At 69.6% G+C, this 57,671-nt stretch carries 44 protein-coding genes, 2 tRNA genes and 1 other annotated feature (1 of these 47 running past the window's edge); of the genes, 17 read left to right on the forward strand and 29 right to left on the reverse strand.

Annotated features, from left to right (window positions below):
- The 3 genes from DDF67_RS15045 to DDF67_RS15055 all read right to left on the reverse strand — a co-directional run.
- The coding region (locus DDF67_RS15045) for a GTP-binding protein (protein ID WP_133149236.1) at positions 1-110 on the reverse strand (110 nt) is incomplete at its 3' end.
- A 54-nt stretch (positions 111-164) separates the two neighbouring features.
- Positions 165-238 (reverse strand) — tRNA-Gly (locus DDF67_RS15050).
- 108 nt (positions 239-346) lie between these two features.
- Positions 347-430: transfer RNA gene (locus DDF67_RS15055), tRNA-Tyr, on the reverse strand.
- A 176-nt stretch (positions 431-606) separates the two neighbouring features.
- Between DDF67_RS15055 and rlmB the strand changes: the two genes are divergently transcribed.
- The 5 genes from rlmB (at position 607) to DDF67_RS15080 (ending at position 5,577) form a co-directional block, all read left to right on the forward strand.
- Positions 607-1,443, forward strand: a complete 837-nt coding sequence (gene rlmB, locus DDF67_RS15060; RefSeq protein ID WP_109101683.1) for a 23S rRNA (guanosine(2251)-2'-O)-methyltransferase RlmB — start codon at positions 607-609, stop codon at positions 1,441-1,443.
- Between the two features lie 109 nt (positions 1,444-1,552).
- A complete protein-coding gene (stpX, locus tag DDF67_RS15065; RefSeq protein ID WP_109101684.1) occupies positions 1,553-3,118 on the forward strand; it encodes a stalk-specific protein StpX in 1,566 nt (521 codons plus the stop codon).
- A gap of 115 nt (positions 3,119-3,233) precedes the next feature.
- Positions 3,234-3,962 (forward strand): TerC family protein, encoded by a 729-nt coding sequence (locus DDF67_RS15070; RefSeq protein ID WP_109101685.1) that lies wholly within the window; start codon positions 3,234-3,236, stop codon positions 3,960-3,962.
- Between the two features lie 4 nt (positions 3,963-3,966).
- A complete protein-coding gene (locus tag DDF67_RS15075; RefSeq protein WP_109101686.1) occupies positions 3,967-4,350 on the forward strand; it encodes a DUF423 domain-containing protein in 384 nt (127 codons plus the stop codon).
- Between the two features lie 78 nt (positions 4,351-4,428).
- Positions 4,429-5,577: a hypothetical protein gene (locus DDF67_RS15080; RefSeq protein WP_109101687.1), complete on the forward strand. Its 1,149-nt coding sequence runs from the start codon at positions 4,429-4,431 to the stop codon at positions 5,575-5,577.
- Positions 5,578-5,760: 183 nt separating this feature from the next.
- On the opposite strand, the gene DDF67_RS15085 is transcribed toward DDF67_RS15080, so the two are convergent.
- On the reverse strand, positions 5,761-6,981 hold the full coding sequence (locus DDF67_RS15085) for a multidrug effflux MFS transporter (protein ID WP_109101688.1): 1,221 nt from the start codon (positions 6,979-6,981) through the stop codon (positions 5,761-5,763).
- Positions 6,982-7,086: 105 nt separating this feature from the next.
- Between DDF67_RS15085 and DDF67_RS15090 the strand changes: the two genes are divergently transcribed.
- Positions 7,087-8,067 (forward strand): alpha/beta fold hydrolase, encoded by a 981-nt coding sequence (locus DDF67_RS15090; protein ID WP_109101689.1) that lies wholly within the window; start codon positions 7,087-7,089, stop codon positions 8,065-8,067.
- A gap of 7 nt (positions 8,068-8,074) precedes the next feature.
- On the opposite strand, the gene DDF67_RS15095 is transcribed toward DDF67_RS15090, so the two are convergent.
- On the reverse strand, positions 8,075-11,074 hold the full coding sequence (locus DDF67_RS15095; RefSeq protein ID WP_158278060.1) for a P-loop NTPase fold protein: 3,000 nt from the start codon (positions 11,072-11,074) through the stop codon (positions 8,075-8,077).
- A 207-nt stretch (positions 11,075-11,281) separates the two neighbouring features.
- Here DDF67_RS15095 and DDF67_RS15100 point away from each other — a divergent pair, with 207 nt between their 5' ends.
- Entirely contained in the window at positions 11,282-13,501 is a 2,220-nt protein-coding gene (locus DDF67_RS15100; protein WP_109101691.1) for a S9 family peptidase, read from the forward strand.
- 125 nt (positions 13,502-13,626) lie between these two features.
- The gene (locus DDF67_RS15105) at positions 13,627-14,127 is read left to right on the forward strand and encodes a hypothetical protein (RefSeq protein WP_109101692.1); all 501 of its coding nucleotides are present in this window, start codon (positions 13,627-13,629) and stop codon (positions 14,125-14,127) included.
- Between the two features lie 139 nt (positions 14,128-14,266).
- On the opposite strand, the gene DDF67_RS15110 is transcribed toward DDF67_RS15105, so the two are convergent.
- The 6 genes from DDF67_RS15110 to DDF67_RS15135 form a co-directional block, all read right to left on the reverse strand.
- Positions 14,267-14,758 carry a hypothetical protein gene (locus DDF67_RS15110; protein WP_109101693.1) on the reverse strand — a complete coding sequence of 164 codons (492 nt, stop codon included), beginning with the start codon at positions 14,756-14,758 and terminating at the stop codon, positions 14,267-14,269.
- The gene (locus tag DDF67_RS15115) at positions 14,755-16,164 is read right to left on the reverse strand and encodes a hypothetical protein (protein WP_109101694.1); all 1,410 of its coding nucleotides are present in this window, start codon (positions 16,162-16,164) and stop codon (positions 14,755-14,757) included. The genes DDF67_RS15110 and DDF67_RS15115 overlap by 4 nt, the downstream gene beginning before the upstream one ends.
- Positions 16,161-17,726, reverse strand: coding sequence for a tetratricopeptide repeat protein (locus DDF67_RS15120; RefSeq protein WP_109101695.1), 1,566 nt, complete (start codon positions 17,724-17,726; stop codon positions 16,161-16,163). Before DDF67_RS15120 ends, DDF67_RS15115 begins: the two co-directional genes overlap by 4 nt.
- Before the next feature lie 175 nt (positions 17,727-17,901).
- Complete coding sequence (locus DDF67_RS15125) at positions 17,902-18,369, reverse strand: hypothetical protein (protein ID WP_109101696.1); 468 nt, start codon at positions 18,367-18,369, stop codon at positions 17,902-17,904.
- Between the two features lie 18 nt (positions 18,370-18,387).
- Positions 18,388-19,608 (reverse strand): acyl-CoA dehydrogenase family protein, encoded by a 1,221-nt coding sequence (locus DDF67_RS15130; protein ID WP_109101697.1) that lies wholly within the window; start codon positions 19,606-19,608, stop codon positions 18,388-18,390.
- Between the two features lie 14 nt (positions 19,609-19,622).
- Positions 19,623-20,756 (reverse strand): acyl-CoA dehydrogenase family protein, encoded by a 1,134-nt coding sequence (locus DDF67_RS15135; protein ID WP_109101698.1) that lies wholly within the window; start codon positions 20,754-20,756, stop codon positions 19,623-19,625.
- Positions 20,757-20,897: 141 nt separating this feature from the next.
- On the opposite strand from DDF67_RS15135, the gene DDF67_RS15140 reads away from it, so the two are divergent.
- A complete protein-coding gene (locus tag DDF67_RS15140; RefSeq protein WP_109101699.1) occupies positions 20,898-21,452 on the forward strand; it encodes a hypothetical protein in 555 nt (184 codons plus the stop codon).
- 42 nt (positions 21,453-21,494) lie between these two features.
- Here DDF67_RS15140 and DDF67_RS15145 read toward each other — a convergent pair whose 3' ends face one another.
- Positions 21,495-22,148: an OmpW/AlkL family protein gene (locus DDF67_RS15145; protein WP_109101700.1), complete on the reverse strand. Its 654-nt coding sequence runs from the start codon at positions 22,146-22,148 to the stop codon at positions 21,495-21,497.
- 125 nt (positions 22,149-22,273) lie between these two features.
- Between DDF67_RS15145 and pepN the strand changes: the two genes are divergently transcribed.
- From pepN to DDF67_RS15160, 3 genes are all read left to right on the forward strand, one after another.
- A complete protein-coding gene (pepN, locus tag DDF67_RS15150) occupies positions 22,274-24,865 on the forward strand; it encodes an aminopeptidase N (RefSeq protein ID WP_109101701.1) in 2,592 nt (863 codons plus the stop codon).
- Between the two features lie 249 nt (positions 24,866-25,114).
- Positions 25,115-27,646, forward strand: coding sequence for a cell cycle histidine kinase PleC (gene pleC / locus DDF67_RS15155; protein WP_109101702.1), 2,532 nt, complete (start codon positions 25,115-25,117; stop codon positions 27,644-27,646).
- A gap of 50 nt (positions 27,647-27,696) precedes the next feature.
- Positions 27,697-28,074, forward strand: coding sequence for a VOC family protein (locus DDF67_RS15160; protein WP_109101703.1), 378 nt, complete (start codon positions 27,697-27,699; stop codon positions 28,072-28,074).
- Positions 28,075-28,131: 57 nt separating this feature from the next.
- Here DDF67_RS15160 and DDF67_RS15165 read toward each other — a convergent pair whose 3' ends face one another.
- Positions 28,132-29,580 carry a SulP family inorganic anion transporter gene (locus DDF67_RS15165; RefSeq protein WP_109101704.1) on the reverse strand — a complete coding sequence of 483 codons (1,449 nt, stop codon included), beginning with the start codon at positions 29,578-29,580 and terminating at the stop codon, positions 28,132-28,134.
- Positions 29,581-29,625: 45 nt separating this feature from the next.
- Positions 29,626-29,679 (reverse strand) — a sequence feature (sul1 is cis-regulatory element that is thought to sense ions involved in sulfur or methionine metabolism; They are found in Alphaproteobacteria).
- Positions 29,680-29,748: 69 nt separating this feature from the next.
- Here DDF67_RS15165 and DDF67_RS15170 point away from each other — a divergent pair.
- A complete protein-coding gene (locus DDF67_RS15170; RefSeq protein ID WP_408608611.1) occupies positions 29,749-32,622 on the forward strand; it encodes a M14 family metallopeptidase in 2,874 nt (957 codons plus the stop codon).
- 210 nt (positions 32,623-32,832) lie between these two features.
- Here the strand turns inward: DDF67_RS15170 and DDF67_RS15175 are convergent, their stop codons facing one another.
- From DDF67_RS15175 to DDF67_RS15210, 7 genes are all read right to left on the reverse strand, one after another.
- The gene (locus DDF67_RS15175) at positions 32,833-33,939 is read right to left on the reverse strand and encodes a sugar kinase (RefSeq protein WP_109101706.1); all 1,107 of its coding nucleotides are present in this window, start codon (positions 33,937-33,939) and stop codon (positions 32,833-32,835) included.
- Complete coding sequence (locus DDF67_RS15180) at positions 33,939-34,613, reverse strand: bifunctional 4-hydroxy-2-oxoglutarate aldolase/2-dehydro-3-deoxy-phosphogluconate aldolase (RefSeq protein WP_109101707.1); 675 nt, start codon at positions 34,611-34,613, stop codon at positions 33,939-33,941. The genes DDF67_RS15175 and DDF67_RS15180 overlap by 1 nt, the downstream gene beginning before the upstream one ends.
- Positions 34,614-35,128: 515 nt before the next feature.
- Complete coding sequence (ppc, locus tag DDF67_RS15185) at positions 35,129-37,855, reverse strand: phosphoenolpyruvate carboxylase (protein ID WP_109101708.1); 2,727 nt, start codon at positions 37,853-37,855, stop codon at positions 35,129-35,131.
- A gap of 340 nt (positions 37,856-38,195) precedes the next feature.
- The gene (gene kduD, locus DDF67_RS15190; protein WP_109101709.1) at positions 38,196-38,954 is read right to left on the reverse strand and encodes a 2-dehydro-3-deoxy-D-gluconate 5-dehydrogenase KduD; all 759 of its coding nucleotides are present in this window, start codon (positions 38,952-38,954) and stop codon (positions 38,196-38,198) included.
- 158 nt (positions 38,955-39,112) lie between these two features.
- Positions 39,113-39,955 carry a 5-dehydro-4-deoxy-D-glucuronate isomerase gene (gene kduI / locus DDF67_RS15200; RefSeq protein WP_109101710.1) on the reverse strand — a complete coding sequence of 281 codons (843 nt, stop codon included), beginning with the start codon at positions 39,953-39,955 and terminating at the stop codon, positions 39,113-39,115.
- A gap of 26 nt (positions 39,956-39,981) precedes the next feature.
- Positions 39,982-41,436, reverse strand: coding sequence for a glucuronate isomerase (gene uxaC, locus DDF67_RS15205; protein ID WP_109101711.1), 1,455 nt, complete (start codon positions 41,434-41,436; stop codon positions 39,982-39,984).
- A 105-nt stretch (positions 41,437-41,541) separates the two neighbouring features.
- Positions 41,542-42,624 (reverse strand): LacI family DNA-binding transcriptional regulator, encoded by a 1,083-nt coding sequence (locus tag DDF67_RS15210; protein WP_109101712.1) that lies wholly within the window; start codon positions 42,622-42,624, stop codon positions 41,542-41,544.
- A gap of 161 nt (positions 42,625-42,785) precedes the next feature.
- On the opposite strand from DDF67_RS15210, the gene DDF67_RS15215 reads away from it, so the two are divergent.
- Entirely contained in the window at positions 42,786-44,294 is a 1,509-nt protein-coding gene (locus DDF67_RS15215) for a UxaA family hydrolase (RefSeq protein ID WP_109101713.1), read from the forward strand.
- Here DDF67_RS15215 and DDF67_RS15220 read toward each other — a convergent pair whose 3' ends face one another.
- The 5 genes from DDF67_RS15220 to DDF67_RS15240 all read right to left on the reverse strand — a co-directional run bounded on the left by DDF67_RS15220 (position 44,295) and on the right by DDF67_RS15240 (position 50,174).
- Positions 44,295-46,040, reverse strand: coding sequence for a serine hydrolase (locus tag DDF67_RS15220; RefSeq protein ID WP_233247667.1), 1,746 nt, complete (start codon positions 46,038-46,040; stop codon positions 44,295-44,297).
- Positions 46,041-46,178: 138 nt separating this feature from the next.
- Entirely contained in the window at positions 46,179-46,478 is a 300-nt protein-coding gene (locus tag DDF67_RS15225) for a hypothetical protein (RefSeq protein ID WP_109101714.1), read from the reverse strand.
- A gap of 95 nt (positions 46,479-46,573) precedes the next feature.
- Positions 46,574-48,106 (reverse strand): M20/M25/M40 family metallo-hydrolase, encoded by a 1,533-nt coding sequence (locus DDF67_RS15230; RefSeq protein ID WP_109101715.1) that lies wholly within the window; start codon positions 48,104-48,106, stop codon positions 46,574-46,576.
- Positions 48,107-48,173: 67 nt separating this feature from the next.
- Entirely contained in the window at positions 48,174-49,775 is a 1,602-nt protein-coding gene (locus tag DDF67_RS15235; protein ID WP_109101716.1) for an FAD-binding oxidoreductase, read from the reverse strand.
- A 48-nt stretch (positions 49,776-49,823) separates the two neighbouring features.
- The gene (locus DDF67_RS15240) at positions 49,824-50,174 is read right to left on the reverse strand and encodes a hypothetical protein (RefSeq protein ID WP_109101717.1); all 351 of its coding nucleotides are present in this window, start codon (positions 50,172-50,174) and stop codon (positions 49,824-49,826) included.
- 198 nt (positions 50,175-50,372) lie between these two features.
- Here DDF67_RS15240 and DDF67_RS15245 point away from each other — a divergent pair, with 198 nt between their 5' ends.
- A complete protein-coding gene (locus tag DDF67_RS15245) occupies positions 50,373-51,821 on the forward strand; it encodes a mannitol dehydrogenase family protein (protein ID WP_109101718.1) in 1,449 nt (482 codons plus the stop codon).
- Positions 51,822-51,987: 166 nt separating this feature from the next.
- Here DDF67_RS15245 and DDF67_RS25760 read toward each other — a convergent pair whose 3' ends face one another.
- The 4 genes from DDF67_RS25760 to DDF67_RS15265 form a co-directional block, all read right to left on the reverse strand.
- The gene (locus DDF67_RS25760; protein ID WP_199229253.1) at positions 51,988-52,356 is read right to left on the reverse strand and encodes a PRC-barrel domain-containing protein; all 369 of its coding nucleotides are present in this window, start codon (positions 52,354-52,356) and stop codon (positions 51,988-51,990) included.
- 59 nt (positions 52,357-52,415) lie between these two features.
- Positions 52,416-52,976 (reverse strand): sugar transferase, encoded by a 561-nt coding sequence (locus DDF67_RS15255; protein WP_109101781.1) that lies wholly within the window; start codon positions 52,974-52,976, stop codon positions 52,416-52,418.
- 7 nt (positions 52,977-52,983) lie between these two features.
- A complete protein-coding gene (locus tag DDF67_RS15260) occupies positions 52,984-56,049 on the reverse strand; it encodes a coiled-coil domain-containing protein (RefSeq protein WP_109101719.1) in 3,066 nt (1,021 codons plus the stop codon).
- 198 nt (positions 56,050-56,247) lie between these two features.
- A complete protein-coding gene (locus DDF67_RS15265; protein ID WP_109101720.1) occupies positions 56,248-56,454 on the reverse strand; it encodes a hypothetical protein in 207 nt (68 codons plus the stop codon).
- A 225-nt stretch (positions 56,455-56,679) separates the two neighbouring features.
- Between DDF67_RS15265 and cysD the strand changes: the two genes are divergently transcribed.
- Together cysD and cysN are read left to right on the forward strand one after the other, a co-directional pair.
- Positions 56,680-57,651 (forward strand): sulfate adenylyltransferase subunit CysD, encoded by a 972-nt coding sequence (cysD, locus tag DDF67_RS15270; RefSeq protein ID WP_408608612.1) that lies wholly within the window; start codon positions 56,680-56,682, stop codon positions 57,649-57,651.
- On the forward strand, positions 57,651-57,671 hold the beginning of the coding sequence (cysN, locus tag DDF67_RS15275) for a sulfate adenylyltransferase subunit CysN (RefSeq protein ID WP_109101722.1). Its footprint extends 1,887 nt past the window's final position; the window shows 21 of its 1,908 coding nt (coding positions 1-21); the start codon lies at positions 57,651-57,653; its stop codon lies beyond the right edge, outside the window. Before cysD ends, cysN begins: the two co-directional genes overlap by 1 nt.

Raw genomic sequence — 57,671 nt, forward strand, 5'->3', positions numbered from 1 at the left:
GCCAGCGTGATCGTGATCGCGGCCGTCAGCGTCGTCTTGCCATGGTCAACGTGACCGATGGTGCCGATGTTGCAGTGCGGCTTATTACGTTCGAACTTTTCCTTGGCCATCGTCTCTACCTTCGCGCCGGCGGATTGTTTTTACGGGTATCGTCTTGGGGGAGCTGGAGCGGGTAGCGGGAATCGAACCCGCATCCTCAGCTTGGAAGGCTGCTGCACTACCATTGTGCTATACCCGCCCTCTTATAGCCAGGACTGGGCCTGGCTAATAACTGGCAGCGGGGTCGCGATCGGCTCCCGTCTCTTGGTTCGGGGGCTCAAGCCCTTCTTCCGGGGTTCATCGCGCGTGGTGGGGGAAGAAGGACTCGAACCTTCGAAGCTTTCGCAGCGGATTTACAGTCCGCCCCCTTTGCCGCTCGGGACATTCCCCCACGGCGCGATGTGAACTACCGGAAGAGGCGGCCATATCTTCGATCTTGGCGGCCGTGTCAAACAGGCCGTTGTGGATCGAGGAACAAAAGCTCTTTGAGCAGGAACGGACTGTGCTTAAGCACCGCCGGACCGGCTCGCGGAACCTCGTGGCCCCCAAATCGGAGCGCGTCTTATAGTGTCCTCTCATTCTGAACGCAACGACCGTAGAAGGCCAAAAGCGCCAGAACGTGAAATTCGCTCCAAGCCTCAGAAAAACAAGACCTTTTCCAAGCCTGCAGGCGACGAAAAGGAGTGGATCTGGGGGAATCACGCCGTGGAATCGGCCCTTTCGAACCCTGCCAGACCCCCCGCGAAGCGCCTTTTGGTCACCCCGGACCGGGCCAAGCGACTCGCGCCGAATCTGCAGCGCCACCCCGCCCTGCAGATTCTCGAGCCTGGCGACATCGCCCGGCTTCTGCCCCAGGGCGCGGTGCACCAGGGAATCGCCATGAAGGTGGCCGAGCCCGAGCCGCTGTCGCTGGCGGAGCTGGGAACCCCCGCCAAGGGCGTGATCGTCATGCTCGACCAGATCACCGACCCGCAGAACGTGGGCGCCATCTTCCGCTCGGCCGCCGCCTTCGGGGTCAGGGGCGCCGTGCTGCAGGACCGCCATGCCCCCGCCCTTTCCGGCGTGCTGGCCAAGACCGCCGTCGGCGCGGTCGACAAGGTGCCCTACGCGCGCGTGGTCAATCTATCGCGGGCCCTGGAGGAACTGGCGGAGCTGGGCTGGCGGGCCGTGGCCCTGGCCGGCGAGGCCGAACAGAGCCTGGAAGAGGTGCTGGACGGCGGCCCCACCGTGCTGGTGCTGGGTTCGGAAGGCGAAGGCGTGCGCCGGCTGGTCGCCGAGCACTGCGACGCGATGGGTAAAATCCCCATGCCCGGCGGCTTCGAGAGCCTGAATGTGTCCGCCGCGGCGGCGATCGCGCTCTATGAAACGGCGCGAGTTCGCGTCACGGGGGAAATCGGTTCGTGAATCCCGATTAACCGTTTTGATTTCGTCGCAACGACGTGTTTTCCTCGCGGACCAGTATCTCCGCGAGCCTTGCTCGCGGAGGATTTGAAGCATGGGATCGGGGGACCCGATGTTGCAGACGAAGTTCCGGACGGCGGCCCTGGCCTCGTCCGCCGTTTTCGTACTGGCCCTGGCGGGCTGCAGCGCCAAGGAACCGGCTGACACCCAGCCGACCTTGAGCCAGCCGGCCGAGGCCGCGCCGCCGCCGGCCGACCGCGCCGACCTGGCTGGCGCGGCGCCCGCCGCCGAGGCTCCGCCGGCCGACGGCCTGCTGGGCGGGCCGATCGCCCAGCCCAAGCCCGTCGCCGTCTCGTCGTCCGATGATTCGCGGCTGAAGACCTGGCGCCGGGCCGACGGCACGCTGGTCACCGCCATGCGGCCGATCGCCAATCCGCGAGCCAATCCGCGCGAGGCAAGGCCTGCGGCCCGTCCGCACGCCAGGCCGCACCATGCTCGTCCGACGCAGGTCGCCGCCGCGCGTCCCGCGCCCGTGGTCGTCAAGCCGGCCGCCAAGCCCGCGCCCAGGCCCGCCGTCGTCGCGGCCAGGCCGGCGCCGGTGAAGGCCGCGCCTGTCGCGCCTGCGCCCAAGACGGTCGCCCAGGCCCCGGCCCTTAAGCCGGTCGCCCCGCCCGCCAAGCCCGCCGTCGTGGCCAAGGCCCCGACTCCGGCGATCGCGGCTCCCGCCGCCTCGGCCGCGCCCGCCGCCGCCAAGCTGTCGCCCAAGGTCGAGAAGCTGCAGGCCGCCGTCGCCCCCGCCGCCACCAGCGGGGCGGTGCTGGCCACGGCCGAGAGCCTGAAGACCGGCAAGGAAGGCCAGGTGACCCTGTCGCTGCCGGCCACGCTGGGCGACATGATCAAGCAGCAGGCCGCAAAGCTCGGCATCGGCAAGCCGGCCAAGAAGGTCAGCGCCTATGCCGACCTGGAGGGCCAGGGCTACGAGATCACCCCCAACGGCCGCCAGACCGCTACCGTCAAGCCGGGCGAGCCGACCACCTTCGCCTGGCAGGTCAAGCCGACCGAAGACGCCACGGGCCAGCTGACCACCTCGTTCGGCGCTTCGCTGGACGGCGCAAAGCCCGCCCAGCCGTTCTCGCTGGGCGCGATCAGCAAGCAGGTCGCCGCGGTTCCGGAAAAGGCCAAGCAAGCCGCCGCCGGCTTCAAGCTGCCGGCCTTCCTTGATGCGCAGTACGAGGTGCCGGGCGTGGGCAAGGTTCCGGGCAAGTCGCTGCTGGGCGCGGGCCTGGTGCTGCTGGCCCTGATCATCCTGGTGGCCATCTCGCGCAACGCCGCCAAGGCCAAGGAACGGGCCGAGCGCCGCCGCAAGTTCCGCACCCTGCACGACTACGGCCGCAACGAGCCGGAGTTCGACACGCCCAAGGCCCAGGACGTGGCCTATGTGAACCCGATGGTGGCCGCCGCCGGCGGCGCGATCGCGGGCGCCGCCGCCACGGCGATGTTCAACCATCACCAGGAGGCCAAGGCCGAGGAAGCCGCCGCTCAGGCGGCCGAGCACGAGCCCTTCCCCGCTCCCGCCTACGACAGTCCCCAGGTGCAGCACGTCAGCGAGACGGCGCATGTGGAGCCGGCGCCGGAAACGCCGGCCCAAACCCATCGCGAGCCCGAGCCGGTCCACTAGAATCGGGCCTCTTCGACACCGTCAGCGGCGCGTCCTCCAGCAGGGCGCGCCGCTTTCGTTTCCGGTCCTCTCTCCGGCCCTTGCCAGGGCGCGCCGCCTGCCTCATTGAGACCGCATGCTCGAAACGCTCTTCACGCCCGACGGCCCCGCCGCCGCCTTCCTCCAGGTCCTGATGATCGACCTCGTCCTGGCCGGCGACAACGCCGTGGCCGTGGGCCTGGCGGCGGGCGGCCTGCCGGTGAAGGACCGCAAGAAGGTCATCCTCTACGGGCTGGGCGCGGCCGTGGTGCTGCGCATCGGTTTCGCGCTGATCACCACCTGGCTGCTGGGCGTGGTGGGCCTGCTGCTGGCCGGTGGCCTGCTGCTGCTGTGGGTGTGCTGGAAGATGTGGCGCGAGCTGCGCGACCAGGCCCATGGCGACGAGGCCGACGCCGCCGCCGTGCTCGACAGCGACCCGACCACCGAGCCGCGCGCCAAGCCGGCCAAGAGCTTCAAGAGCGCCTTCCTGCAGGTGCTGATCGCCGACGTCTCGATGTCGCTGGACAACGTGCTGGCCGTGGCCGGCGCGGCCCGCGAGCACCCGGGCATCCTGGTCTTCGGCCTGCTGCTGTCGATCGCCCTGATGGGCCTGGCCGCCAACGCCATCGCCAAGCTGCTGCACAAGCACCGCTGGATCGGCTTCGTGGGCCTGGCCATCGTGCTCTACGTCGCCCTGCACATGATCTGGGAAGGCCACCGCAGCGTGGTCATCGACCTGCACAAGACCGAGCAATACAACGCCGCCGCGCCGAACGTCATCGACATCAAGCCGGGCGAAGTGGCCGAGCACGAGAAGCACCGCTAGGCCCATGGCGAAGATCTGGACCCCGAAGCTTTATCTTCGCCTGGCCGCGCTCAGCGGCTTCGTCTCGGTGGCGGTCGGGGCTTTCGCCGCTCACGGCTTGCACGAAGCGCGGCCCGCCGAGCTGCTGAAGACCGGCGCGCTGTACGAGATGACCCACGCCCTGGCGGTGTTCGCCGCCTTCGCCGTGGCCCGCGCCACGGGTCGCTCGGCGGGTCTCGCCGCCGGGCTCTTCCTGCTGGGGACGCTGGTGTTCTCGGGCACGCTCTACGCCATGGCCTTCGGCGGCCCGCGCATTCTGGGCGCGATCACCCCGATCGGCGGCGTCACCTTCCTGGCCGGCTGGCTGGCCCTGGCCTGGAGCGCCGGCAAGGTCGCCGATCAGGCCTAGCCACGCTTGCAAAGGCGCGATGGGCGCATTCTAAGTTGCATGAATTGACGTGAACTCCACCCACGGAGGACAGGCTTCATGCGACCGGTTCGGATCCTTCAGTGCGGCGCGGCGGCCTTGCTGGCCTCCGCGACGCTGGCCACCCAGGCCTGCTCCCAGGCCGGACCCGACCTGAAACCCTATGACCAGGGACGGTTCATCCCCTTCACGCCGTGGCCTGCCGGACAGCAGCCGTTCGAGGGACCGCCGACCGTCGCCTTGCGTCTGGACGGGCCGCTGGGCGCCTACACTCCGCCGCCGGTGGTGATGGACACCGGCTCGACCGGGGTGGTGATCTCGGCGGCCGCCCTGCCCGGCTGGTCGGCCGACAAGGCCAAGGCCTATCCGCGCGGCTGGGAGTTCCTGAGCAGCAGCAAGCGGCTGTGGGTGGGCCACTGGATCCCCACGACAGTCACGTTCCTCGACGGCGACAGCGCCGAGCTGGCGCGAGCCCAGGTTCCGGTCCTGGTGGTCGACACCGAACTGAACTGCCCCGGCTATGACGTGAAGACCTCGCCGGGAACCTGCGCGGCGCCCAAGGCCACGATCAGCATGCCCAAGGGCATCGCGTATATGGGCGTCGGCTTCGGCCGCGAGGGCAACGGCCAGACCCAGGGCACGCCGGAAAAGAACCCGCTGCTGAATCTGGCGGCCATCGACGGCCGGCCGATCGCGCCGGCGACCTATCGCCGGGGCTATGTGGTGACGCGCGACGGCGTGCATGTGGGGCTGACCCCGGCCAACAGCGGCGGCTTCCGGTTCGTGAAGCTGGGGGCGCAGGGGCCGCACGGGCCGCTGGACTGGCCGCAGGTGCCGATGCAGGTGGCCGCCGGCGGCCTGCCCGCCCAGGCCGGCGCGCTGCTGATCGATACCGGCATACCGACCATGTATCTGGGCGTCGCCGATCCGGCCGCGCTGAAGACCCGGACGCAGACCAACAACAACGACAAGGCCCAGTCCAAGGTGCTGGAGGCGGGCCAGACGGTGACCATTACCGTGCCGACCCAGCCGGCCACGACCCTGGCCTTCACGACCGGCCAGGGCGATGCGATCGCCCCCACCCAGGTTCTGGTCAATTCACCGATGCCGACGGCGTTCGTGAACACCGGCCGCCACGCCCTGCGCGGGTTCGACGTGCTGTTCGACGCCGACGGCGGGTGGTTCGGCCTGCGGCCGACGGGGCCTTAGCCCCCTCGCCGTCATCCCGGCCGGAGGTTCGCGAAGCGGACCGGAGAGCCGGGCCCCTGGGGCCGCCGACGATGCGCCGGCCGTCGCCGGGCGGTGAACCCAGGCGCGGAGCCCCGTCCTCCTGGGTCCCGGATAAACGCTGCGCGTTTTCCGGGATGACGACAGGATTTGGCGGTTCGTTCTCTAGGCCGAAGCCGCGCTCTTCCGCGGGACCGCCAGCAGGAAGATCGCCAGGCCCGAGCCGACGAGGCAGGCGAACATCACCGCCGCGATCGGGCGCGGCGTGCCGTCGTGCAGCAGGCCGGCGGCCCAGGCGGCCACGGCGCCGGCCCCGAACGAGACGCCGCCCATCAGGGCCGAGATCGAGCCCGCCCGGCGCGGGTCGACGCTGAGGGCGCCGGCCATGGTGTTGCCCGACATCAGGCCGTAGGTCGACAGGGCCAGGAACAGCAGCGGCAAAACGGTCCATTCGCCGCCCAGCCCGGTCCAGGCGAAGAAGGTCAGGACCAGCGCCAGGGCGGTCGAGATCAGGCTGGCGCGGGTCAGCACCTCGTCGGGCTTGAAGCGTCGCAGCAGCAGGCGGTTGACCTGGCTGGCGCCGATGATGCCCACGGCGTTCGCCGCGAAGACGATGTTGAACACCAGCGGCGAGTGGCCGTAGGTCCCCATCACGAGGTCCGGCGAGGTCGAGATGTAGGTGAACAGCACCGAGCCGTTCAGTGCGCCGGCGATGCCGTAGCCCACCAGGCGCTTCTTGCGCAGCAGCAGGCCGAAGGCGCGCAGCGGGTTCTCGGCCCGGGCCTGGGCGGCGGTCTCCTCGGAGCGCGACTCCTTGAGGCCCAGCAGCACCCACAGGCCGATGGCCAGGCCGAACAGCGCCATCACCCCGAACACAGCCCGCCAGCCGGCCAGGGCGAAGATCAGCCCGCCCAGCTGCGGCGCGAGCACGGGCGCCAGGCCCATGATCAGGGTCATCAGCGACAGCACCCGCGCGGTCTCGGCGTGGTCGAAGCGGTCGCGCACCACCGCCCGGGCCACCACCGCCCCGGCGCAGCCGCCCAGGGCCTGGACGAAGCGGGCGCCCAGCAGCACCTCGATGTTCGGCGCCAGGGCGCAGGTCAGCGAGGCGATCGTGTAGATGACGACGCCCAGCAGGATCGGCGCGCGGCGGCCCAGGCGGTCGGACGCCGGTCCGTAGAGGAACTGGCCGATGGCCATGCCGGCGAAGAAGGTCGCCAGGGTCAGCTGCACCTCTTCGGGGCCTGCCTTCAGCGTCTGGCCGATGGCCGGGAAGCTGGACAGATACATGTCGATCGACATCGGGGCGAAGGCCGTCAGCGCCCCCAAAAGCAGGACGAGCCGCCAGGGCGTGGCGGAGGGAGAAGCTGTAGCGACGGAAGTCATGGGCGCCTTCTACTCCCCTACGCCCCGACGGGAACCCTTTATCGCTTGCCCGGTCGATCACGGCCCCGCAATCTGACCACTGATAACATACCGAGGGAGACGCCGATGGCCGCCGCGCAGACCTGGCCGCAGCCGCAGTTCGCCGACATCAACGGCTTGCGGATGGCCTATTACGAGGCTGGACCGCGCCAGGGCGTTCCCATCGTCTTCTCCCATGGCTTTCCCGAACTGGCCTGGTCGTGGCGACATCAGGTCGCAGCCCTTGCCCAGGCCGGCCATTGGGTAATCGCCCCCGACCAGCGCGGCTACGGCCTGACGGACAAGCCCGCCGCCGTCACCGACTACGACATGGAGCACCTGACAGGCGACCTGGTCGGCCTGCTCGACCACCTGGGCGTCGAAAAGGCGATCTTCTGCGGCCACGACTGGGGCGGCATCGTCGTCTGGGCCATGCCGCTGCTGCATCCAGGCCGCGTGGCCGGGATCATCGGGCTGAACACGCCGTTCGTGCCGCGCCTGCCGATCGATCCCATCGAGATGTTCAAGGCCGCCTACGGGCCGGACATGTACATCGTGCACTTCCAGACGCCCGGGGAGGCCGACGCCCTGTTCGCCCAGGACGTCGACAAGACCATGCGCTTCTTCATGCGCCTGCCCGGCGACAGCGTCGTCGGCTTCTCTTCGCGCCCGGCCGAGCGGCGCTCGCTGGCCCTGCAGCTGGCGCTGGCACACTACGATCCGGCGAACGACGACAAGCAGTTCCTCAGCGACGAGGAACGGGCCGTCTATGTGGAGGCGTTCGAAAAAGGCGGCTTCACCGGGCCGATCAACTGGTACCGCAACTTCACCCGCAACTGGGAACGGTCCGAGCCCCTGCCCCGCCGCATCGACGGCGTTCCCTGCCTGATGATCATGGCCGAGCACGACGTGGTGCTGCCGCCGTCGCTGGCCGACCGCATGGGCGACCAGATCGGCGACCTGGAGAAGGTGCTGATCGAGGGCAGCGGCCACTGGACCCAGCAGGAAAAGCCGGAGGCGGTGAACGCGGCGATCCTCGACTGGCTGGCGCGGCGGTTCCCCGCCTGACGCGAGGCTAGGCGTTCAGGGACCTGAAGGAATAGCGCGAGACGACCGCCAGGGCGTCGAGGAGTTCTTCGCGCTGCGGCGGGCGCCCGAGGTGATTGAGAACGACCTTCCAGGCCTCAGCGAAGGCGCCGTCCAGACCCGCCGCCTGCAGGTTCTTGAACAGCTCGCGACAGACCACCGGCAGTTTCAACACCGGATCTTCGTCGGCGGATGCGTCCAGAGCGTCGAGCAAGGCTTGCCAGTTGTCGTCTGACGCGGCGTGACCGACCGTACTCAGTTGCACCATCAAGGTTGCCGGCAGACCGATCTCGTAGGCCAGGGCCAGCAGGACGGCCCAGTAGGACGGCCCTTCGCCGCCAGTCTTCTTCAAGAAGTCTTCGAGCCGATCGGCGTGGCTGATGCGGATCAGCCGGTAGACATTGACCATCCGCTTTACCGCTCGGGGCGACTTGGCCGCCAGGACGCCCAGGTCCAGCAGCAGCTGGGTCTCGTCCTGCCCAAGGCTGACCCGCTCCAGGCGCACGGCGTCGAAATCCTTGGGGCGATCGGGCGAGGCGATCGTGAAACCCTTGCGCAGGTCGATCCTCCCAACCGGCGGGGCGTCGACGGGCGCCGGCGGAGGCGCGGCGGCAGGGGTCTCGGCCTGCTGGGCGCGATCGGGCTCCAGCAGGGAGGCGGCGAACCGCTTGTAGGCGCCGTAACGTGACGCGGCCGAAGGATCGCGCTCGGCCAGCGGGCGCACATGCAGGGCCAGTTGGAAGATCTTTTCCAGATAGTCTTCCGGCGTGGCCCGGCTGGAGGCCACCGCCTGGCCGTTGACGAACTGCTGGTGCTGGTCGCTCAGCGACTGGGCCAGCCACTTGGGATCGACAGCCACGACCACAACGAAGCAGTCGAAGGCCAGCAGCAGGTGGATGGCTTCGAGTATGGCCACCACCTGCTTGGCGCTGCAGCGGTCGAGGTCGTCGATATAGATGACGATGCGATCGACCGCGTCGGGGTCGCTCGACGCCCTCATCTCGCGGATCACGGCGGCCAGCTGCTCGAAGCAGCGCCTGACGCTGTTGATCATCCCGATCTGCTTGCGCACCAGCGCCAAGTCCTCGGACTCGCTCAGCAGGTACTTGAGCATCAGGCCGGGCGCGGCCGGCGCATTGGCCTCGTGACGGAAGGTGTCGACGAAGGCCCGGCTGGCGTCGGCTTTCGACCGCGCCTGGGCCAGTTCGCCCTGGACCAGGGCGAGCGCCGCCGTGGCCTCGCCCTCGGCCTTCGCCGCCTCCTGGCTCAGCTTGGCGCGCTGGGCCAAATACTGCGACAGGAGCCTGAAGCTAGCGGCCAGATAGGGCGCGGCCAGGAAGATCGAGCCCGCGATGCTGACCAGCCATGCGACAAGGACAGGACCAAACGAAGCCTGGGTGAAGATCACGACCGCCGACAGAACGACGAAGACGACGACGGTTGCGTAGAAGCCCCCCTGCATGAAGACGCCGGCCGAACGCCAGGTCAGCTTCAGTCGCTCCCGCCAGACGACGCCCAGCGCCTTCAGCGTTCCGGCCTCTCCCTTGACCCCGTCGCCGTCGGGAGCGTCGAGAAGCGCCTGCTGCAGCCGCTGCAGCGGCTCCTTCTCGGGCTCGTCCTTCTCCTTATCGTCCTTGGCCTTGGTCCCGGCTGCGGCGAGAAGATCGCCGAGCACCCCGACGAGCGCCTTCTGCCCGGCCTTCGCCTTCTGCTTCCTGGCCTCGTCGAGGCTCGCCTGCAGCCGCTCCACCGCCTTTTCGTGCTCGGCCGCCTTGGCCGAGCTGGTGTTGAGCGTAGCCGCCTCGTGCGAGAGCCGGGCGGCGATGCTGCCCACCAAGTCGGCGCGCGGCTTGCCGCGCCAGCCGTCTATGCCGCCGGCGGCGAGCTGGTCGAAGACCTCCGCCGTCAGGGCGGCCCACAGGTTCTCGCTGTCGGCGAAGGACCAAGCGCTGAACTCGATCTGGATGGCGTTGCGCACCCGGCCGAGCTCGCCCGCCCCGGAGGGCTGGGCGCGCTCGGCTTCGAGCTGCTGGCGGATCTCGGACTGCAGGCGGCGCACCAGGGTGGACTTGCCTGAGCCCCAGGGCCCGAAGACGCCCAGCGCCAAGGGCGGCCGGGCCGCCTTCAGCAGGATCACGTCGGCCAGGGCCCGGGCGTCGCGCGCGGCGTCGAGCGGATCGCCGCCCGAAAGGTCCACCGTGTCGGAGGAGTAGTCGGGCCTGACCTCAGTCGCCTTCAACCGGACCTTCGGCGGGGCCTTGGCGATCTGCTCGATGAACGGCTCCCAGGACTTGATATCGTCACCGAGATAGTCCGCCAGGATCTCCGACATGGCCGCGGCCATGCGGCCGCGAAGCTCGCCGTACTGCTCCAGAAACCCCTGCGCCCTCAGCGCGGCATGGCCGGCCTGGGTCAGGAAATAGGCGGCCGTGATGTGGCGGACGCCGATCTCGCTCTCCGTGGCGTTCGTCGCCCGGCGTAGCCTGGACGCCTCGGCCAGAACCTCGACCGCGTCCCACTGGAGGATCCCGTCGACGGGCTCTCCGCCATGGGCCTGGGCCCGCTCGACTATGCCGTTGAGCGCGGGCGCGTCCATGTCGGCCGGCACCACGTCCTGCCGCAGGACGGCGTTCTGGAAGTGGGTCGACCAGCGGCTGAACCGCGACCGTCGCCCGAGGACTTGGATCGCCACCAGAAGGGCCTGGGCGTCGATGACGCCGCCCGCGCTGGACGAGGCGTCGGCGCTCGAACGGCCGGCCTGAATGTCCAGCGCGATGAGGAGCGCGGCGACGACGCTGCTGGCGACATAAGGCGTTCCGTCCTGCGACCGCCAGGCCAGCAACGAGCCCAGCTGGATCGACTTGCCCTGCGCCGGCTCGATGGGGTCGAAGGGCTCCTCGACCGGCGGCGTTTGCGGGGACGGCGGCTCTGGCTCGGACGCCTTGGACAGCGGCGGCGCCGTGAATAGTTCGTCCGGCGCCTGCGCCATCACCGCCCCTCCATCCCAAGGCGGCATCATCGGTCCATAGCGCGTCGCCATCAACCCATGGATGCGACTGGGCCTAGTTCCCCGAAGGCGAGCGGTCGTCGATGGTGCGAAATGCCCGGGGCCGGAGGGACCTGCGTGGAAGAAAGCGGCGCCTTGAGCGTCGCTGCCCCCTTACACTTTTGCCTGTCACCCTCTAGCGTCCGCGCCATGATCCGTCCCTCGCTCATGGCCCTTTCGGCCTGTCTCGCCCTGGCCTCTCCCGTGATGGCCGAAAAACTCACCCCCGAGCGCCTGTTCTCCGATCCGGACATCAACGGTCCGACCGCCAAGGGCGTGGCCCTGTCGCCGGACGGCAAGCGGGTGACCTACCTGAAGGCCAAGCCCGAGGCGGCCAACGTGCAGGACCTGTGGGCGGTCGACGTGAAGGGCGGCGAGCCCTATCGGCTGATCGACGCCAACGCCCTGTCGTCGGGCGACAAGGCGCTGTCGGAAGCCGAGCTCGCCCGTCGCGAGCGCGCCCGGGTGCTGGCCCGCGGCGTCGTCGAATACAGCTGGGACAGCGAGGGCCGCTTCGTGCTCGTGCCGCTGGACGGCGACCTCTATGTGGACAGCGTCGCCGACGGCAAGGTGACCCGCCTGACGCAGACCCCGGGCGACGAGGTCGACGCCAAGGTCTCGCCCAAGGGCAGGTTCGTCTCCTATGTCCGCGACCAGAACCTCTATGTGCGTCCGCTGTCCGGCGGCGAGGAGACGGCCGTGACCGCCGAGGGCAAGGGCGCCCTGTCGTTCGGCGTGGCCGAGTTCATCGCCCAGGAGGAGATGGACCGCGACACCGGCTACTGGTGGTCGCCGGACGAGAGCCGCATCGCCTACACCCGCGTCGACGAGAGCGGCGTCGACATCGTGCCGCGCGCCGACATCGGCCCGTCGGGCGCCACCGTGATCGACCAGCGCTATCCCCGCGCCGGCCGCCCGAACGCCATCGTCGACCTGTTCGTCAAGGACCTGGCCTCGGGCAAGGTGGTGCAGATCGACCTGGGCGCCGACAAGGACGTCTACCTGGCGCGCGTCGCCTGGTCGAAGGACGGCAAGACGCTCTACGTCCAGCGCCAGAGCCGCGACCAGAAGACCCTCGACCTGATCGCCTTCAGCCCGGCCAGCGGCCAGGGTAGAACGATCCTGACCGAGACCGACCCGCACTGGGTGGAACTGCACGACGATTTCCGCCCGCTGAAGGACGGCAGCTTCCTGTGGTCGTCGGAGAAGTCGGGCAACAAGCACCTCTACCACTATGCCGCCGACGGCAAGCTCCTCGCCCAGGTGACCAAGGGCGACTGGCCGGTCGACAAGGTCGAGGCTGTGGACGAGGTCGACGAAAAGCGCGGCCTGGTGTTCTTCAGCGCCTCGATCGACACGCCGATCGAGCGCCGGCTCTATTCGGTGTCCTACACCAAGCCCGGCGCGCCCAAGGCCATGACCCCGGCGGGCGGCTGGTGGACCACCAAGGTCGCCGCGACCGGCGCCTTCGTCGGCTCCTATTCGGACCCGAAGACCCCGCCGCAGACGGCGCTCTATGATCCGGCCGGCAAGCGCGTGCGCTGGATCGAGGAGAACAGGCTCGACGCCGCCCACCCCTACGCGCCCTACGCCGGCGACCACCTGGTTCCGGAGTTCGGCGTGCTGAAGGCCGCCGACGGCCAGGCCCTGCACTACTCGCTGCTGAAGCCGGCGAACTTCGACGCGGCCAAGAAGTATCCGGTGATCGTCTCGGTCTATGGCGGCCCGCACGCCCAGCGCGTGACGAAGAGCTGGAACGTCAGCGACGAGGCCTTCGCCAACGCCGGCTACGTGGTGTTCAAGCTCGACAACCGCGGCTCGTCCAACCGCTCGACGGCGTTCAAGACGGCGCTGGACCGCCGCATGGGCACGGTCGAGGTCGAGGACCAGTTCGTCGGCGCGGCCTTCCTGAAGACCCTGCCCTATGTCGATCCCGATCGCCTGGGCGTGATGGGCTGGTCGTACGGCGGGTTCATGACGCTGATGATGCTGACCGCCGAGGGCACGCCCTTCAAGGCCGGCGTCTCGGGCGCGCCGCCTACGGAGTGGGGTCTCTACGACACCCACTACACCGAGCAGTTCATGGGCAAGCCCGACGAGAACAAGGCCGGCTACGCGGCCTCGGACTTCCTCAACCGGATGGACAAGCTCAAGCCCGGCAGCCTGATGCTGATCCACGGCATGGCCGACGACAACGTGATCTTCGAGAACAGCACCCGTGTCCTGGCGGCGCTGCAGAAGAAGGGGATCGCCTTCGAGACCATGCTGTATCCGGGCGAGCGCCACAGCGTCATCCGCAGCCGCTCCAAGGGGCTGCACGTCCTGAAGACGCACCTGGACTTCTTCGATCGCAAGCTGAAGGGCGAGTGATACTGCGCACTCCGCCGATCCTCGCGATCGGCGGAGACTTTCCCCTGGACTCCCAATTCACATTGATGAAAGTTGTAATCATAGAGGTTGCAACTTTCACGAATGCACCCATTGGGAGGTTTCGAATGCACAGGATCCTTTGCGCCCTGACGATAGGCGCCTTGGCGCTGGGCGGGGCTTCGGCCGCGAGCGCGGCCACCTTCTCGCCCATTGGCTCTCCGTCGCCGCTGAGCGGCACGATCACCTTCACGACCGACGGCTCGCCCCCCTACACCTGCACCCTGACCCTGAACGCCTCGATCACCGGCCCGACCATGACCTTCCCGTCCGGCGCGCTGAGCCCGCCGGGCTTCCCGTGCAGCGCGATCGTCCCGACCTTCACCCCGGCCTGGTCGGTGAACGTCACCGCCTCCTCCGGCGGCGTGGCCACCGGGCTCGACATCGCCAACTTCACGCTCGTGACAGTCTTCAGCAAATGTAGTGACACCGTCCAGGCCCAGTGGAACGACGCCACCAACACCCTGACGATCCCTCCCCAGTCGTTCGGCATCGGCTACTCCGGCCTGCCATGCACGATCCAGGGCGTGCTTGCGACGCCGACCAACGTGTCGATCACGGTCCCCTAGACCCTCGGCCGGATCGCTTCGATCGGCGGTGGGGGCGGCGTGACCTGCGAGGGGTGCGGCGGCGGGGGTGGACGGTGGCCGTGCGGGGTGCTGCAGGCCGTCAGGACAGCGGCCGCGAGGCCCAGGAGCGCCAGGCGGCTCAGCATCCGCGCGCGCCGGGGAATATGCCCAGGCTGCCGCGGAAGCAGCGATGCTCGCCGCGCGGATCCCAGTATTCGGTCGTGCCGTCCGAGCGCTTGATGGCCCAACGCTCGCCGGTCTGGCCGTCGCGGCCGACCACGGCGATGTCCCCCGGCCCGCGCGAGGTGACCGCATAGCCGTCGCCGGTCAGGGCGTCGGACGCGCAGGCTTCCGTCACGCCGGGCCTGGACAGGTCGCCGCGCAGCCCCGCTGACGAGCCAGTGCGCTGGTTGAAGGCCGAAACCTCGGTTCCGCCCTGGCCGCTGACGAACACCTGCGTTCCCGTGGCGCGGTCATAGGTCATGACGTCGGGCGCCTGGCCGGTCAGCGGTGCGCCGCAGGGGACGCGGCCGGGCGGACCGGGACGCTTGCCCGGACCGGCGGGCTGGGCCTGAGCGGCGCCGGCGAGCAGGGCCACGGCGAGGACGCCGGAAGCGAACAGGCGGATCATCGCGGACCTCCTTGCGAACCAACTGGCGCACCGACCGGACCGCCGGCTGCGGCCGATGCCTCGTACGGATCGGCGGGACCACCGGCCAGGGCGCTCGACGGCGGGCCGGTCAGCACCGCCACCGCGCCGGCCGGCCAGTAGCTGTCATAGTCGGCGCGAGCCCGGTCGCGGGGCGTGCGCAGCAGTTCCGGCGCCTCGAACCACGGACGGCAGGTCAGGGCGCCGTCGAAATAGCCGGTGACCAGGGCCTCGCAGCCGCCCGGACGAGCAAAGACGCGATTGTCGCGAGCGCGGATCTGGGCGCCGCTGTCGGCGAACAGGCCCGCCCGCATCACCCCGGCGATGGCGTTGTCGGACGCATAGACCACGCCCGATGCGGCGTAGATGCCGACGTCGGCGGCCTCCAGCCGGCCGTCCAGCACGCGCAGGTCGGCGCCCTCCAGAACCACCGCCCAGTCGCTGTCGCGCACCACGGGACGCTGCAGGGTGGTCTCGCCGCCGCTGATGTAGATCCCGCGCGAGAAGCCGTCGGTCGACAGGCCGTCGATCTGGACCAACTGGTCGCGATTGACGCCGGTCAGCACGAAGCCGGCCGAATTACGGGTGCGCGAGGAGCCGCTCCAGTCGCCCAGGCGAACCACGCGGATGTCGCGCAGGCGGCTGTCGCGGCTGGTCTCGACGGCCATGCCGATGGCGGTGGCGGCCACGTCGACGTCCTGGGCCTGCAGGCTGCCCGACAGCTTGACCACCGGGGCGCGGGTGCGGCCCACGAAGGCGGCCTGGATCATCTCGACCCGGCTGTCGGCGACGTCCATGGCCGAGCCTTCGCCGTCGTAGCGGACCACCACGCCCTTGAGGGCCAGCTCGGTGGCGCGGCCGACGATGCACGAGGCCGTTCCGCCGCGCGAGGCCTCAAGGCCCAGGTTCTCCAGCACCACGAAGGCCACGCCCGGAGCGATGCGGATGCAGGGCTGGTCGGCCGGGGCCAGCAGGATGGGCCGGGTGCGCGAAGGGCTGTAGTCGCGGGCGGTGATCACCACCGAGCGGGTGACGCTGAGCGATTCCACGCAGGCGCCGCCGTTGCGCGAGACCAGGGTCAGGGTGTCGCCGTCATAGAGCCGGGCCAGCACGTCGTTCACCTCGCCCGGATAGGCGACGTCGCAATCGACCACCGTGCGGTAGGGCGCGTAGCCGCCGCCGGGATAATAGGGCCGGCGCGGCGGCTTGCGCTTGACCGGCCGGCGCGCGCCGCAGCCCTTCGACAGATTGGGCTCCAGCAGCAGTCCAAAGCAGGGGCGGATTTGCTGGTCGATGCGGGCGTCGGGCGAGGCCAGGGCGACCTGCGGGGCCGTCCCCGCCAGGCCCAGGGCGACAAGGCCCGCCGCGAAGAGGGCAAGGCGCTTCATCGATAGTCCCTTTCAGCATTGACGGGCACGGCGTCCACCGGACCCGCGCTGGCCGGGGCCACATAGGCGCGCGCCGCATAGGGCTGGGGCCGCTCGCCGGGGCCGCGCGGCGGGCGCGAGACCTGGGCCAGCAGTTGCTGCAGCCGCCAGGCCGAAGGCTTGAAGCCGGCCAGCGCCGCGTCCAGCTGGTAGACCACGGCCTTGGCGCGATCCTGGTCGGCAACGCCCTGCAGGCCCAGCGAGAAGAAGGTCGACATGGCGTACTTGGCCTCGGGCGAGCCCTGGCGCTCGGCCTCCTCGTACCAGTGGTAGGCGCGGGCGTAGTCGCGCGGCACGCCCACGCCCTCGGAATACATCACCGCCAGCACCAGCTGGGCCTTGGACGAGCCGTTGACGGCCGCATACTGCACCGCCCTCACCTTCTCGATCGGCGTCAGCCGGCCCGTGATCGGGCGGCCGATCGAGGCCTGGAAGGTCTGGGCGTCATTCAGGCTAAGGAGCCGCTCGTCGAGCAGCGGCGCGGGAATGATCCGCAGGTACGACAGCGCCTCGCCCACATGCACGAACGGCAGCTCGTGCAGGCGGGCCAGCGCCGCCTCCTTGGCCTCGCCGGCCGGATCGCTCTCGTCGGAATGGGGCACGCCGGAGTCCGGCGACTCCGGCGGATAGAACTCGTAGGGCGGGATCCAGCGCTTGGCCTTGGTCTCGACGAACGTGCCGTACGAGGCCCGCTGCGGCGAGGAGCGCTCGAAGTCCTTGAGCATCACATAGGCCGAGACGTCGCCGGTCTGCACCGCCAGGTAGTTGTAGAGATAGGCGTCGATATCGTTGCGGCGGAAGAGATCCAGCGCGGCCGGCGCGCCGACGTGGCGGCGGTCGCCATAGGCCTCGACGGCCTGCAGGTTGTCGGACGGCTCGCCATAGGGCCCGAAATAGCCGTCGTGCATCCGCGCCAGGGTGCGGTAGCCGTCGGCCCCCTGCGTCGACAGGATGTAGATCACCCGGTTCCTGACCCGCTCGCGCTCCTGCGTCGACATCCGCGACAGCTGGCGGTCGAGCGCGCCATAGGCGGCGTGGCGCTCGTAGGCGCGGCAGTCGTCGAAGCGCGACAGCGCCTTGCCCGGCTTGCCGCGCGGTTCATAGGCGGCGATCGGCGCGTAGCCGGACGGGTTGGAGAGCGCCATGGCGTACCAGGCCGCCGCCTCGACCGGATCGTCGAGGTTCTTGTCGCTGGCCCTCTGACCCTCGTAGCGGCGGGCCAGCTCCAGCTGGGCGAAGAAGTCGCCGCGAAAGCCGCCCTGGCGCAGGTTGCGGATCTCGATCTGCTGCTGGTTGAACTGGCCCGAGCTTCCTTGCGCCACCTGCGGACGCGGACAGGCCGTGGCCCGCTTGGCGAAGAGCTGCGGCGCGGAGAAGTCGCAGCCGAACAGCGGCAGCACGGCGACAGCCGCCACCGCGCCCAAGGGAACGCGGCGGATCAACTGGCGCCTGTTTTCGAGGAGTTGGACGCCCGCGCGCCTCAGCCGGCGGAGGAGCGCAACAGCATCGCCGGCCTCGTGCATCGCTCCCCCTCCAGCACGCCGTTAACCATGATCGGAGAGTCGTTCATGAGCCGCCCGGAGCAAGACTGTCAAGCTCGGCGACCGACGTTCATCAACTCTTGTTTGACGTGCCTGAAATGGAAGGGGTTTTCGCGGGATAACCCAGCGAAGTCCGTGTATTTTCACGGTTTCTAGCTTAGCCGCGCTCGCGCCTGACGCGCTCCACGGCGCGCAGGATCTCGTCCCGATTCTTCGCCGACTTGGCCCAGGCCGGCAGCCGCGAAACTATGGTCTGGTTGCGCGGGCCGGCAGGATCGGCGGGCCGCTGCTCCACCCTGATGCGGCCCGACAGATAGGTCTCGAGGTAGCCGAGGTGGTCCTCGTTCCAGGCGACCAGATCGCCGTGACGTGTCACCGCGCGGAAGCGGGGCGCCAGGCCCATGAACGGGTCGATCGGCGCGCCGCTTGGGGTCTGCGGCTTGTCGCGCGTCGCCCCGCAGTCGCGGCAGACCATCCGGCGCGCGGCGGACGCCCGCACGTCGGACGGGTCGCGCGGCAGGATGGCCGCATACCCGCCGCACGCGGGGCAATCGACGACCAGGCGGCCCAGGAAGTCGTCGGGCAGCCGGGCGGGAACCACCGAACGTCCGTCGCTGCCCGCCATTCCCGCCCCTGCCTTGGCCTATCTTCCGGTCGGCATATCCTTGAACGCCACGTCCTTGTCCACGCGCACGTCGCCCGGCAGGCCAAGGACCCGTTCGGCGATGATGTTCTTGAGGATCTCGTCGGTGCCGCCGGCGATGCGCAGGCCCGGCGCCCACATCAGGCTTTGCTGGAAGGCGGCGCCTGCGACGGCTTCGGGGCCGGTGAGGATACCGTACTCGCCCTGCATCTCGACGGCGGTGTTGGCCAGGTCCTGCAGCTGGTTGGCCGAGATGATCTTGCCGATCGAGCTTTCCGGACCCGGGGTCTGGCCGCGCGACAGGGCGGTCATGGTGCGGAAGCGGGTGAACTTCAGCCCCTGCGAGGCCACGAACCAGTCGGCCAGCTTCTCGCGGAAGGCGTCGTTGGAGAGGGCCGGGCCGTCCTCGCCCGGCAGGGCGCGGGCCAGTTCCATCACCTCGCGGTAGTTGGGACCGGCCGCGCCGCCGACGGCCAGGCGCTCGTTCATCAGGGTGACGAGGGCGACCTGCCAGCCCTGCCCCACCTCGCCCAGGCGCTGGCTGTCCTTGACGCGCAGGTCGCTGAAATAGACCTCGTTGAACTCGCGCCCGCCCGACATCTGGTGGATCGGCCGGCACTCGACGGCCGGATCGCGCATGTCGATCCAGAACATGGTCAGGCCCTTGTGCTTGGGCACATCCGGATCGGTGCGCGTCAGCAGGATCCCGAAATCGCTGTAGTGGGCGCCGGTGGTCCAGACCTTCTGGCCGTTGATCACCCAGTCGTCGCCGTCCTTGACCGCGCGGGTGCGCAGGGCCGCGACGTCGGAGCCGCCGGCCGGTTCGGAGAACAGCTGGCACCAGATCTCCTCGCCCTTCACGGCCGGCGAGACGAAGCGCTTCTTGGTATCGGTGTCGGCGAAGGCCATGACCGTGGGCACGCACATGCCCAGGCCGATGGTGAAGTAGCCGTAGGCGACGCCGGCCTTGCCCTCTTCCTGGCCGAAGATGACGGACTCGATCGGCGTGCCCCCGCCTCCGCCCACGGCCGCCGGCCAGGTGATGCAGGCGTAGCCGGCGGCGGCCTTGCGGGCCTGCCAGGCCTTGGCCGCCGCCATGTGCTCGGGGGTGTTGGCTTTCGGCTCGCCGTGCTCGGCGCGGTGGGCGGCGGCGGCCTCGACAAGCCAGGCGCGGGCCTTCTCGCGATAGGCGGCTTCGGCGGGGGAGTCGTTGAAGTCCATGGTCGCTATCTCCCTTAAGCCGCGTTCTTCTTCTCGAGCTCGCTGACCAGCCGCTCCTTCCAGAGCCTCGGCGAGCCGGCGACCAGGGAGAGCTGCCGCGAGCGGCGGTAGTAGAGGTGGCAGTCCACCTCCCAGGTGAAGCCCATGCCGCCGTGCACCTGGACGCTTTCCTTGGCCGCGAACCAGAAGGCCTCGGAAGCGGCGATGCGGGCGGCGGCGGCGGCCGTGGGCAGCTCGGGCGCCCCATTTTCCTGGAGGGTGGAGGCGTTGAGCGCCCAGGCGCCGTAATAGGCGTTGGAGCGGGCGACCTCGTTCTTGACGTACATGTCGGCCAGCTTGTGCTTGATGGCCTGGTAGCCGCCGATCACCCGGCCGAAGGCGTAGCGGCCCAGGGCGTATTCCTTGGCCATTTCCAGGCAGCGGTCGGCGCCGCCAAGCTGTTCGAAGGCCAGGAGCACGGCGGCGCGGTCGAGGATGGCCTGGACGAGGTCGACCCCCTCGCCCGCCGCGCCCAGACGCTCGGCCGCCGCGCCGTCGAAGGAAAGGCGAGCGACGCCGCGGGTGGGATCCAGGCTCTCCAGCGTCTCGCGCTTCACGCCGGGACCGGTCAGGTCGACGAGGAACAGGCCGGGCCTGCCGCCCTCATTGGCCAGCACGATGGCGACGTGGGCGATGTCGCCGTCGGTGACGGGGATCTTCACGCCGGAAAGCTTGCCGCCCTCCACTCGCGCCGACAGGGCCGAGGGGGTCAGCACGCCCGGACCTTCGCTGAGCGCCAGGGCGCCGATCAGTTCGCCGGCGGCGACGCGCGGCAGGATGGCGGCCTTCTGGGCCTCTGTCCCGTGGGCCATCACCGCCTCGGCCAGGATATAGACGGTGGAGGCGAAGGGGATCGGCGCGACCGCCCGCCCCAGTTCCTCGGCGATGGCGCATAGCTCGACGCGGCCAAGGCCGAGGCCCCCGTGCGCCTCGGGGATCGCCGCGCCCAGCCAGCCCTGCTCGGCCACGGCGGCCCACAGGGGCGCGTCATAGCTCCTGGCCGGATCGTCGAGCACGCCGCGCACCACCGCGGGCGGACAGCGGCCGCCGAGGAACTTGCGGGCCTCGTCCTTGAGGAACTTCTGGTCGTCGGAATAGTCGAAATCCACGGCCGTTTTCTCCCTTGGCCGTTCTGACGACGGCCGTTGGAAACGACGATGAACCACGTTTACGTGCGTGGAAAGATTGACCCGGCGTCAAGAATTTCAGGTTCTTATGACCGCCCAGTATTTGGAGCCGATCGAAATCCCATGGCCAAGACCGTCTTCCAGCGGAACCAGAAGGTGTGGGTCGAGAGCGTCGGCGCCTGGGCCACGATCGAGAAGATCGTGCCCATCTGGGCCAAGGGCTTCGACGAGCCGGTGCGGGTGACCTATGACGTGGGCCTGGGCCGCGAGTTCCTGGCTCACGAGCTGAAGCCGGAAGACCGGATGGACCCGCAGGAGGGCGGCGTGCTGTCCAACTGGCGGGTGCTGCGGGCCCGCAACAAGTGGCAGCAGGAAAGCGACTGCCTGCACCACCCCTTCCCCGGCACCTATCCGGTGGTGGTCACCGATCCCAACGACTGGGGCGGCTGGCGCACGCCGGGGGCCGAGTACGACCGCGACCCGCGCAAGATCGAGTTCCAGGCCAGGCTGATCGCCGCCGCTCCGCGCCTGCACGCCCTGTCGCGCGAGATCATGACGCTGGTCGGCGACCATCCGGAGGACGCGCCCCCCGCCCTGCTGGCCCTGGCCCAGAAGGCCGCGGCCATCGAGCGGGAGCTGAACGAGACCCCGGCGGCGAGCGGAAGCGTCGACGGGTAGGCTCCTTCTCCCCTCCCCCATCAAGGGGGAGGGAGCGCGTCATCAGAACCGCCGGCCCACGCCGACCGAAACCACCATCGGATCCAGGTTCACCTTGGACTTCAGCGCGCCGCCGTTGATCTTGGCGTCGGTCTCGAACCACACCTTCTTGACGTCGACATTGACGACGTAGGGCCCCTTCACGGCGATGTCGGCGCCCGCCTGCAGGGCGTAGCCGAAGCCGTCGTCGAGATCGACGGTGAAGCCGTTCTTGTCCTTGCCGCTGTAGAAGATCATGTAGTTCAGCCCCGCGCCCACATAGGGGTTGAAGCGGGCCTTGGGCGCGAAGTGGTACTGGGCCGAGACCACCGGCGGCAGCACCCAGGTCTTGTGGACGACGACGTCGGTCCCAGGGCCCTCGGCCTTGACGGTGTGCTGGGTCGTGCCGGCGATCACCTCGACGGCCAGCCTGTCGGTGATGAAGTAGGTGACGCCCAGGGTCGGCATGACGTCGTCCTTGACGTCGGCCTTCAGGCCCGAGGCCGCGCCGGCCGCAGTGACGATCGGGTCGCCCGCGTCGGGCGAGACGCTGGTGGCGCGCAGGTTGACCTGCCAGGTCCCCCTGGCCGCGGGCGTGAAGGCCTCCTGGGCATGCGCGCCCGTGGCGGCGGCGGCCAGCGTCAGGCCGGCGATGAGGGCGAGGCGGCGGGCGGTCATGTCTTAATCCCCTTGGAGTGCGACGCATCGAGGCGTCGCCAGGGGTGATGCGCCCGCTCGCGCACCCTCACATTGATCCGCCTCAAGCCCTCGCCCCGGCCCCGGCGGGCGACTACATTGCGGTAATGCGCACCGAAACGCCCCAGCCGATCCGGCTCTCCGACTATCGCCCGTTCCCGTTCGAGATCGAGACGACGCACCTGTCGTTCCAACTGGAGCCGTCCGCGACGCGGGTCACAGCCACGCTCAAGGTGCGGCGCACTGGCGCGGATGGCGAGGCCCTGGCGCTGAACGGCGAGCGGCTGCACCTGAAGTCGGTCGCCATCGACGGTCGGGCGCTGAGCGCCGACCAGTACGTGCTGGACGACGAGCGGCTGGTCATCGCCGAAGTTCCCGACGCCTTCGAGCTGACGACCGAGGTCGAGATCGATCCGTCGGCCAACAAGGCCCTGATGGGCCTCTACATGTCGGGCGGCCGGTTCTGCACCCAGTGCGAGGCCGAGGGCTTCCGCACCATCACCTTCTTCCCCGACCGGCCCGACGTGCTCTCCCGCTACACCGTGCGGATCGAGGCCGACCGGGCGTTCGAGCACCTGCTGAGCAACGGCAACCTGATGGAGGCCGGCCAGCTCGAGGGCGGTCGCCACTTCGCCGTCTGGAACGATCCCTTCCCCAAGCCCGCCTATCTGTTCGCCCTGGTGGCCGGGCGGCTGGACGTGCTGGAGGACAGCTTCGTCACCATGAGCGGCCGCACCGTGGCGCTGAAGGTGTTCGTCGATCCGGGCCAGGCCTCGCGCGCGGCCTATGCGCTGGACGCGCTCAAGCGCTCCATGAAGTGGGACGAGGAGGCCTTCGGCCGCGAATACGACCTCGACCTCTTCATGATCGTCGCCGTTCGCGACTTCAACTTCGGGGCCATGGAGAACAAGGGGCTGAACATCTTCAACTCCTCGCTCCTGCTGGCCGAGCCGGAGACGGCGACCGACTTCGACTACGAGCGCATCGAAAGCGTGGTCGCCCACGAATATTTCCACAACTGGACCGGCAACCGCATCACCTGCCGCGACTGGTTCCAGCTGTGCCTGAAGGAGGGCCTGACGGTCTTCCGCGACCAGAGCTTTTCCGCCGACATGCGCGGAGCGGCCGTGCAGCGTATCAAGGACGTCAAGGCCCTGCGCGCCCGGCAATTCGCCGAGGACGCCGGTCCCCTGGCCCACGCCGTGCGGCCGTCGAGCTATCTGAAGATCGACAACTTCTACACCGCGACCATCTACGAGAAGGGCGCCGAGATCATCCGCATGCTGAAGACCATCCTGGGCGCTGACGCGTTCCGGGCCGGCCTTGATCTCTATTTCGACCGCCACGACGGCGAAGCGACCACGGTCGAGGCCTTCATCGCCTGCTTTGCGGAGGCCTCGGGCCGCGACCTGACCAGCTTCTTCGCCTGGTACGAACAGGCCGGCACGCCGGCGGTTTCGCTGACCCACGCCTATGACGCGGCCGCCAGGACGCTGTCGATAACCCTGACCCAGAAGACCGCCCCGACCAGCGGCCAGCCGGTGAAGAAGGCCCTGCCGATCCCGGTCACCATCGGCCTGCTCGCGCAGGACGGCCGGGCGATCCGCGACAGCGAGGTGGTGCTGCTGGAGGGCGAGAGCCTGACGGTGCGCTGGGAGGGCGTGGCGGAAACGCCGGTGATCTCGGCCCTGCGCGGCTTCTCGGCCCCGGTTACCCTGACGACCGACGCCCGGCCGGCCGACGCCTATGTGCAGTTCGCCGCCGATCCGGACCTCTTCAACCGCTGGGAAGCCGGCCAGACCCTGGCGCGCGGGCTGATCCTGGCCCGCGCCGCCGGCGCGCCCGACGAGGTGGGCGAGGAACGCTACGCCGAGGCCCTGGGCCGCGCGCTGGACGACGAAGCCGCCGATCCGGCCTTCAAGGCGCTGCTCCTGGCCCTGCCCAGCGAAGGCGACCTGGCCCTGGCCGTCGATCCGGCGGACCCGGCCGCCATCCACGCCGCGCGCGGCCTGTTGCGCGCCCGCATCGCTGTGCACCTTGGCGAGCAACTGGCCCGCATCCACGGCGCCATGCAGGGCGACGGCGAGTTCTCGCCGGACGCGGCCTCGGCTGGCCGCCGGGCGCTGCGCAACGCCTGCGTCGACCTGCTGAGCGCCGATCCGCATGCCGAGAACGTGCAGCGCATCGTCGGCCACTTCGAGGCCGCCGCGGCCCTGACCGACGCCATGGGCGGCCTGTCGGCCCTGCTGGCCGTAGGCGGCGAGCCCTGCGAGACGGCTCTTTCGGCCTTCCACGCCAAGTGGCGGCACGAGCCGCTGGTGCTGGACAAGTGGTTCTCGGTGCAGGCCCGCGATCCGTCGGAAGACGCGCTCAAGCGCATCCTGGCCCTGACCGAACACGAGGACTTCGACGCCGGCAACCCCAACCGCTTCCGAGCCCTGGTGCAGGGCTTCGCCAGCGCCAACTCGGCGCGGTTCCATGATCCGAGCGGCGCCGGCTACCGCTTCCTGGCCGACCAGATCCTGGCCGTCGACGGCTTCAACCCGATGACCGCCGCCCGCCTGGTCGAGCCGCTGGGAAGCTGGCGCCGCTACGTTCCGGCGCTGGGCGAGCTGATGCGCCGCGAACTGGAGCGCATCAAGGCCGCGCCGGGGCTGTCGAAGAACGTGCTGGAGCTTGCGTCTCGGGCGCTGGAGTAGAGAACCTCCGCCCTCTGGGGAGGCGGCCCCACCGGGGGAGGTTCCCTCAGGCGGCGAGCCTGGGGTGATTCCTCCGCGCAACGGTTGCGACCAAAGCGCTCATCCCCCGCTTATTCGCCTCTCCCCCGGGTGACGGCGACCGAACGGGTACGGTAGATTCACCATAGTCGGCGAACTGACTCGCCTACTGAATCGGGCCCGTCCATGTCGGACCGGCCCTGGGGTGCTGCGGAGCAATCGGCGTTGCGAATGGGTGGGGCGAAACCCGGGAGGCCGGCGAAGGCCGGACTTTCGGCTGCGGGCGTGGCCCGCATGCGCGCCGCCCGGTCGTCGCAGGCCTATGTCCGCATCGTCATCCTGGCCGCCCTTCTGCTGCTGGCCGTCTACACCGCGCTGGGCGCCCACAAGCTGCAGAAGGAGGCGTCGGCGCCGCCCGGCGGCGCGGCGCTGGCCGCCCAGGCCCAGATCCTTTCGGGCAAGGTCGAGACCAACCTGGCGGCGCAGCGCGCGGGCCTGTCGGCCGCCGCCGACCTGCTGGAACGCGACCCGACCTCGGCCATGGACGCGGCCGAGACCGCCCTGCGCGCCGCCGGCGGCGAGGCCATGGCCATCGCCGTCTCCACCAACACCGAAGTGCTGGCCGTCGCCGGCCGCGACGCCTCGGCCGACTGGCGCCTGGCCGCCAAGGCCGCCGCCGCCTCGGGCCGCAGCGTCTGGGTCGGGGGCGTGGGCCGCAGCGGCCGCCTCTACGTGGCCATGGCCGCCCAGACCAGCGCCGGCCGCGGCTACGTCATCGCAGCCGGCGATCCCACCCGCCTGCTGGGCGAGCCGGGCAAGGAGCGCTCGGTGGCCCTGTTCCTGGCCGACGGCGGGCTGCTGGTCGGCGCCGGCCGCGCCGTGCAGGGCGCCGCGAGCCTGAGCCAGGCCTATACCCTTTCCGTCGAGGATCTGCAGGGAGGCGCGGCCGCCCTCACCGGTCGCGGCGTCGACGGCTCGAGCCTGGACGTCGCCTTCGAGCCCCTGGCCCAGGGCGCGCTGATCGCCGCCGTCAGCACGCCCAGCCACACCGTCGCCAATGTCGACCGCCGGCTGATGGAAGGGGCGCTGTCGCTCCTGATCCCGCTGGCCGCCGGCATCGCGCTGGCCCTGATCCTGATGCTGCAGAGCCGCCGCGCCGAGGCCGCCCAGCGCGAGTTCATCGACAGCGAGCAGCGCTTCCGCCTGGCCGTCGAGGCCGCTCGCTGCGGCATCTGGGAATGGGACCTGCGCTCGGACGAGGTCTACATGTCCGACGTCACCGGCGCGATGTTCGGCTGGGGCGGCGGCGGCGTCGCGCCCGGCCAGGACCTGGTCGAGCGGATCTCGGCCGACCACCGCGACCGGGTGCGCCAGGCGCTGGCCAACGCCGCCCAGTTCGGCGCCTTCGACGTGTCGTTCCGCATTCCCGCCCGCGAGCACGGCGGCCGCTCGATCTGGGTCGACGCGCGCGGCCAGGGCTTCGGCAAGCCCGGCGAGGACGGCTATTCGCGGATCATCGGCGTGGCGCTGGACGTCACCGAGGAGCGCCTGGCCCAGGCCCGCGCCCAGGCCGCCGAGAACCGCCTGCGCGACGCCATCGAGAGCGTGTCGGAGGCCTTCGTGCTCTGGGACCGCCAGGGCCGGCTGCTGATGTGCAACCGCAACTACCGCAACGTCTTCTCGCTGGAGCCCAAGCTGCTGAAGCCCGGCGCGGCCCGCGCCGAGGTCAACCGCTTCGCGGCCCTGGCCATCCGCCAGGACATCCCCGACCCGACCGGCGCCAAGGGCGTGCGCGAGGCCGAGTTGAACGACGGCCGCTGGATCCAGATCAGCGAGCGGCGCACGGCCGAGGGCGGCCTCGTCATGACCGCCGCCGACATCACCGCCATCAAGACCCAGGAAGAGGCTCGCCGCCGCAACGAGGAGCAGTTGCAGAACGCCGTCGCCGGCCTGGAGCGCAGCCAGGAGCAGCTGGCCGAGCTGGCCCGCAAGTACGAGATGGAGAAGGTCAAGGCCGAGGGCGCCAACAAGGCCAAGAGCGAGTTCCTGGCCAATATGAGCCACGAGCTGCGCACGCCGCTGAACGCCATCAACGGCTTCTCCGAGATCATGATGAACGAGATGTTCGGCCCGCTGGGCGACCAGCGCTACAAGGGCTACAGCCTCGACATCCACAATTCCGGCCAGCACCTGCTGGCGCTGATCAACGACATCCTCGACATGTCGAAGATCGAGGCCGGCAAGATGGCCCTGAAGTTCGAGCCCCTGCACCTGGAAGACGTCACCGAGGACGCCGTGCGTCTGGTGCGCAACCGCGCCGAGGCCGCGGGCCTGAAGCTGGAGGTCGACTTCCCGCCCCTGCCCGAGATCGAGGCCGACTATCGCGCGGTCAAGCAGGTGCTGCTGAACCTCTTGAGCAACGCCATCAAGTTCACCCCCCGCCAGGGCCGCGTCACCGTGCGCGCCGAGATCCGCCGCGACCCGCTGGGCGAGCGCGTGAAGGTGTCGGTGACCGACACCGGCATCGGCATCGCCGCCGAGGACCTGGCGCGCCTGGCCCGTCCGTTCGAGCAGGTGGAAAGCCAGCACTCCAAGACCACGCAAGGCACGGGCCTGGGCCTGGCGCTGACCAAGTCGCTGGTCGAGATGCACGACGGCGCGCTGGAGATGGTCTCGACGCCCGGCGACGGCACCACGGTCAGCTTCACCCTGCCGATCAGCCAGAGCAGCCCGATGCAGATGCGCGACTACGCGGTGGCGTAAGACCAAGGCTTGAGCCAAGCTCGCGGCGAAACCCGCCTTGGGAGCAGGTCATGTCCGTCGTCTCCGGAACGCCCGTCGCCTTCGTCCATGTCAGCGACCGCCAGCGCGCGCTCGACTTCTATGTCGGGACGCTGGCTCTCGAAGTGCGGGGCTCCGATCCGTTCGGCGACTTTCTCGCTCTCGAAGGCGCGCTGATCCGCCTGACCGCCCTGCCCGGGCACAAGGCCGACGCCCATCCCGTGTTCGGCTGGCACGTCTACGACATCGAGGCCGGCGTGAAGGCGCTGACCAAGCGCGGCGTGGTCTTCACGATCTACGAGGGCTTCGGCCAGGACGCCCTGGGGATCTGGACCGCGCCAGGCGGCGCGGCCAGGGTCGCGTGGTTCGCCGATCCCGACGGCAATGTGCTCAGCCTGTCGCAGGGGTGAGACGGTGCGTCCTTCGAGGCCCGCTGAGCGGGCGCCTCAGGATGAGGGTGCGGGGCGTCAGTGCGCGCCCAGCCTGGTCACCAGCGCTTCTCCCGCCTCGTCCAGCCCCACGACCTCCACCGCCGCCCCCTGGCGGCGATAGCGCAGCACCACCTTGTCGAGCGCGCCGACGGCGGTGACGTCCCACAGGCGCACGGCGGTCATGTCGATCTCGACGCTCGCGGGATGGCCGTGGAATTCGAAGCCGGCGGCGAACAGCTCGGCCGAAACGAAGAACAGCTGGCCCTCGACCACATAGCGACGGGCGGCCGCGCTGCTGTCGTCACGCTCCCTCACGACGATCATCTTGCCCACCTTGCGGGCGAAGAACAGCACGCTGAGCAGCACGCCCAGCACGACGCCCTTGGCCAGGTCGTGGGTGATCAGCACCGTCACGGTGGTGGCCAGCATGACGATGGTCGACTGCAGGGGCGTGGAGCGCAGCTTGCGTACCGAGTTCCAGTCGAAGGTCGTGAAGGCGACCATGATCATCACCGCCACCAGGGCGGCCATCGGGATCTTCGCCACCCAGTCGCGCAACACCAGGATCAGGATCAGCAGGAAGAGGCCCGCCCAGAAAGTCGACAGGCGCGAGCGGCCGCCGGACTTCACGTTGATGATCGACTGGCCGATCAGGGCGCAGCCGGCCATGCCGCCCAGCAGCGGCGAGACGATATTGGCGATGCCCTGGCCGCGGGTCTCGCGGTCCTTGTCGGACGGGCTGTCGGTCAGGTCGTCGAGCAGGTTGGCGGTCAGCAGGCTTTCCAGCAGGCCCACGACGGCCAGGGTCAGCGAGACCGGGGCGATGATCTTCAGGGTCTCCAGGCTCAGGGGCACGGCCGGCAGGTGGAAGTGCGGAAGGGTGGTAGGCAGCTGGCCCATGTCGCCGACGGTGCGCACGGGCAGGTTCAGGGCGATGGCCACGGCGCTGAGCGCCAGGATCGCCACCAGCGACGAAGGAACCGCCCTGGTCAGACGCGGGAACAGATAGATGATCGCAAGGCCCGCTCCCACCAGGGCGAAGGTCTGCCAGTTGCCGCCGATCAGCTGGGGCATCTGGGCCATGAAGATCAGGATGGCCAGCGAGTTGACGAAGCCGCTCATCACCGAGCGCGAAACGAACTTCACGTAGCGGCCCAGCCGCAGCAGGCCGATGACGATCTGGATCACGCCGGTCAGCAGGCTGGCGGCGAACAGGTACTCGATGCCGTGGTCGCGCACGAGGCCGCCCATCAGCAGCGACATGGCCCCGGTGGCCGCCGAGATCATCGCCGGCCGGCCGCCGACGAAGGCGATGGTCATGGCGATCACGAACGAGGCGTAGAGCGTCACGGCCGGGTCGACCCCGGCGATGAACGCAAAGGCCAGGGCCTCGGGGATCAGGGCCAGGGCGACGACCGTGCCGGCCAGCAGGTCGCGGCCAGGATTGGCGAGCCATTGCTGGCGCGTCTTGGCGAGGAAGCTCATGGGGATCTGTCTTGCGTGGTGGGCGGCGCGCGATCGCGCCGCGAAGGTTTCCCGAGGGATCGGCGCCCGGGGTAGCCATCCGGCCAGGCCGGATCCGTTGTGCAGCGTGCTGATGCCGCATCCGGTCGCGCGGAGCAAGCATCCCGTCCGCGAACTATTTTTCCGTCGATGGTGGCCCAACTTGCGGTTTCGTGCTCCGCCTGCGTCAAGCTTAGGGGGCCGGCGAAAAAGCACGCCCCGCTTTGGTGGATGGGGAGTGCGATGACGCGACACGTAGCGATGGCCGGGGCCGCCCTGGCGCTGGTGATGAGTTTCGGCGGAATGTCGGCCTTTGCCGGCGAGATCACCCCGCCCGCCAAGGCCTTCGCCCAGGATCCGGGCAGCGACTACTTCCTGGCCGACTACACCGCCTACGAGGCCTATCTGAAGACCCTGGCCGGCCAGTCGGACCGCATGAAGCTGGTCGATATCGGCAAGTCCGAGGAAGGCCGCACCCAGTGGATGGCCATCGTCTCCTCGCCGGCCAACCTGGCCAAGCTCGACGAATACAAGGCCGTCGCCCGCAAGCTGGCCAAGGGTGAAGTCGGCAAGGAGGAGGCCGAGAAGCTGGCCGCCATGGGCAAGGCCGTGGTCTGGATCGACGCGGGCATGCACGCCACCGAGACGGTGACCTCGCAGGGCCAGATCCAGGTGCTTTACCGGATGCTGACCAAGACCGATCCCGAGACGCTGCGCATCCTCGACGACGTCATCGTGCTGTTCGGCCACGACAATCCCGATGGCATGGAGCTGGTCTCGGACTGGTACATGCGCAACGCCGATCCGCAGAAGCGCGAGTACAACTCGATCCCGCGCCTGTACCAGAAGTACGTCGGACACGATAACAACCGCGACAGCTTCATGTCGCAGATGTCGGAAACCACCAACGTCAACAAGGTGCTGTTCCGCGACTGGTATCCGCAGATCATCTACAACCAGCACCAGCCGGCCCCGAACGGCATGGTGGTGTTCGTCCCGCCGTTCCGCGATCCGTTCAACTACAACTACGACCCGCTGGTCATGACCTCGCTGCAGGAAGTCGGCATGGCCATGCACAGCCGCCTGGTGGCCGAGGACAAGCCGGGCTCGGGCGCCCGCAGCGCCGCGCCCTACTCGACCTGGCACAACGGCATGGAACGCTCCATCGCCTACTTCCACAACGCCGTGGGCCTGCTGACCGAGATCACCGGCTCGCCGACGCCGATGCCGCTGAACCTGGTGCCGGACGTTCAGCTGCCCAACGGCGACCGCACCATGCCGGCCCCGCCGCAGACCTGGCATCTGGCCCAGACGGTCGAGTACCAGTGGAGCCTGGACCGCGCGGTCATGGACTATGCCTCGCGCAACCGCGAGCGCATGCTGTTCAACATCTGGAAGATGGCCAGCAATTCGATCGCCAAGGGCAGCAAGGACAGCTGGACGATCACCCCGACCGAGATCGACGACCTGAAGGCCGCCGGCGCCAAGGTGAAGTTCGAGGGCCGCGTCACCGGCTCGCCGACCTCGGCCTCGGTGGACCCCTCGCTCTACAAGACCATCCTGCAGGCTCCGGAGAAGCGTGATCCGCGCGGCTACATCCTGACCGCCGATCAGGCCGACAAGCCGACCGTGGTGGCGTTCCTGAACGCCCTGATCAAGGCCGGCGTCGACGTCGACGAGGCGACCAAGCCCTTCACCGTGGCCGGCAAGACCTATCCGGCCGGCTCCTACGTGCTGAAGACCGCCCAGGCCTATCGCCCGCACATCCTCGACATGTTCGAGCCGCAGGACCACCCGCACGACGCCGAGTATCCGGGCGGTCCGCCCAAGGCCCCCTACGACGTCACCGGCTATACCCTGGCCTACCAGACGGGCGTGAAGTTCGACCGTGTCCTCGACGGCTTCGACGGGCCGTTCCAGCGCGTGCCCGACCTGATCGCGGTCAAGCCGGGCGCCGTGAAGGGCACGGGCAAGGCCGGCTGGCTGATCGACCACGCGCCCAACAACGCCTTCACCCTGACCAACCGGCTGCTGAAGGCCGGCGCCCAGGTCTCGTGGCTGAAGGACGGAGCCAAGGTCGGCAAGCAGAGCTTCGCCGCCGGCGCCATCTGGGTCCCCTACTCGCCCGCCGCCGCCAGCGTGATCGACGCCGGCGTCAAGGACCTGGGCATCGACGCCTGGGCGGTCGGTTCCAAGCCGGGCGGCTCGGCCCTGCCTCTGAAGCCGATCCGCGTGGGCCTCGTGGACGTCTATGGCGGCTCGATGCCCTCGGGCTGGAACCGCTGGATGTTCGAAAAGTTCGAGGCGCCCTTCCAGGTGGTCTACCCGCAGCGTCTGGACGCCGGCAACCTGGCCAAGGACTTCGACGTTCTGGTGTTCGCCGACGGCGTCGTGCCGGCCACGCCCGGCGGTCCGTTCCGCGCCGGCCGCGGCTATCCGCAGCCCAAGGCCGAGGACATTCCGGCCGAGTACCACGGCTGGCTCGGCACGGTGACCGACGAGACCACCATCCCGCAGCTCAAGGCCTTCGCCGAGAACGGCGGCACGGTGATCGCCATCGGCGCCTCCACCCGCCTGGCCACCGCCTTCGGCGCGCCGGTCGAGGTGGCAACGGCCAAGACCGAGAACGGCAAGCTGGTGGGCCTGTCGACCAAGGAGCTCTACATCCCCGGCTCGGTGCTGCGGGCCAAGGTCGACGTCACCCAGCCGTTGGCCTACGGCATCCCGGCGGACGTGGACATCTTCTACGACCGCTCGCCGACCTTCACCCTGAAGTCGGACGCCAAGGGCGTGTCGAAGGTCTCGTGGTTCGACAGCGACAAGCCGCTGCGCAGCGGCTGGGCCGTCGGCCAGGAGCGCCTGAAGGACACCACGGCGATCCTCGACGTCGACGTGGGCAAGGGCAAGCTGTTCGTCATGGGCCCGGAAATCACCCAGCGGGCGCAGTCGTACGGGACGTTCAAGTTCCTGTTCAACGGCATGCTGTACGGGCCGGCGGCGAGCGCGGCGAGCGCGGCGAAATAGGCTTCAAACACCGTAGAAATGGAAAAGCCCCGGCGCAGGACCGGGGCTTTTTCTTTGCCCTTCTCCCTGGAGGGAGAAGGTGGCGGCCGAAGGCCGTCGGATGAGGGGTTAGGGACCGGAGACGGCGTGCCGGCACGACGGCCCGCACCGTAACCCCTCCCCCTCCCACGCCTGCGGCGCGGGCCCCTCCCTCTCCCCTCCGGGAGAGGGTTATCTGATAACCCGAGCCCCAGCGCCCTTCACAAGCGCCTCGACCTCCTTGAGCCGCACCATCGAGGTGTCGCCCGGGGTGGTCATGGCCAGGGCCGCGTGGGCCGCGCCGTAGTCGACGGCGGCTTGCGGTCCCAGGTTCTCCATCAGGGCGTAGGCCAGGCCCGAGGCGAAGCCGTCGCCGCCGCCGATGCGGTCGTAGATGGCCAGGCCATCGCGCATCGGGGCCTCGTAGAAGGCCCCGTCTGCCCACAGGATGGCGCCGAAGTCGTTGACGCTGGCCGAGCGCACGGCCCGCAGGGTGGTGGCCAGGACCTTCAGGTTCGGGAAGGCCTTCACCGCCTGCGGGGCCAGGGTCTTGAAGTTGGCCGGGTCGGTGGGCGGGAGCCCCTTCACCAGGCCGTCGATCTCCATCCCCAGGCACACCACGAAGTCATGATCGTTGCCGATCATCACGTCGGTCATGGCGGCGATCTTGCGGTTCAGGGCCTGAGCGGCGTCGAGGCCGCCGCGGTCCTTCCACAGCGAGGCGCGGTAGTTCTGGTCGAAGCTGACGATGACGCCGTGCTTCCTGGCGACCTCAAGGGCCTCCAGCACCACCTCGGCGGTGTTGCTGGCCAGGGCCGTGAACACGCCGCCGGTGTGGAACCAGCGCACGCCCTCCTCGCCGAACAGCCGCTCCCAGTCGATCTCGCCGGGGCGCAATTGCGAGGCGGCCGAGTTGGCGCGGTCGGAGACGCCCAGGGCCGGCCGCACGCCGAAGCCGCGCTCGGTGAAGTTCAGGCCGACCCGAGTGTTGCGGCCCAGGCCGTCGAACTCGCGCCAGACCACGTGGCTCATGTCCACGCCACCCTGGCCGATCAGGTCCTGGACCAGCCAGCCGAGATCGCTGTCGGGCAGGGCCGTGGCGACGGTGGCGCGCTTGCCCCAGCACTTGCTCATGCCGCGGGCGAAGTTGTACTCGCCGCCGCCTTCCCAGACCTGGAACTGGCGGGCGTTGCGCACCCGCCCGTCGCCGGGATCGAGCCTCAGCATCACCTCGCCGAGGGCCGCGCAGTCCCAGCGGGTCTCGGACGCCGGGCGAAGCTTAAGGATCGGATCGCTCATCAGGCCTTGCCACGCACCTTGGCGATCAGGTCGACCGTCTCACGCACCTTCTTGGAGATGCCGGCGTAGTCCTTGGCGTCGAGGGCTTCCTGGGTGATCAGCTTGGAGCCCATGCCGGCGGCGACGATGCCGGCGCCGAACCACTTCCTGATCGAGGCCTCGTCCGGATCGACGCCGCCCGTCGGCATGATCTTGGTCCAGGGCATCGGGCCCATCACGGCCTTGATGAAGTCCGGGCCGCCGACCGACGAGCCGGGGAACACCTTGACGATCTCGCAGCCCAGCTCCTGGGCGTAGGAGATCTCGGTCGCCGAGCCGCAGCCGGGGCTGTAGGGGATCATGCGGCGGTTGCACAGCTTGGCCACGTCGGCGTTGACGATCGGGCTGACCATGAACTTGGCGCCGTTGGCGATGTAGAGGCCGGCGGTCGGCGCATCGACGATCGAGCCGACGCCCATAATCACGCGCGGATCGGCCGAGGCGAAGTGCTTGGTGACTTCGTAGAAGACGTTGGCGGCGAAGTCGCCGCGGTTGGTGAATTCGATGCAGGGCGCGCCGCCGTCGGCGCAGGCCTGGATGACGTTCTTACAGATCTCGACGTCCGGGTGGTAGAACACCGGCACCACGCCTTGGGTCTCAAGGGCCTGCAGCACCGCCATACGGTTCTTCAGCATTCTCGTACTCCTCCCGGAAAGGGCCGTTCTTGCGCGAGGCGCCGCCGTGGCGCGCCGCGCGTGGAAGATCTGTTCGGGCGATCCCTTAGCCCGCGCGCGCGACTTGCGCCACAGGGCGTGGCTGCCGCCGCGTCACTTTCCGCGAGCCCCCTGCCCCCGGCGAAATAAAGGGCGCCGATCCAAGGCCCGGCGCACACCCCAAGGTAAAATAAAGGACGCCGAGCTAAAGCTCGACGCGCACTCCAAGGTAAAATGAAGGGCGTCGAGCTAAAGCTCGACGCCCTGGGAAAGTTTGCGCAGGAGCGAACTCAAAGAGCCGCAGGACGCCGGGCCGGGGGAGCCGACCCAAAACGTCGTGACACCGGTAGCAAGAAGAGCTCGGCTCGTTTTGTCACCGGTGTCATAGACAGATAAGCGCAGTTTCGGCATTTGAGCAAGCCTGTAGAAAACGTCGCTCGTGGACCGTTGGCGTTTTTTCGGGCGCGCCGAATAAGCATCGGCGCGCCCTGCTCCGATCAGCCGGTGTTGCGCAGGCCCGCCGCGATGCCGGCCACGGTCAGCTGGATGGCCAGGCGCACGTCCTCGGCCTGCTCGCCGCCGCGACGGCGGGCCAGAAGCTCCAGCTGCAGGTGGTTCAAAGGGTCGACCGAGTGGCCGGCCAGGGCCACCGACTCGGCCAGCTCCGGCTGGTTGTCGAGCAGGCTGGCGCCGCCGCGGATGGCCAGGGCGATCTCGGTGGCCTTGTCGTGCTCGCGCTTGATGGTCTCGAAGATCCGCTGGGCGTTGTCCTGGTCGGGCGACAGGGCCACGTAGCGGGCGGCGATGCCCATGTGGCTCTGGGCCAGGGCCAGCTCCATGTTCGACAGCAGCGAGGCGAAGAAGTCGAAGCCGCCGGCCAGATCCTGAAGTTGGCCCGTCGACAGGCCCGCGCGCTCGACGCCCGCGGCGAAGCCGTACCAGCCCGGCAGCATGAAGCGGGCCTGAGACCAGGAAAACACCCACGGGATGGCGCGCAGATCCTCGATCTTGCGGCTGGCGGTGCGGCTGGCCGGACGGCTGCCGATGTTCAGGCCGACGATCTCGCCGATCGGGGTGGCCGACCAGAAGAAGTCCTCGAACGCCGGGTCGTCGTAGACGAGCGCGCGGTAGCCCTCGAACGAGGCCTGGGCCAGGGCGGTCATCGCCGCCTCGACCTTGGGATCGGGGCGCAGGGCGTCGCGCTGGCTGGACTGGACCACGGCGGCGGCCAGGCCGTCGAGGTTGCGGCGGGCGGTCGGCTGGTCGCCGAAGCGGCGGGCGATCATCTCGCCCTGCTCGGTCATGCGGATGCGGCCCTGGACGGTGCCGGCCGGCTGGGCCAGCACGGCCTCGGCGGCCGGCCCCCCGCCCCGCCCGACGCTGCCGCCGCGGCCGTGGAACAGCTGGATGCCCACGCCCATGCGGTCGGCCTCGAACGCCAGGGCCGAGGCGCCGCGCGCCACGCCCCGACGGCTGGCGACATAGCCGCCGTCCTTGTTGCTGTCTGAGTAGCCGAGCATGATCTCCTGCACCGGCCGGTCGCCCAGGATGGTGCGGCTGATCGGCAGCTCCAGCCACTGGCGCAGCACGCGCGGGCCGTTCTCCAGGTCCTCGATGGTCTCGAACAGCGGGGCGATCTTCAGCGACGAGCGCGGCGCAGCGCCCCCCCAGACCAGGCCGACCTGCTTGAGCAGCACCAGCGGCTCGAGGATGTCCGACAGGGTGGCCGACTTGGAGATGATGTAGGCGCCGATGCAGGCGTGGCCATAGTCGCGCACGGCCTGGGCCGCGGCCTCCATGGTGGCCAGTTCCTTGGCCGTCTCCTCGCCATAGGCGGTGAACGGCGAGACCAGGGGCCGCTGATGCGACAGCTCCTCGATCAGCAGCTTGGAGCGAGCGTCCTCGTCGAGGTCGAGATAGCGCACGCCCGAGCCCGAGCGCTGGTAAAGCTCGTGGATGGTGCGCTCGTGGACGTCGGCGTTCTGGCGCAGGTCCAGGCTCAGCAGGTGGAAGCCGCAGGCCTTGGCCACGGCGACCAGGGTGCGCAGGGCCGAACCGACCAGGCGCTCGCCGCCGTTGGCTTCCAGCGACTCGATGATGATCTGCAGGTCGGCGACGAAGGCGTCGGGGTGAGCATAGGGCTCGACGTCGGTGCGGCTGGTGGCGTAGGCCACCCACTGGCCGGTCAGCTTCTGCGACACGGCCGTGAGGCGGTCGAAGATCAGTTCCAGGGCCAGGCGGTAGGGCTCGTCCAGGCGGTGCACCGACGGGTCCTTGGCCTGGGACGCCAGGGCCAGCAGTTCGTCCGACACCGGGGTGTAGGCGGTCGAGACGGCCAGGTTCGACCACAGCTTGCGCACCTCGCCGGCGTACCAGTCGAGGATCACCCGCGACTGCGAAGAGAGGGCCAGCTTCAGGGTCTCGCCGTTGACGCCGGGATGGCCGTCGCGGTCGCCGCCCAGCCACGAGCCCATCTTCAGCAGCGGCGCGATGTGGCCGTGGCTGCCGATCTTGCCCGACCATTCCTCGTAGAGATCGACCATGGCCGGAAGGATCGAGGTGCGGACGATCGACAGGGCGTTACGGATCTCGTCCTTCACGGTGATCCGCTCGGGACGATAGAGGCGGGTGCGCCACATCAGGGCGATCTCGCGGAACAGGCGCTCGCGGATGTCGGCTTCCAGGTCGGCCGGCAGATGATGGCGGCGCAGGGTCATCAGGCGCGAGATCTCGGTCTCGCGATCGACCATGCTGCGGCGGCGCACTTCGGTAGGGTGGGCGGTCAGCACCGGCACCACGTTCATGGCGGCGAAGATCTTGGCGAGCTCGGCGTCGGTCTTGCCCTCGGCCTTCAGGGCCGCGACGGCGTCGACCAGGGTGCGGGCGCGCTCGTCGCCGGGACGGGCGTCGGCCTCGGCGTGGCGGCGGCGGCCGGCGACGTCCTCGCCGATGTTGGCCAGCAGCGAGTGGCTGGCGAAAGCCCGCGCCAGGAACACGGCCTGATCGTTCGACAGGTCGGCGAACAGGTGGTCCAGACCCGGCGCTTCGCCTTCCTCGGTCTCGTGCGCGGCGGCCTTGCGGGCCTTGCTGACCAGGCCGGCGGCGTCCTCGCCTTCCAGGTAGGCGATGGCCTCGATGAGGAGGTCGCCCAGCAGGTTGGCGTTCTGCCGCACGTCGCGGCTGGTGGGACGGCTGGCGCCGAGGGAGAGGGCCGAGTCGCGCATGCGCATGCTCCATCACCACCGCCAGGGAGAGCGGTGGACGTAGGGACTGTAAGAACTGATCTAACGGTTCTCGCGTTCAGCCCGGCCCGGTCGAACGCTTGAGCGTGACAGCCAAAAGCGTGAGCGGTTTGGCGCCCGTCACGCTCCGACTATCAAGCTTGCGGGCTCTAGCGCCCTTCTTCGCCTTGGGGAAGCCGGGCCATTCAATGGTTGCGCTACCATCGTTCAGCGGCGCGCATTTTGTGCGTGGGCGGGCGCCATCGAGCTCTTGAAACGAAAAATCCCCGCGAAGTCGCCTTCGCGGGGATCGAACGCTCGGATAGCCCGAAGGCCTGGAGCCTTAGCGCGCCAGCCAGCCGCCGTCGACCGGCAGGGTCACGCCCTGGACGTAGTCGGCCGCCGGCGAAGCCAGGAACACCGCCGCGCCGCCCAGGTCTTCCGGACGCCCCCAGCGGCCAGCCGGGATGCGGGCCAGGATCGAGGCGTTGCGGTCGGCGTCGGCGCGCAGGGCCTCGGTGTTGTTGGTGTCGAAATAGCCCGGCGCGATGGCGTTGACGTTGATGCCCTTGGTCGCCCACTCGTTGGCCAGGATCTTGGTCAGGCCGGCCAGGCCGGACTTGGCGGCCGTGTACGAGGGCACGCGGATGCCGCCCTGGAACGACAGCAGGGAGGCGATGTTGATCACCTTGGCGCCGGTCCCTTGCGCCAGGGCTTGCTTGGCGAAGGCCTGGGTCAGGAAGAAGACGACCTTGAGGTTGGTGTCGATCACCGCGTCCCAGTCGGCCTCGGAGAATTCGATCGAGTCGGCGCGGCGGATGATGCCGGCGTTGTTCACGAGAATGTCGACCTTGCCGAAGGCGGCGACGGTTTCGTCGACCACGCGCTGCACGGGCTCGGTGGTCGAGAAGTCGGCCTTGATCGACACGAACTTGCGGCCCAGCGCCTCGACGGCGGCCTTGGTCTCGGTCGGTTCGCTGCGACCCGCGGCGGCGATGTCGGCGCCGGCCTGAGCGAGCGCGATGGCGATCCCCTGCCCGATGCCGGTGTTGGCGCCGGTGACGAGCGCGACCTTGCCTTCGAGGCTGAACGGATTGGCCATGGTGTTTAGTTTCCTGAATCCCAAAGTGTCGTCATCCCGGACGGCCGAAGGCCGATCCGGGACCCAGGGGCCGGCGCACTGCGGCTGCTCTGGGTCCCGGCTCTACGCTTCGCTCCGGCCGGGATGACGGCCGGAGCGAGGTCGGAGGCATGTTACGCCTACTTCAGCTGGCAGATGTCCAGCACGTTCATGTCGGTGTAGTCGAGGTTCTCGCCGCCCATCGCCCAGATGAAGGTGTAGTTGGCGGTGCCCGAACCCATGTGGATCGACCACGGCGGGCTCATGACGGCTTCCTCGTTGGCCATCACGATGTGACGCATCTCGTCCGGCTCGCCCATGTAGTGGAACACCCGGTCGTTCTCGCCCAGGCCGAAGTAGAAGTAGGCTTCCGAACGACGGTCGTGCAGGTGGGGCGGCATGGTGTTCCAGACGCTGCCCGGCTTCAGGACGGTCATGCCCAGCAGCAGCTGAGCCGACTTGCAGGTGGTCGGGACGATGTACTGGTAGATGGTGCGCTCGTTGCTGGTTTCGAGAGCGCCGCGCTCGAGCGGGATGGCGTCGGCGAAGGCCAGCTTCTTGGTTTCGAACGAGGCGTGGGCCGGCAGGCTGACCAGGTAGAAGCGGGCGGCTTCGCCGTTCGTACCTTCGAAGGTCACGTCTTTGGCGCCCATGGTGACGTAGAGGCCGTCACGCGGAACGATGTCGTAGACGACGCCGTCGACGGTGATCTTGCCGGTGGTCTCGCCGACGTTGATCACGCCCAGCTCGCGGCGCTCCAGGAAGGGGTGGCCGGCGGCCGAGGCGGGCTCGGTCTGGTCGGGCAGCTTCACGGCGGTCGAGGCGACGACGCCGCCGATCACGAAGCGTTCGGCGTGGTTGTAGTTCAGGACGATCTCGCCTTCGACGAAGAGGTCCTGCATCAGGTAGCGATCGCGCAGGTCGTCGTTGCTGACGGCGAACATCATGTCCGGATGGGTGGCGTGGTAGGTCTTGGCGAACATCGAGAAATACTCCGGAAGTGGTGTTCTTATTCGGCAGCGAGCGCCGGGGCCGGGAGAGGCCGCGGCTGATCGAGCTTGTAGGCCTTCTTAGGCAGATTGTACGTCAGGTCTACGATGAGCTCCTGAGCTTCCACCAAATCCATGCGGTGTTCGCTCACCATGCGGCCTAGGAAGGCGCTGTCGACCCGGCGGGCGACATCGTGGCGGGCGGGAATCGACAGGAAGGCGCGGGTGTCGTCGTTGAAGCCGACGGTGTTGTAGAAGCCGGCGGTCTCGGTGACCTGCTCGCGGAAGCGCATCATGCCTTCCGGGCTGTCGTGGAACCACCAGGAGGGGCCGAGCTTCAGCGTGGGATAGTGGCCGGCCAGCGGGGCCAGTTCGCGACTGTAGGTCGTCTCGTCCAGGGTGAACAGGATGATCGACAGGCGCTTGTCGTTGCCCAGGCGCGTCAGCAGCGGCTTCAGGGCCTGGACGTACTCGGTGCCGACCGGAATGTCGGCGCCCTTGTCGCGGCCGTGCGATTCCAGCAGGCCGACATTGTGGTTGCGGTGCGAGCCGGGGTGAATCTGCATCACCAGGCCGTCCTCGAGGCTCATCTTGGCCATCTCGGTCAGCATCTGGGCGCGGAACAGCTCGGCCTTTTCCGGCGTGACGTCGCCCTTCACCAGGCTCTGGAACAGGCTTTCCGTCTCCGCGTCGCTCAGGTCGGCGGTGGCGGCGGTCGGGTGGCCGTGGTCGGACGAGGTGGCGCCGGCCTCGATGAAGGCGGCGCGGCGGAGGCGGTGGGCTTCGAGGTAGCCTTTCCAGCTGTAGACATCCTGGCCAGAAACCTCGGCGAAGCGTTCGAAGGCGCGGGGGCCGCGCTCGTCCTCGAAGTCGATGACTGCGTCGGGGCGGTAGGCGGTGATCACGTGGCCGCCCCAGCCGCTCTCGCGGATCGCCTTGTGGTGCTTCAGCGGATCATGCGGGCCCTCGGTGGTGGCCAGGGTCTCGATGTTGAAGCGGTCGAACAGCGCGCGCGGGCGGAAGGCGTCAGTGGCCAGGGCCTCGTTGATGCCGTCGAAATAGGCGTCGGCGTTGTCCTCGCCGAGGAACTCGGTGAAGCCGAACACCTTGCTGAACACGTGATTCAGCCAGATCCACGACGGCGTGCCGCGGAACAGGTGGAAGTTCTTGGCGAACAGCTTCCAGGCCGCGCGCGGGTCGGTGGCCGGCACGCCGGACTTGCGCGGAACCTTCAGATCGTCCAGCGCCACGCCCTGGCTGTAGAGCATGCGGAAGACATAGTGGTCGGGCGCCAGCAAGAGGTCGGTGGCGTCGCGAAACGGCTCGTTGGTGGCGAACCATGCCGGGTCGGTGTGGCCGTGCGGGCTGATGATCGGCAGGGCCGCGACGGTGGCGTAGAGCTCACGGGCGATGCCGCGGACGGTCGGATCGGCCGGGAACAGGCGGTCGTCGTGCAAAATCAGGGGCCGGGCCATGGCGTGTCTCCTCGTCCCTTCGCCGGCGGCTGCTAGATGGCCGCTTCGTGGCGCTTGGTAACCGGTGTCAAAGTTCGGTGCAAGGTGCAGGGCGCGGCGCGCACCCTACACTTTCTTCGGGGTGGCGGAAGACTCGCGCGCCACCAGATAGGGGATGATCGTGGACGGATCTCCCGGTTCGTAGCCTTCGCGGGCGATCAGCTTCTCGGCGGCCATGCGGCCCACCTCCCGCGTCGGAATGTGGATCGTGGTCAGCGGCGGCCAGACGGCCTGGGCGATCTGGAAGTCGTCAAAGCCCACCACGGTCAGATCTTCGGGCACGGTGAGGCCGGCGCGGCGGGCGGCCTGCAGCACGCCGGCGGCCATTTCGTCATTGCCGGCGAAGATGGCGGTCGGGCGCGGGGTCTTGGCCAGCAGCGCCTCGCCGCAGGCCAGGCCCGATTCGAAGGTGTAGGCGCCCTGCACCACATAGTCGGGGTCGAGCTTGACGCCGGCCTTGGCCAGGGCGTCCTCGAAGCCCCCTCGCCGCTCGTGCGACGAGCGGAAGCTGGGCAGACCGGTGATGAAGCCGATGCGCTCATGTCCCAGCGACACCAGGTGCTCGCCCATGGCCTGGGCGCCCAGCCGGTCGTGGCCGACGATCATGTGCTCTTCCTCGTCCAGCGGGACCGAGGCGATGCGGATGTATTCGCAGCCGATGTCGCGCAGCAGGTCGGCGACGCGCTCGTCCTCCGACACCGACGGCGGCAGGACCACGCCGAACAGCTTCTGCCGCTCGATGAACATCCGCACGTCCTGCAGGAAGGTGGGGCTCCCGCGGTCGCACGGGTGGACCACCAGCTCGAAGCCCGAGCCGCGCATGCCGTCCAGCAGACCCAGCTGCATGTTCACGACGTATTGCGGGTTGGGGTTGTCGTAGATCATGCCGATCAGGAACGAGCGGCGGAACGCCAGGCCGCGGGCCTGGGGATCGGGGGCGTAGCCCCATTCGGCGATCACCGCCTCGATCCGCTGGCGCGTCTCTTCGCGCACGAAGGGCGACTGGTTGATCACCCGCGACACGGTCTTCTTGGAGACCCCCGCCAGGCGGGCGATGTCGTTGATGGTGGCGCGGCGTCGACCGCTTTCCAGAGCGGCGTTCACATCCGAGTCGTCGGCGGACTTGTTGGGCGTCTTGGACGAGGTCACGGCGTTTCCATGCGGCGGATGTTCTTTTCTTTTGTCATACTCCAGCGTCGAAAGCGTAGCCAATCTGCGGCTAAAAGCGCGCTGGCGAAGCCCTTGACACCGGTTTCCACTCCCTTAGGACCGGATGGCAACACAAAAAGTCGCAAAGACAAAGACCCCAGATGAGCGAAACGGCCACCTTTCCCGGCGAATCGATCCACGGCGTCGATCCGCGCGACCACGTCGCCACCGCCCTGCGCCCCCTCGTCGCCGGTGAAACCGTCGACCTGCACGGCCAGCACATCCTGGTGCGCGGCGACATTCCCAAGGGCCACAAGATCGCCGTCCGAGCCGCCGCCAAGGGCGAGGACGTCCTGAAGTACGGCTGGCCGATCGGCCGGGCCAGCGCCGACATCGCCGTCGGCGACCACGTGCACGTCCACAATGTCGAGACGCGCCTGGAGGGCGTCGAGGGCTATGCCTACGCGCCCGCCGCGATCGACAACACCGAGGTCGTGGGCGAGCGCAGCTTCCTGGGCTATCGCCGCAAGAACGGCCGCGTGGGCACCCGCAACGAGATCTGGGTGCTGTGCACCGTCGGCTGCGTGGCCAACACCGCCCGCCGCATCGCCGAGAAGGCCAACGCCCGCTTCGCCGGCCGCGTCGACGGCGTCTTCGCCTTCCCCCACCCGTTCGGCTGCTCGCAGCTGGGCGACGATCTTTCCCACACCCGCCAGCTGATCGCGGGCCTGGCCGCCCACCCCAACGCCGGCGGCGTGCTGATCCTGGGCCTGGGCTGCGAGAACAACCAGCTCAAGGCGCTGCTGGAAAGCGCGCCGGACCTTGATGCCGAGCGCCTGCGCTCGTTCACCACCCAGTTCGTCGAGGACGAGTACGAGCAAGGCCTGGAGGCCATCGAGGCCCTGGTCGCCATCGCCGAGAAGGACCGGCGCGAGCCCGCGCCGATCTCCGAACTGGTGGTGGGCCTGAAGTGCGGCGGCTCGGACGGCTTTTCGGGCGTCACGGCCAACCCGCTGGTCGGCCGCATCGCCGACAAGGTGGCCGCCGCCGGCGGCACGCCGGTGCTGACCGAGATCCCCGAGGTGTTCGGGGCCGAGAACGTGCTGCTGCAGAGGGCTGCAAGCCGGGAGGTTTTCGACGAGGCCGCCCGGGTTATCGACGACTTCAAGCGCTACTTCATCGACAACCACCAGCCCATCTACGAGAACCCCTCGCCCGGCAACATCGCCGGCGGCATCACCACGCTGGAAGAGAAATCGCTGGGCGCGGTGCAGAAGGGCGGCCGCGCGCCGCTGGTCGAGGTTCTGCGCTATGGCGAGCGGGTGGGCCCGCATGGCCTGACCTTGCTCGAGGCGCCGGGCAACGACGCGGTGTCGTCGACGGCGCTGACCGCCGCCGGCGCCACGGTGATCCTGTTCACCACCGGTCGCGGCACGCCGCTGGGCTTCCCTGCCCCGACGCTGAAGATCGCGTCGAACAGCGCGCTCGCCGCCCGCAAGCCCTCGTGGATCGACTTCGACGCCGGGGTGGTGCTGGACGGCCAGACCATGGACCAGGCGGCCGACTCGCTGCTCGACCTGGTGGTGGCCACGGCCTCGGGCCAGGAGACCAAGGCCGAGCGCAACGGCGAGCGCGAGATCGCCATCTGGAAGTCTGGCGTGACCCTCTAGCTAGGGCACGCGCGGCGCTGGCAGGGCGCGTCCGTTCTGGTGCAGCACCAGGCTGATCGCCTTGCCGTCGGCGCCGAGCACGAACTCGGCGCGGGCGCGGACCACGGCCCAGTTCACCTCCGTCGGGCTCTGCGGAAAGACCTCGAAGGCCGGCTGGCCGGTCAGCTGGGCGAACAGCTTTCCGTCCTGCCGCGTCACCGTCAGGATCATCGCCGGAGCCAGGGCGTAGCGGCCGACCAGGGCGTCCAGCGCCTGAGGCGACAGGGTGACGGCCTTGGGCGTCGGCGCGGCAGGCGGCTCGACGCCGTCGGCCAGGCGCGGCGCGAGCGTGTTCTGGCCGTTCTGGTGGAGGGTCACGGCGCTGGCCCGGCCGTCCGCCCCGACGGTGAAGGTCAGCTGTGCGTCCACGACCCTGGTGAAGAAGGCCGTCGGCCCCTCGGCGAATATCTCGATGCGGGGCTGGCCGGTCAGCTGGCCGAACATCCGCGGGCCCTCGCGGGTGATGGTCAACACGGCGCCGGGCCCCAGCGCGTAGCGGCCGGTCAACCCGTCCAGCACGGTCGGCGGCAAGGTCGTGGCCTCGCGGGCCTTGACCTTGGGCGCGGTCTTCAGCGGCGCGCCGGTCAGCAGGTGCAGGCCCAGGTCCTCGACGCCCATGACGCTGGCGGTGTTGCTCAGCACCACCACGCCCAGCCCGCTCGTCCGATCGAAGCCGACGAAAATCTGGAAGCCCATGGTGCCGCCGCCATGGCTGACGATCTCGCCCGCGGGCGTCGTGGCGACATGCCAGCCCAGCGCCACCTGCACGTTCCCGCCCACCGGACGCCGAGGAACCAACTGCTCGGCCATCGCCGCCTTCAGCGGCGTGTCGACATAGCCGAGCTCGGCCGCCAGCAGCTTCAACAGGTCGTCAGCCGAGGACCGCAGGCCGCCGGCTCCGGCGAGGGTCGTCAAATCCCAGTGCGGCGTGACCGACAGGTCGGCGGTGTGCCCCGGCGAGAAGCGGGCGGCTAGCGGCGGCGAGAGCTTGATCGCGGTGCTCGACATACCCAGGGGGCCGAGCACCCGCCCACGCAGCACCGTCTCGTAGTCGCCGCCGGCGCGCTGGGCCAGGGCCCAGCCCAGCAGCCCGACGCCCAGGTTGGAATATTCGTAGGCCGCGCCAACGTCGCGGGTCAGGCTGTAGCGCCGCAGGAAGGCGTCGAGCAGGTCGGGACCATAGTCGGCGTAAGGATTGAGCGGATCGGCCATCGGCATGTTGTCCGCCAGCCGGGGCAGGCCCGAGGTGTGGGTGGCCAGGTCGATCAGGGTTATGGCCTTGCCGTTGCGTTCGGGAACGACCGAGCCGGCCGGCAGGAGCTTGACCACGGGCTCGTCGAGCCTGACCTCGCCGCGCTTGACCATGTCGGCGAGCAGCAGGCCAGTGAGGGCCTTGGTCACCGAGCCGATCTCGAACAGGGTCTGGCCGTTGACGGGACGAGGGTCGGCCGCGCCGTAGAGGCCTCGGGCGATCACGCGGGGGCCCTTGGCGTCGATGATGCCGACCACCATGCCGGCGGCCTGCTTGTCGACATCGACCCGCTGGGCCAGCACCTGACTGATGGCCGCGTCGGACAGGCGCGTCTCGGCGGCGGAAGGGGTCGCGGTCTGGGCTGCGGCGGGCATGGCCACGAGCAGCGCGACGGCGGCGACCGCCATGCTCTTGAACAGACCGTCGATCAGGACGGTCACGGCGACTTTCCGCATGTGTCCCTTCCCCCCAGGCTCCAAAAGGCGAGCGGAGCCCTCCTCTCACTATGGTTGTGGAGGTCGCGCGAGGAAAGGTGATTTGGTCAGGCCGGTCACCGGACGGCGAAGGGCGGCGCGCTGGGCGCCGCCCCGGCTTCAGTGCGCGGCGTCCTTGGCCTTCTCGCCGGCCTCTTCGGCCTTATCGCCGGCCTTCTCGGCGGCTTCGCCAGCGGCAGCGGCGGCATCGCCGGCCGCCTTGGCCGTGGAGGTGTCGCCGGCCGCGGCCGCGTCGGCGCTGGCGTCGGCGGCGGTGTTGGCGGCGCTGGACGCCTGGGCCGCGGCCTCGGCCGCCTTCTGGCTTTCGACCGAGGCCTCGGCGGCCTTCTCGGTCTTGTTCTCGCAGGCGGTGATGGTCAGGGCGACGGCGGCCAGGCCGACCAACAGGGTATGACGCATGTGGATTCTCCCAGACGAGCTTCGCCGGTCTATCGCCGGCTAGAGCTCAACCACGGGCGGCGCGGTTCGTTCCGCCGCCCGTGGCGGGCGCGGCGTCACTGGGCTTCGGCGATCTCGTACATCAGGTCGACATAGCTCATCGTGCCGCCGACCAGGCCCTGGACCTTGGGGTTGCTGCTCTCGATCACGTAGTACTCATTGGGCGCATGGGCGCCGCTGCCGTGGCCCAGGCCGAACTGCCCGGCCGCCAGGCTGACCGGCGGGGAAGTAAACACCGTGCCGGGCCACGAGCCGGCCGAGCGCGGATACAGCGTCGCCGGCACGCCCGCCCGCTCATAGACCTTCAGCTGGGCGCGGATCAGGCGGCTGTTCTCGTCGGTCTCCGTGGGACCGTAACCGCCGCTGACATTGACCTCGATGTCGGGAAAGCCCCGCTTGTCGAGATGGGCCCGCAGCTTGGCCACCGCGTCGTCCTTGGTCATGTTGGGCACGAGGCGCAGGTCGATCTTGGCCACGGCCCGGCCGGGCAGCACGGTCTTGCCGCCGGGGCCGGTATAGCCCGAGACCAGCCCCTCGATATTGACCGTCGGCTGCGAGGCCAGGCGTTCCAGCGCCTTCTCCCACGGCAGGTCGTCGATCCAGCGGTCGACGCCCAGGATGCGCTTGGCCTCGGCCTCGTTGATGCGCTGGGCGGCCAGGCCGATCAGCTCCTTCTCGCGGGCGGTCAGCGGGCGGACCTTCTCGAACCAGCCCTCGATGGCCGGGGTGTTGCCGTCCGGCGTGACCAGGGTGGTCAGGGCCTGAACCAGCCGCCAGGCCGGGCTGTCGACCCGCGCCTTCTCGCTGGAATGGATGTCGGTCCTGGGACCCCTGCCCCACTTGGCGCCGCTGGACACCAGCTCCAGCTCGACGATGCCCTTGGCGCCCAGGTTGACGCTGACACCGCCGTTGCCGGGGCTCTGCCAGCCGGCCGGGATGATCACCCCCTCGCACCTCTTCAAGGCCGCCAGCACGTTGGGCTTGGTGACGACCTGGCGGAAGTGCGGGCTTCCGATCTCCTCCTCGCCCTCGCAGACCAGCACGAGATTGACCGGCGGCTTCTTGCCGGCGGCGCGGATGGCGTGCAGCCCGGCCAGGAACGAGGCCTGCGGCCCCTTCTGGTTCACCGCCCCGCGCCCGACGATCACCTTGCCGAAGCCTGGCTTGTCGACGATGCGCGCCTCCAGCGGCGGCGAGCTCCATTCGGCCGGGTCGTACTGCTTGACGTCATACATGAAGTAGATCGCCAGCCAGCGCCTGGCGCCGACGTCCAGCACGCCGAAGACACCGGGCGCGCCGTCGGTGGCCACCTTCTCGACGCCTGTGAAGCCGGCGTCGCGGGCAAGGGCCATCATGTAGTCGGCGCCCTTGTCCATGTCGCGGTTCTCGGCGGCGATGGACGGCAGGGCGATCCAGTCCTGGATGCGCTTGACCGAAGCCTCGTAGCCGGCCTCGGCGGCCTTGCGGATGACCGCCAGGTCGGCGTCGCGGACCGAGGGCCTGGCCGCCGCGGCAGCCAGGCCCGGGGCCAGAAGGGTGGCGGCGGCCGCGCCGGTCATAAGCGCGCGGCGGCTAGGAACGTCGGACATCGTCTTCCCCACTGAACTCTGCGTAGCGAGGATAGGAGGCCACGACTCGCCGGCGAGCAAGCGCGCCCTACGGTCTGGGGATCGCCTGGTTGAAGTTGAACACCCGGTCGGGGTCGGCCTTGGCCTTGATCGCCTTCAGCCGGTCGAGGTTTTCGCCGTAATAGGCTTTGGCGAAGTAGTCGGGCTTGGCTGGATCGTGCGACAGCGAGGGGTCGACGAAGTTCTGGTAGGCGCCGCCGCCGGCGCGCGGCTGCATGGCGGCGTAGAACTCGTCCTGCCAGACGCGGTTGGCGTCGAGCAGGATCTTGTTGTGGCTGTCGCCCTCGCTCCAGTAGAGGCCCACCACCATCAGCCAGTGGCTGTCGCGGTGGACGAAGGCGGTGTCGCGGGCCTTAGGTATGTTGATCGCCCCGCCGGTCTGGAAGAAGCGCAGGTCGCAGTAGCCGTTGACGCCGGGCCACTGGCGCAGATGCCTGAAACCCACGGCGAGGTCCTCCAGCCCGAACTTCGGATTGTTCACGAAGGCCGAGCGCTCCTGGTAGAAGGTGGCGAAGCCGTCCTCGTGCAGGAAGTCCTGGGCGGCCCAGTAGGGCAGCTCGTTCATGCCCGCCCCGCCGGTGGGCTGGGCCGCGTCGAGCACCGGCTTGAGGATCTTCAGCAGCTCTTCGCGCGGGCCGTCGTACTGGCCCAGCACGCTGATCGGCACGTCGTATCCGGCCTTGTACTGCAGCGGCGTAATCGCCCCGAACGACACCCGCGAGCCCAGCTTGCCCGAAGCGCCGTTCAGCGCCTCTATCAGCATCGCGCCCAGGGCCTCGACCGAGACGCGGGGGCGGATCTCGGGCGTGCGGCTCCAGGAAAGGTCGAAGACGGTGACGACCTTGTCCTTCACGTCGAAGGTCTGCATGGCGAATTCGGTGCTGACGCCGAAATTGCCGCCGCCGCCGCCCTGGCAGGCCCAGAAGAGGTCGGCGTCGCGCTGCTCGGGAGCCTTGGCCAGGAGCCGGCGCTGCGAGCCGTCGGCCAGCACGATCCTGCTCTCGACCAGCTGGTCGCAGGCCATGCCGTGGCCGCGCATGTTGAAGCCGATGCCGCCGCCCAGCAGGAAGCCGGCCGCCCCGACCGACGGGCAGCGGCCGTGGGTCACCGCCCGGCCCTCTGACCGCAGCAGGCGATAGAGGTCGCGGTTGCGGGCGCCCGCCCCGAACCGGGCGACGCCCGTGGCCTTGTCGTAGCGGGCATGGTTGATCAGGCTGGTCTCGATCAGCAGGCCGTCGGTGACCGAATAGCCGGCATAGGAATGGCCGCCGCCGCGGATGATCGGCCGGACGTTGTTCTCGCGCGCCCAGCGGACGGCGAAGCCGACCTCGTCGGCCGAGGCGCAGCGGGCCACGCCCTGCGGCAGGGTGTGCGCGTAGCGCAGGTTGTTGGGCAGGGCGATCACCTGATAGTCGGCGTCGCCCTGGCGCAGCAGGCGTCCCGACAGCGCCTTGGACAGCTGGGCCCAGCGGGCCTCCGGCGGGCCGCCGGGAGACGGCGTCGGCGGCAGGGCCGCAAGACGGGGCGACAGCGCCATGGCCGCCTGGGGCGCCAGGGCGGCGCTGGCCGCCAGGAAGCCGCCCGCGGCCAGGAAGTCACGCCGGCTGGCGAAATAGCGCTTGGTCTGCATCGTCTCCCCCTACTTTTGTCGGTCTTGTGTGCTTGTCGCGATCGCCCGTCAGAGGCAGTCGGCCGCCGCCTTGCGAAGGTCGGGCGCGCCGGCCGGACGCTTGGGATCCAGCATCAGCTTCTCATCGCCGCTCAGCCCGGCGCGCGCCGCGTCGAAACCGTCGTGGCGGCCGCGCGCATAGTCCTCCAGCGCGGTCATCGCCTTGGGCGACAGCTGGGCCTGCAGGACGTTGGAGGCGCAGGAACAACCCACGCGGTCGAGCTTCAGCCCGAAGTCGGCCAAGTCTCCGTCTATGCAGGCCCTGGTCACCGCCTCGCGCTGGGCGGCCGGCGTATCGGCCTCAACCCGGCTGCAGCCGCCAATCGCCAGAACGGCCAGGATCGTCAGAATCGTACGCATGCTCTTCCCTCAAGCCGCCAGGGTGGCGATGCACGCATCGGTTTTATGTGAAAATTATAACGCGCCGCGGGTTTCTCCGGCCATCGGGCGCCGCTGCGGAAAGTCTTTGCAAAACCGCCATTGCCACCGGTGTCTTCCTGGCTCATCTAGGCGCTCGGGCGGGCCTCAAGACCCGCCGGACCATTATCGAGGCGCCCCGTGACCACTGACACCGCCGCCAGCCAGGCCCTGCGCCTCTCCGCCGCCAGCGCCCCGGCCGCCCTGCCCGGCGTGACCCTGCCGGCCTATGATCGCGACAAGGTCGAGATCGGCGTCGTCCACTTCGGTCCCGGGGCCTTCCACCGCGCCCACCAGGCCTTCTATTTCGACCAGTTGCTGGCCAACGACCCGCGCTGGGGCGTCTGCGCCGTCTCGCTGAAGAGCCCCGGCGTGCGCGATGCGCTATCGCCGCAGGACGGCCTCTACACCCTGGCCCAGCTGGACCATGAGACCAGTTTCCGTGTCATCGGCTCGATCCTGGAGGTGCTGGTCGCGCCCGAGGATCCCGAGGCTGTGTTCGCCCGCCTGGCCGCGCCCCAGACCCGCATCGTCACCCTGACCGTCACCGAGAAGGGCTACACCCTGACCGGCGAGGGCAAGCTCGACACCACCCACCCCGACATCGTCCACGACCTGGCCGAGCCCCGCCGTCCGGTCAGCGCCGTCGGCTACATCGTCGAGGGCCTGCGCCGCCGCTTCGCCGCCGGCCTTTCCCCCTACGCCGTGATCGCCTGCGACAACCTCGCCGACAACGGCTGGCGGCTGAAGGCGGCCACGGTGGCGTTCGCCCAGGCGGTCGATCCGGCCCTGGCGTCGTGGATCGAGCAGAACGCCGCCTTCCCGCGCACCATGGTCGACAGCATCACACCGGCCACCGACGACGCCCTGCGCGCCCGCGTGCAGGCGGCTACGGGCCTCGCCGACGCCTGGCCGATCCAGCGCGAGGCCTTCACCCAGTGGGTGGTCGAGGACGTGCTGGGCGACGGCGCGCCGGATCTGGCCAGCGTGGGCGTGACCCTGACCGACGACGTGCGCGGCTTCGAGCGGGCCAAGCTGCGCCTGCTGAACGGCGTGCACTCGACCCTGGCCTATGCCGGCCTGCTGAAGGGCCACGAGACCGTGTTCGAGGCGGTGGGCGATCCGTCGCTGGAGGCGCTGGCCCGCGACCTGATGGCCAAGGACATCATCCCCACCCTGACCGCGCCGCGCGGCCTGGACCTGGCCGCCTACGCCGAAGCCATTCTCGAGCGTTTCCGCAATCCCGAGATTCGCCACCTCCTCAGCCAGATCGCCTGGGACGGCTCGCAAAAGCTGCCGTTCCGCATCCTCGGCACGGTGAAGGACGCCCTGGACGCCGGCCGCGACGTCGATCGCCTGGCCGTGCCGATCGCCGCCTGGTTCCATTTCCTCAAGGCGCGCGCCGCCGAGGGCGCAGCCGTCACCGATCCGCTGGCCGACCGGCTGCTGGCCGTGGTCCAGGCCCTGCCGGGCGAGGTGAAGGGCGATGTCGCAGGGTTCCTGGCGGTCGAGGCGGTGTTTCCGGCCGACCTCGCCGGCGATACGAGGTTCGTGGCGGCGGTCGAAAAGGCCTACGGCGAGCTGGGCTGAGCCCTGGCGAGCGCTCAGCAGCCCCTGCCGCCCACAAGAGGCCGGCGATCACATTGCTCGAAAGCCCCCCGAGCAGGCGCTGCAGCAGGAGCGGTGTTGGGCGTCGGACATGATGGGCGGCCCGCCTGAACGAACCGTTCGATAAGCCGGGCCGCCCCTTTTTAGTCTACGGCTTCCAGTCCGGCAGGTTGGCCAACTGGTCCTTGGTCAGCTTGGTGCGCACCAGATAGTCGTTGGGGTCGCCGGGCTCCGGAGCGACCGAAACGTCGGCCAGCGCCACCACGACCTTCTTGTCGGGACCGACGCGGTCGATCTCGATGACCACGGCGGTCGGCTTGCCGGCGGCGTCCAGCAGCACGTGCTCGACCTCGCCGGCCTTGCGATTGGCCGAGTCGATCACGTCGGCGTCCTCGATCTGACCGACCGTGAAGCTGCCCTTGGCGCTTAGGGTCTCGTCGCGGGCGATGGTGGATTGGGCGAAGGCCGCGCCGCCGACGAGGGCGAGCGCGACGGCGGTCAGGGCGATCCGCGTCATGGGCGTTACTCCGTGTTGATGCGGAAAGCCAACGCTCCGTACACGGCGCCGTTCCTCGCTCAGGCGCGCACGCCCCTGCCCAGCACCACCGGGGCGACCGTGCCCAGCAGGATCTTCAGGTCGAACAGGAAAGAGGCGCGGGCCAGGTACTCGGCGTCCAGCGCCACCTTGTCGGGAATGGCCAGCTCGTCGCGGCCGTTGATCTGCGCCCAGCCGGTGACGCCAGGGCGCAAGGCGTGGACGCCGGCGGCGGTGCGGGCGGCGACGAGATCGTCCTGGTTGAACAGCGCCGGGCGCGGGCCGACAAGGCTCATGTGGCCGACCAGCACGCTCCAAAGCTGGGGCAGTTCGTCCAGGCTGGTCTTGCGCAGGAACGGGCCGACCGGCGTCAGCCAGCGATGCGGATCGTCCAGCAGGTGGGTGGCGACCTCGGGCGTGTCGATCCGCATGGTGCGAAACTTCGGCATTGGGAAGAGGCGGTTTCCCCGCCCCACCCGCTGCGACCAGTAGACCGCCGGCCCCGGCGAAGTGGCGCGCACCAGCACCGCCACCACGGCCAGCGGCAGGGCCAGCACGAAAAGGCCCGCCGCGGCGGCGGCGAAGTCGAAGGCGCGCTTCAGCACGGGATCAGGCCAGGTCGCTGGCCGCCGCATCGAGCAGCAGGTAGGCGCGGCCGGCTTCCGAGGCCAGCAGCGCGGCGACCAGGAAGCCCTCGCGATCCTGCTGGGCGGCCTCGTTGATCATGCCAGCGTAGCGGCGCACGAACCGCTCGGCGTTGCCCTTCAGCGTGTTGTCGGAGAACAGGCGGCGGACCAGGCGGCGGATCGCGGCCGGGGCCAGCTTCTTGACCACCTCGCGGGCGCCGGTCTCGTCATGGGTCTGGATGGCGGCGGCGATCTCGTCGATGCGGCCGCGCGGCAGCAGGGCCGACGGATCGATGCCCATTGCCAGGATCTCGCCGGCCAGCTTCTCGCCCAGGGCCGCGTCGCCCGGCGAGCTGGCCTGCATGTCGCCCAGCAGGTTCTTCCAGCTCCAGCCGCCGTCGTCCTGTGCGGGCTCGGGCGGCGCCGGCGCCGCGCCACGACCGCCGGCGGCGTCGAACATGGTGCGGAACTCGTCGTCGGTGGCCGTCGGGGTCAGCTTCAGACGCTGGCGCGGCGGCGGCTCCAGCGGCGCGAACTCGTCGGACGGATAGGCGGGCGGATAGGCCGGCGGCGGGGTCTGGGCGCGCGGCGGCTGCGCCGCGGGCTGCACCGGGGGCGGCGGGGCCTGACGCTGCTGCGGCGGAGGAGCCGGCTGCGGCGCGGGTTGCGGGGCCGGTTGAGGCGCCATTTGGGGCGCCGGTTGAGGCGGACGCACCAAGGCCGAAGCCCCGCGGCTCTGCGGAGGAGCCGCGAAGCTGGGGGTCTGGGCGGCGGCCGCGTTCATCTGGGTGACCGCCTCGCTCAGCATCTCGTAGTTGCGGCGAACGCGGTCCTGGAAGGCCTGGTCGATGGCCGCCGTCTCCTCGGCGGTCTTGCGGGCGGCGGCCCGCAGGTCGTCGATGCCTTTCTCGATCTGGGCGCGGACCTCGGCGGCGCGGGCCAGGGCCTCGCCCGGCAGGGCGGCGCTGCTCTGGCCGGCCTCGACCAGCAGGCGCTCCATCTCGGCGATGGCGGAGCGGGCGGTCTCGACGCTCTCGGCGAGCTTCTGGGCGGTGCGGGCCCCGGCCTGCTCGACCACCTGGGCCGAGTTCTCGATCAGGTCGCGGGCTTCCTGCATGCGCGACTCGAACACGGCGTCGGCCTTCTGGCCGGCCGAGAAGGCGATCTCGTTCAGCTGGTCGACGCGGCCGCGGGCGGTCTCGACTCGCAGCTCGACGCCCTCGCCTGCCCTCTGGGCGGCCTCGGTGATGGCGTTCATGGCGCGGGTCAGCTCGGCTTCCAGGTCGCCACGACGATCTGTGGCGGCCGCCTCCAGGCGGGCCAGGGCGGCTTGCGTCTCGGCCGCCAGGGCCTCGCGCTCGGCGCGGGCGGCCTCGGCCATCTCGCGCAGCTGGTCGCCGGACGAGACGATCAGGCCGCGCAGCACCTCGGCGCCCATGGCGGCGATATCGCCCAGCTCCGAAGCGCCGACGCGGGTATAGGCCACGAACTCGGTGAGCTGGGCGGTGCGGGTCTCGGTCTCGGAGGAGAAGTCCTCCTGGTCGGCGCGCAGGGCCTGGGCGGCGGCCACCAGGGCGGCGCGCTGCGAGGCCAGGCTGCGTTCGACGCTGCCGATCTGGTCGCCGACTCCCTGGCCGGCGGTCTCAAGCCGGGCGATCTGGCGCGACAGGTCCTCGGCCCCGACGCGAGCGGCGTCCGAAGCCTCGGCGGCGGCGGCGGCCAGATCGGCGGCGCGGGCGGCCAAGGCGGCCTCAGCTTCGCGCAGCTGGGTTTCGGCGAGGTCGGAAGCTTCGGCGACCATGCGCGCCTGGCTGCCGATGGCGTCGACCACGGCGGTGGACTGGGTGTCGAGGGTGGCCGACAGCGCCTGCATGGCGCTGCGCTCGTGGCCCAGGCCCTCGGCCAGCTGCCTGGCCATGCGGCTCGACGAGTCGGCGGCCTCGACCAGGCGGGCGGTCTCTTCAGCGAGCGCCTGGCGCAGGGTGACGATGCGCTCGCGGGCGGCGTCGGCGGCGCTGGTGGCCGCGTCGATCTGGCCGCTCAGCGCGTCGACCACGCCGGTGGCGCCGGCGGCGGCCAGGGCAGCGGGCGTCAGCAGCTGGTCGGTCAGCTGACGGGCCCGGCGCAGCTCGGCCGAAACGCCCAGGACCTGGCGCAGCATGTAGGCGGCCAGCAGGATGAAGGCGGCGGGACCGGCAGCCAGGGCCGCGAACACCGCCATGGTCACCGGCATCGGCAGGGTCGGGCCATAGCCCAGGGCGAACATCACCGGCGCCACGGCCCACAGGGCGGCGACGCAGACCGACAGGCTCCAATAGACGCCGCCCGGCATCGGCTTGCGCTCGGCGATCTCGGCCAGGGCATGCACAGGACGATCGGCCACGGGCGGACGCGCGGCCGGCTCGGACTTTGCGGGCGGCTCGGGATCGGGACGCGGGGCCGGCGGCTGGGCCGCGGCGGGCGCGGTCAGGAAGGTGGGCAGCGGCGACAGGTCGTCGGCGGCCGGCGGATGTTCGGCCGTCCGCGTGCGGCGGCGCGGCTCGGGCGGCGGCGCGAACGCGTGCATCGGCTCGGGGGCCGGCGGCGGAGCCTCGGCCACGGGCTCGGGCTCCGGCGCAACCGGTTCCGGTTCGGGCGGGGGCGAGCTCCTGAAGAACGACCGGCGCGCGGTCGAGCGATCCTCGCGCAGCACCGGCTCGAACGGATCGGGGACCGGCTCAGGCGCGGCTTCCTGCACAGGCTCCGGCGTAGGTTCGGGCTCGATCGTCGAGGTCAGCGGTTCGGGCGCGGGTTCGGGCTGCGGCTCGGGCGGCTGGTAGGACGGCGGACGCGCGCCGCGCGGCGGCGCGGCCAGGAAACCAGTCTCCGGCAGGTCGGCGATGTCGAGATCATTGTCGGGTTCGCTGATCGGCGCGTCGGGATCGGGCTCGGCGACGTCGAAGGCCGACAGGTCCGACTCAGGCAGGCCAGAAGCCGGCGCCGCATCGTCGCGGGGCGTCTCCACCGGCAGGGTGGAAAAGTCGAGCGGTCGGCGCTTCTTAGGCTTCATACGCAGCCACTGTCCCAAGGCGAACGACGAGGGGGCCTTTTACAGCGACACAGCGCGCAAGCCCCTTCTCCGCGCAGGCGAATAAACCTAGCCGCGAAAGGCGCCCGCGCATAGCCGGTTGACGCGGTTTTCCCCAAAGGGGGCCGAGTGTTGCGCGATTCTCTTGTGCCTCGCCCCGACGTTCCCGGGGCGGACGGATCAAGCGCGGGCGAGGCGCGCGGCCTGTTCGGGGCAGATGATCCCGGGCGCGGTTTCGAGGCGCGCGGCCTCGCGCGGCGAACGCGCGACGGTGCGTTCGACCTTCGGCTTGATGATCGTTTCCTCGATCACCACGCCGAACTGGCACAGGGCCGTGGCCGAGAGCCACAGCACGATCGCCGCGAGGAGTTCTGACAAGAAGGACATCGGCTTACCCGTCGATCCGATAGCGCCGTTATGCCGTAATCCATGGCAAGGCTCGAATGAACTTTTGGTCATGTTGCCGCAACGGCGCCCACACAAGCTGACAGCGCCCCTAGATTTCTGCGCCTTGCCCCGAAAGGCCCGGGGACCTAGGTCGCAGGCTCCCCCGGTTCTTCATCTCCCGCCGCCGGGCGAGAGGCGAAGTCTTTCTGTTTGCGGACGACCGTCTTGGCCCTTACCCAGCTTGCACCCCAGGCGCCCGCCGTCGCTTACGAGCCGACCATGCCCGTGATCACGCCCGCCCGCCTCACCCACCTGCAGCGCCTGGAAGCCGAGAGCATCCACATCATGCGCGAGGTGGCCGCCGAGTGCGAAAGCCCGGTCATGCTGTACTCGATCGGCAAGGACAGCGCGGTGATGCTGCACCTGGCCGCCAAGGCGTTCTATCCGAGCAAGCCGCCCTTCCCGCTGCTGCACGTCGACACGACCTGGAAGTTCAAGGCGATGTACGAGCTGCGCGACAAGATCGCGCAGGAGCTGGGTTTCGACCTGCTGGTCCACAAGAACCCCGAGGCCGAGGCGCGCGGCATCAACCCGTTCGACCACGGCAGCGCGCTGCACACCGACCTCTGGAAGACCGAGGGCCTCAAGCAGGCCCTGGCCAAGTACGGCTTCGACGCGGCCTTCGGCGGCGCTCGCCGCGACGAGGAGAAGAGCCGCGCCAAGGAGCGCGTGTTCAGCTTCCGCTCGGCCGAGCAGCGCTGGGACCCGAAGAACCAGCGCCCCGAGCTGTGGAAGCTCTACAACACCCGCAAGCATCCGGGCGAAAGCCTGCGCGTCTTCCCGATCTCCAACTGGACCGAGCTGGACGTCTGGCAATACATCCACCTGGAGAACATCCCGATCGTGCCGCTCTACTTCTCGGCCCCCCGTCCGGTGGTCGAGCGCGACGGCGCGCTGATCATGGTCGACGACGAGCGCTTCCGCCTGCGCGAGGGTGAAGAGCCGCAGATCAGGAGCGTGCGCTTCCGCACCCTGGGCTGCTATCCGCTGACCGGCGCCGTCGAGAGCACCGCCTCGACCTTGCCGCAGATCATCCAGGAGATGCTCCTGACCACCACCAGCGAGCGCCAGGGGCGGGTCATCGACCACGACCAGTCCGCCTCGATGGAGAAGAAGAAGCAGGAGGGCTACTTCTGATGGCTCACCAGTCCGCCCTC

Source organism: Caulobacter endophyticus (assembly GCF_003116815.1).
GTDB lineage: Bacteria > Pseudomonadota > Alphaproteobacteria > Caulobacterales > Caulobacteraceae > Caulobacter > Caulobacter endophyticus.

Bases quoted from the DNA above. Each gene is read 5' to 3' on its own strand.
- stpX (WP_109101684.1), top strand. From the start codon at position 1,553: ATGTTGCAGACGAAGTTCCGGACGGCGGCCCTGGCCTCGTCCGCCGTT.
- DDF67_RS15070 (WP_109101685.1), top strand. From the start codon at position 3,234: ATGCTCGAAACGCTCTTCACGCCCGACGGCCCCGCCGCCGCCTTCCTC.
- DDF67_RS15075 (WP_109101686.1), top strand. From the start codon at position 3,967: ATGGCGAAGATCTGGACCCCGAAGCTTTATCTTCGCCTGGCCGCGCTC.
- DDF67_RS15080 (WP_109101687.1), top strand. From the start codon at position 4,429: ATGCGACCGGTTCGGATCCTTCAGTGCGGCGCGGCGGCCTTGCTGGCC.
- DDF67_RS15085 (WP_109101688.1), bottom strand. From the start codon at position 6,981: ATGACTTCCGTCGCTACAGCTTCTCCCTCCGCCACGCCCTGGCGGCTC.
- DDF67_RS15090 (WP_109101689.1), top strand. From the start codon at position 7,087: ATGGCCGCCGCGCAGACCTGGCCGCAGCCGCAGTTCGCCGACATCAAC.
- DDF67_RS15095 (WP_158278060.1), bottom strand. From the start codon at position 11,074: ATGGCGCAGGCGCCGGACGAACTATTCACGGCGCCGCCGCTGTCCAAG.
- DDF67_RS15100 (WP_109101691.1), top strand. From the start codon at position 11,282: ATGATCCGTCCCTCGCTCATGGCCCTTTCGGCCTGTCTCGCCCTGGCC.
- DDF67_RS15105 (WP_109101692.1), top strand. From the start codon at position 13,627: ATGCACAGGATCCTTTGCGCCCTGACGATAGGCGCCTTGGCGCTGGGC.
- DDF67_RS15110 (WP_109101693.1), bottom strand. From the start codon at position 14,758: ATGATCCGCCTGTTCGCTTCCGGCGTCCTCGCCGTGGCCCTGCTCGCC.
- DDF67_RS15115 (WP_109101694.1), bottom strand. From the start codon at position 16,164: ATGAAGCGCCTTGCCCTCTTCGCGGCGGGCCTTGTCGCCCTGGGCCTG.
- DDF67_RS15120 (WP_109101695.1), bottom strand. From the start codon at position 17,726: ATGCACGAGGCCGGCGATGCTGTTGCGCTCCTCCGCCGGCTGAGGCGC.
- DDF67_RS15125 (WP_109101696.1), bottom strand. From the start codon at position 18,369: ATGGCGGGCAGCGACGGACGTTCGGTGGTTCCCGCCCGGCTGCCCGAC.
- DDF67_RS15130 (WP_109101697.1), bottom strand. From the start codon at position 19,608: ATGGACTTCAACGACTCCCCCGCCGAAGCCGCCTATCGCGAGAAGGCC.
- DDF67_RS15140 (WP_109101699.1), top strand. From the start codon at position 20,898: ATGGCCAAGACCGTCTTCCAGCGGAACCAGAAGGTGTGGGTCGAGAGC.
- DDF67_RS15145 (WP_109101700.1), bottom strand. From the start codon at position 22,148: ATGACCGCCCGCCGCCTCGCCCTCATCGCCGGCCTGACGCTGGCCGCC.
- pepN (WP_109101701.1), top strand. From the start codon at position 22,274: ATGCGCACCGAAACGCCCCAGCCGATCCGGCTCTCCGACTATCGCCCG.
- pleC (WP_109101702.1), top strand. From the start codon at position 25,115: ATGGGTGGGGCGAAACCCGGGAGGCCGGCGAAGGCCGGACTTTCGGCT.
- DDF67_RS15160 (WP_109101703.1), top strand. From the start codon at position 27,697: ATGTCCGTCGTCTCCGGAACGCCCGTCGCCTTCGTCCATGTCAGCGAC.
- DDF67_RS15165 (WP_109101704.1), bottom strand. From the start codon at position 29,580: ATGAGCTTCCTCGCCAAGACGCGCCAGCAATGGCTCGCCAATCCTGGC.
- DDF67_RS15170 (WP_408608611.1), top strand. From the start codon at position 29,749: ATGGTGGCCCAACTTGCGGTTTCGTGCTCCGCCTGCGTCAAGCTTAGG.
- DDF67_RS15175 (WP_109101706.1), bottom strand. From the start codon at position 33,939: ATGAGCGATCCGATCCTTAAGCTTCGCCCGGCGTCCGAGACCCGCTGG.
- DDF67_RS15180 (WP_109101707.1), bottom strand. From the start codon at position 34,613: ATGCTGAAGAACCGTATGGCGGTGCTGCAGGCCCTTGAGACCCAAGGC.
- ppc (WP_109101708.1), bottom strand. From the start codon at position 37,855: ATGCGCGACTCGGCCCTCTCCCTCGGCGCCAGCCGTCCCACCAGCCGC.
- kduD (WP_109101709.1), bottom strand. From the start codon at position 38,954: ATGGCCAATCCGTTCAGCCTCGAAGGCAAGGTCGCGCTCGTCACCGGC.
- kduI (WP_109101710.1), bottom strand. From the start codon at position 39,955: ATGTTCGCCAAGACCTACCACGCCACCCATCCGGACATGATGTTCGCC.
- uxaC (WP_109101711.1), bottom strand. From the start codon at position 41,436: ATGGCCCGGCCCCTGATTTTGCACGACGACCGCCTGTTCCCGGCCGAT.
- DDF67_RS15215 (WP_109101713.1), top strand. From the start codon at position 42,786: ATGAGCGAAACGGCCACCTTTCCCGGCGAATCGATCCACGGCGTCGAT.
- DDF67_RS15220 (WP_233247667.1), bottom strand. From the start codon at position 46,040: ATGCGGAAAGTCGCCGTGACCGTCCTGATCGACGGTCTGTTCAAGAGC.
- DDF67_RS15225 (WP_109101714.1), bottom strand. From the start codon at position 46,478: ATGCGTCATACCCTGTTGGTCGGCCTGGCCGCCGTCGCCCTGACCATC.
- DDF67_RS15230 (WP_109101715.1), bottom strand. From the start codon at position 48,106: ATGTCCGACGTTCCTAGCCGCCGCGCGCTTATGACCGGCGCGGCCGCC.
- DDF67_RS15235 (WP_109101716.1), bottom strand. From the start codon at position 49,775: ATGCAGACCAAGCGCTATTTCGCCAGCCGGCGTGACTTCCTGGCCGCG.
- DDF67_RS15240 (WP_109101717.1), bottom strand. From the start codon at position 50,174: ATGCGTACGATTCTGACGATCCTGGCCGTTCTGGCGATTGGCGGCTGC.
- DDF67_RS25760 (WP_199229253.1), bottom strand. From the start codon at position 52,356: ATGACGCGGATCGCCCTGACCGCCGTCGCGCTCGCCCTCGTCGGCGGC.
- DDF67_RS15260 (WP_109101719.1), bottom strand. From the start codon at position 56,049: ATGAAGCCTAAGAAGCGCCGACCGCTCGACTTTTCCACCCTGCCGGTG.
- DDF67_RS15265 (WP_109101720.1), bottom strand. From the start codon at position 56,454: ATGTCCTTCTTGTCAGAACTCCTCGCGGCGATCGTGCTGTGGCTCTCG.